This is a genomic window from Pseudomonadota bacterium, assembly GCA_039196715.1.
Taxonomy (GTDB): domain Bacteria; phylum Pseudomonadota; class Gammaproteobacteria; order CALCKW01; family CALCKW01; genus CALCKW01.
The window spans coordinates 1-55,865 of the sequence record JBCCUP010000002.1 but is presented as its reverse complement, the minus strand read 5'-3'; the positions used below and the strand labels follow the sequence as shown (position 1 = coordinate 55,865).

Here is a 55,865-nt window from a genome sequence, read left to right as displayed (position 1 = left end):
TCGCCGACAGTCCCGCGGGCTTGATGGCGTCGCGTGCCACCATCGGCCTCGGCATGGCGGCGATTGGCGCCGGCAGCCAGGTCCTGCTCGCCCGCAGCGTCCCGGCGCGGCAATTCGGCTATGCCAACGGTCTGGTCGTCAGCCTCGGCGGCGTGGGCGGCCTGCTCGGCACCTTCCCGCTCGCGGTGGCCCTCGGCGCCTTTGCCTGGTCCACGGTTTTTGCCGCGGTGGCGTTCGTGAGCGTGCTGATTGCGGTGGCGATTCACCGCGCCGTGGCCGAGCCGCCGACACCGCAGCCGACGTCGTCATCGGCGGGCCGGGGTCTCGGCGTGCGACGGGTGCTGGCGCAACCCGACGTCGGCCGCATTCTCGCGTTGGCCGTGGTGAGCTACGCGCCGATCACCACCGTCACCGGCTTGTGGGGCGGACCTTACCTGCAGACCGTCTACCGCTTCGACCCGGCCCGGGCGGGCGCGGTGTTGATGTTGTTCTTCGCCGCGACCATTGCCGCGGGTTACAGCTTCGGTGTGCTGGACCGGTCAGTCCGACGCCGGCGACGACTGATCGTGGTGTCGGCGTTGGTGTCAGTCGGGTCACTGCTGTGTCTCGCGGTGTGGCCCGACGTGCGTGCCGAGCTTGCAATCGCGTTGCTGCTCCTGATGGTGTTCAGCCAGCAGTACTACGTGCCGTTGAGCGCGCACCTGCGTCGGGTGGTCGCGCCCGAGGGGCTCGGCCGTGCGGTGGCGGTGTTCACCTTCGTCGCGGTGTTGGCCATCCCGGTCATGCAAACCGGCTTCGGGCTCGTGCTCGATCTCGCGGCGGCGCTCGGCTGGCCGCCGCGCGAGCAGTACCGGCTGGCCTTCGCTGCGATGGCCGCGGTGATCGCCGTCTGCACCGCGGTGTACGCGGGCTCCCGCAACGCGGACGAAGCCGACTAGCGTGTCGCCCCGGCCGGGCAGATCACTTCGGCCACCACGAGGTTGCCCACGCGCGCGTCGCGGCGGTTGTTGTCCGACGCCCACACCAGTTTGAGGCCACGCTCACCGTTGGCCAACCAGACGCCGGGACTGAAACTCGCGTGCGGTTGGGCGAGGTAGCCTTGAGAGGAGTTGCCCCGCCCCGGGTTGGCGGCGAGGTCCCAGCCCATCCAGGCTGTGCGCACGCGCCAGGTGGCGTCCAGATCGACCAGCAACAGCGGTGTGGTTTGGGCGTCGCTGGCGCTGTCCTCGTTGCCTCCCTGGTAGAAGCTCAGCAGCACCTCAGCGCGGTCGGGCGCCGCCGAGACGTGAGCCGCCGGCACGCCGTTCTGAAACCGTTCGCGAAAGTTGAGGTGTTGTCGCCAGGTCAGCGAGTCGAGGTCGACTGTGTACAAGCCCTGCACCAAGCCCCGTGGCGGGCTCGACAGGCCCCGCCAACCCTGCGGCGGCTGTGAGCCGGCGATGACGAAAAACTCGCGCCCGTTGCTGTTTTGCATCACGTCGAAGTGCGAGGGCCGCCCGATCACCAGCTTGCCCGACGTCGCCTCGAAGCGGGCGGTGTCGAACACGCGCACCTGCTGCGTGCCGCGGCTGCCGGCGAATTGCGTCCCGTACAGCGCGTCGAACTGAGCCTGCACGATCACGTGCTTGCCTGAGGGGCTCAACGCCTGCCAGTCCATGTTGCGACGGCCCGCGAGACCCGGAAACGTGGCGTGCGAAATCACGTCGGCGGTGCGGGGGTTGAAGACCACGACAACGGCGTCCTCGCCGCGGGCAAACTTGGTCACCAGGCGGTCCCCGGAGGCCGACAACGCCCCCTGGCCATGGTGTCCTTCGAGCCTGAGCGCGTCGGCGTTCGGCAGGTCGAGGTGGCGGGCGAGCTGGGCGCGCGTGAACGCCGGCGTGTGCGTGTCGGTTTCGACGTCGTAGCGCACCACCGCGTGCGTGCTTTGCGAGACATAGTACGCCGTGTCGTCGTCCACCGGATCCCACAGCCAATCGAGCAGTGGGCCGTTGTCCTGCACGGTACGGACAGGCTTGTATTGCATACCGTCGAACAGCACGCGCTGCTCCTTGCCGTGGCTGACCAGCCAGCGGCCCGTGGCCGAAAAGGCACTGTGTTGGCTGTACTCGTGTCGGGTGTTGAGCGTTTCAGGCGCGATGCCGGCGGCCTGCAACACCGCTTTGTCGGCGACGTGGTGCACGCGCAACGCGTGGCCGTTGCGCTGGGTCGGGTGCGTCCAGACGGTGTCCTCCCCGGGGTCGGGGAGGTGCGGCGGAATCGGTACCCAGGTGCGCGCCAAGGCGCGCGGCACCGTTTCGAAGGTCGGCTCGCACACTGCGACGGCGACGCCCGGTGCGAGCGCGGCCACGAGAATCCAGACCATCGGGTGTTTAGACACGCCGCTCCAACGCGCTGAGGCGTTTTTCGATGCGGGCCACTGAGACCTTGTCACGGGTGCCGAGTTCCTGTGCGAACAACGAGATGCGGAGCTCTTCAAACAGCCAGCGCACGGCCAGCCAGTCGCCGTCAAAGCTCAGATCGTCGTCGAGCGCGGTCGGCAGTGACTTGAAGCGTTCCCACAAGGGTAGGAGGTCCGTGCGCAGCCGCCGGTCCTTGTCCGGCGCTCTGTCGATTGCGTCGAGCCGGCGGTCGATCGCCTTGAAAAACACCGGCATGCGTTTGAGCTGCTCGGCCGGGGTGGCGGACAGCATGCCGGGGTAGATCAGGTGGTCGATCTGGTCGCGGATGTCGGCAACCGGCTCCACCCAGGCCAGCGAGCTGCTTCGCCGTATCCGCTGCTCGACGGTTGCGCAGGCGTCGAGCGCGGTGACCAGGTGCTCGCTGAGGCGGTTGGCGGCGCCCTGCAGGTCGCGTCGGCCCGACGCGAGCGTCTCGAGAAAGGCTTCGCGGGTGCGCGCGGGCGCGCGGCCCGCGAGGAAGACCGCGTCGAGTGCGCTGTCGAGCAGGTCCGCTTTGAGTTCGTCGACGGTGCCGCGCCCGGCGAAACGGAGCGCGAGTTTGTCGAGCGATTTCAATTGCTTGTTGAGGTAGCGGATCTCGTCGCGCAGGTGCAGTGCGAACAGGCGACGCAGGCCGAGCCGGTGCTCGCGGCTCGCCTGTGCCGAGGCGCCGTAGACGCGGATGGCGACCGTGTCGCCGTGGTCGACGAGTGCCGGGTAGCCGGACAGCGCGATGCCGGCCTGGTCGATGTCGACCTGCTCGGGCAGATCGCCGAAGCGCCAGTCGGTCAGGCCGTCGCGCTCGAGGCTGTTGTCGGGGCTGTCAGAGAGGCTCTCTTCGACCTGGCCCTCGAACGCGCGCTGCAGGGCGCCGAGGTCGCGGCCGCTCGCCAGCACCGTGCCGTCGCTCGCCAGCACTTCGAACCGCATGAAGAGGTGTGCAGGCAGCGCGGTGGGGTCCCAGTCGGACACCGCGATGTCGAGACCGCGGCTGGCCTTCAGCCTGGCCGAGAGTGCGCGCGTCAGGGTGGTGTCGGACGGTGTGATGTCGGCCAACAGTGCGCGGGCGACGTCCGGTACCGGCACCACCTGCTTGCGGCTGGCCTTCGGCAGCGAACGCAGCAGGGCCTCGATCTTCTCGTACATCAAGCCCGGCACGATGTACTCGCACTGCGCCGCGCCCACCCGGTTCAGCAGCACCACCGGGATGCTCAGGGTGACCCCGTCGTCGTCGGCGCCGGGCGCGAAGTGGTAGCGCAGTGGCAGCGTGGCGCCGGCGATGTCGATGTGGTCGGGGAAGCTCTCGTAGGCGACCGGTGCCGCGTCCTCGAGCATGACGTCGGCGGTGTCGAAGTACAGCAACCGCGGCGTCTCGCGCTCGACCTCGGTGCGCCAGGTCTCGAACGCCGGCTGGTTGTACACGTCGGCGGGCAGGCGCGCATGGTAGAACGCGGCGAGCGTTTCCGGGTCGACTTGCAGGTCCCGGCGTCGCGACTTGTCTTCGAGCGCACGCACCGAGTCGAGCAGTGCCAGATTGTGGGCGAGAAACGCGCCCTGGGTGTTGAGCTCGCCTTCCACCAGCGCGTGGCGGATGAAGATGTCCCGGGCGCCGGCCGGGTCGATCGGGCCGTAGTTCACCCGCTTTTTCGGGTTGACGATCAGGCCGTAGAGCGACACCTTGGCGTAGGCACCGACCTGGCCGCGTTTGCGTTGCCAGCGCGGACTGAAATAGCTGTACTTCACCAGGTGCGGCGCGAGCGCCTCCAGCCAGCGCGGGTCGATCGGCGCCACGCAGCGGGCAAACACGCGGCTGGTTTCAACGATTTCCGCCGCAACCAGCCAGCTGGGGCCGCGCCGGCGCAGGCTCGAGCCGGGGAAAATGTGCATCTTTCTGCCGCGCGCGCCGGCGTAGTCGCCCTTGTCGGTCTTGCGCGCGATGTGCGACAGCAGGCCGGCCAACACCGCGCGGTGCACGTTGTCCGGTGGCGCTTCGGTGTCGTTGCGCCGCAGCGAGAGGCTGCTGCAGGCCTCCGCAAGCTGCCGGCGGATGTCGATCCACTCACGCACCCGAAGCGGGCTGAGGAACTGCGCCTTGCACCACTTGCGAAAGCCGTTGCCCGACAGGGCGCTGCGTTGCACCGTGACCAGGCTCCAGAGGTTGGTGAAACTCAGAAAATCCGAGCTCTCGTGGCGGTGCTCGGCGTGGGCCTGGTCGGCGCCGGCCTGCGCCTCGAGCGGGCGTTCGCGCGGGTCCTGCACCGAGAGCGCCGAGACAACCGTCAGGACCTCGTCGAGGCAGGCTTCGTTGTCGGCGGCGAGTAGCATGCGGGCGAGGCGCGGGTCGACCGGCAAGCGCGCCATGCGCCGCCCCAGTTTGGTCAGCGCGCGCCGCTCGTCGACCGCGCCGAGTTCCTGCAGCAGCAGATAGCCGTCGTTGATGAAGCGCCGCTCGGGGGCCTCGACAAAGGGAAAGTCCTCGACCGCGCCCAGGCGCAACGCCGCCATTTGCAGGATTACCGACGCGAGGTTGGTGCGCAGGATCTCGGGGTCGGTGAAAGCGGGGCGCGCGTTGAAATCGTCCTCGCTGTACAGGCGGATTGCGACGCCGGGTGCCTCGCGGCCGCAGCGGCCCGATCGCTGGTTCGCCGACGCCTGCGAGATGGGCTCGACCGGCAGGCGCTGCAGTTTCGAACTCGCCGAGTAGCGCGACACCCGCGCGGTGCCGGTGTCGATCACGGCGCGGATGCCGGGCACGGTGAGCGAGGTCTCGGCCACGTTGGTGGCCAGCACGACGCGACGGCGGTCGCCGCGTTTGAAGATCTTCTGCTGCTCGGCGTGCGAGAGTCGGCCGAACAACGGCAGCACCTCGAGCCCGCGCAACCGTTTCGATTGGCTCGCGTGCCTGCTGAGGGCCGCGCTTGCATCACGGATGTCACGTTCGCCCGGGAAGAAGATCAGGATGTCCCCGTCGACGGCGGCAGCGAGCTCCTCAGTGGCGTCGATCAGCGCCGCCAGCGGGTCGGTCTCGCGGCCGGACTCGGTGTCGACCGTCGGCCGGTAGCGAAGCTCGACCGGGTAGGTGCGTCCCTCGACGCGCACGATCGGCGCCGGCGTGTCGCCGTGTGTGAAGTGGGCCGCGAAGCGCTCGGGGTCGATGGTGGCCGAGGTGATGATGAGCTTGAGGTCTGGTCGGCGCAGCAGCAATTGCGCGAGGTAGCCGAGCAGGAAATCGATGTTGAGCGAGCGCTCGTGGGCCTCGTCGATGATCAGCGTGTCGTAGGCGTTCAGCCAGGGGTCGCGCTGGATCTCGGCGAGCAGGATGCCGTCGGTCATCACCTTGACACGCGCCGTTGGCGACACCGTGTCGGAGAAACGCACGGTGTGGCCGACCACCGCGCCGGGCTCGGTCTGCAACTCGCGCGCTATGCGGTCGGCAACGGTGCGCGCGGCGATACGCCGTGGCTGGGTGTGGCCGATCAGCCCGTGGGTGCCGCGGCCGAGTTCCATGCAAAGTTTCGGCAGCTGTGTCGTCTTGCCGGAGCCCGTGTCGCCGCAAACGATCACCACCGGGTGGGCCGCGATGGCCTCGCGCAGCGGATCGCGCGCCGCAGACACCGGCAGTGCCTCGGGGTAGCTCAGCGTGATCGGCGCCGCGCGGCGGGCGTCGACCACCGCGACCGATGCACGCACGCGTGTCTGCAGCTGTGTCAGGGCATCGATGTCCGGCTGGTCGGTACGCGCACGTGCGGCGAGCGCGGTGATGTCGCGGCGCAAACGGTGTCGGTCCCGGGTCTGCACGGCGTCGAGTTGGCCGCGCAGGGACGAGAGGGTTGGCATGGTCACGGTGAAGGGGTCACAAAGGCGTTTGCCGGCGGTCGGCCCACGGCAGTGTACGCCTCGCGGGGTGCGGCACAAGCCCGGGCGCCACGCTTCAGGCGCTGTGTTGAACCGGGTGGAAGGGGCGTGCGACGCTGTGTGGCACGTCACGAAGGGGGTGCTGTTGGTGATTGCACGTTGGCTGGCAATGCACTGGCAGGGGCGCGTGCCCTTCTGGGTGACGTTGGCGGTGTTGCTGGTCGGGCTGCGGGTGGGCCTGGGCCTGCTGCAGGGCGCGGTTCCCCGCTCGGCCCTGGTGGTCTGGCTGGCTTTGAGCCTGGTGGTGTGCACGTGGCAGGTGGTCGGCGGCTGGCGTGCCATCGATCGGCACACGCGCTCGCTCGGCAGTGCGGTGGGCGGGTGGTTTGGCTACGCGGCCCTCACGCTGGTGTTGGCCCTGACCGCCGTGCAGGCGCTCGATGCCGCCGCGCGGCGCGGCCACGTGGCCCCGCCACCGGCGCCGCCGGCCGAGGTATTCACGTTGCCGCGCCTCGACGGCGGTCGCACGGTGGTGATCGAGGGTGAAATCGGCTGGCAGCACCACAGCGCGGTGCAGGCTGCGTTGGCAAGCGAGCCCGGGATCGGCCGCGTCCTGCTGCGCAGCGAGGGCGGTCTCGTCATGGCGGCGCGTGCAATTGCGGCCGACATCGAGCCACACGCTCTCGAGACGCGCAGCGACACGCGGTGCTATTCGGCGTGCACCCTGGTGTTTCTCGCCGGAGCCGATCGGCGCCTTGGCGCCGGTGCCGAACTCGGCTTCCACCAGTACAGTGTGCGGGCGCCGGTCCAGCGCGCGCTGGTCGACACGGCCGAGGCGCAGCGCCGAGACCAGGCCTACCTGCGCCAGCGCGGGGTTTCGGCTGCCTTTGTCGAGCAGATCTACCAGGCCCCCGCCGAGGCCATGTGGGTGCCAGACCCCACCACGCTGCTGCAAGCCGGTGTGTTGACGGCGCCCTGATTCCGGTCCGCTCGGGAACCAACGGCGTGAACGGCAGTCAGCACCCAAGACGGGCGACGCGTCCACCGATCTGAACACGAGGTGACACCATGCGATTCTGGCTACCGTTGGTTCTGATGATCGGCCTGGCACCGGCAGTGCACGCGAACGACACCGAACCCACACAGGTGATCGACGCGCAAATTGCCGCGTTCCAGGCCAACGACCTCGACACGGCCTTCTCGTTCGCGTCGCCCACGATCAAACGCATCTTTGGCACGGCCGAGCGATTCGGTCGCATGGTGCAGCGGAGCTACCCGATGGTGTGGCGACCGGCACGTGTGCGGTACGGTCAATTTTCCGACGGCGGTGTGCAAACGGTGTTTTTCACTGACACCACGGGTTCGGTGTTCGAAGCGCGCTACGAGATGCTGAAGACCGAGTCCAGCTGGCAGATCAATGGCGTGTACGTGCGGCAGGCCGGCGTCGGCGCCTGAGCACACAACGCCAACGGTATTCGAAAAGCCCGTCAGCGACGGGCTTTTCGACTCAGGGCGTCAGCCCATGTGGAAGAAGCACAGCTTGTTGCCGTCCGGGTCGTGCACGTAGGCGCCGTAGAAACCGTCCATGCGTTGACCCGGAGCGCCCGCGTCGGTAGCGCCGAGTGACAGGGCCTTCTCGTACAGTGCGTCAGCACCCTCGGGCGAGCCACCCGGGATAGCGACCATCTGGCCATTGCCACAGCTCTGGTCCTCACCGTTTGCCGGCGTACACACTGCAAGCATGGCGCCGTTGTCGTCGGTGCCGTAGAACTTGATACGGTCGAGGCCAAATTTCTGTTTGCCGCCCACCAGGGCGAGCAGCTCATCGTAGAACGCGAGGGCGCGGTCGAGGTCCGTGGAACCCAGGGTTGCATAACCAATCATCAGATGTGGTCTCCGTATGGCGACGCGGTGGCCGCGGTGGTGTGGCGCAGGCAGGTGCCTGCAGGCGTAAGGGGTGGCCGGTCACAAGCCCCGCAGGTGTCCGGACTTGATCCAGACTCGGGCACCATGGGGCCCGGCGGTGGCGTTCAGGGTGGTGCCAACCGGCACGCGCAGCCAGGAGTGCTTTCGCAAACGGTCGCCCTGCTCGTCAAAGCCGCCGTCGAGCACCAGCACCTCGGCGCCACCTGAAGCGTCGACGTCGACCACGGCGCCGGGCTCCCACTGCTCGACGCGGACATTCTCGAAGGCATCCTTGTACAAGGGTGACACGCTGACACCGTCGCGGTGTCGGTCTGGCACCGCGCCCAGCTTGTCCAGCTTGGCGTGCACGAAGGTGCGGTCGTCGGGCTGGAACTGCCAGAGCTTGACGAAAATCACGCAGCCGGGCTTTGACCCGGGTGTGTGCCGGGACTGCGGCGGGTTGCGGATGTAGCTGCCCTCGGGCCACTCGCCGTAGTCGTCTTCGAACACGCCCTCGAGCACGATGAACTCTTCGCCACCCGTGTGCACGTGCGAGGAGAAGGCGCTGCCAGGGGCGTAGCGGACGATGGTCGTGACCCGCTCGTCTTCGGTGTCGACCCGGTCGAGGCGCCGGCGGTCGACGCCGGGCATGGGGGATTTCTCCCACTCGATCTCATCTGCGTGCAGCAGCACGCGCTGGGCAAAATCGGCGTTGACGTCCATTTGGGCCTCCGGCTGGGGCGAATCGGGGAGTGTTGGGCTATATTCTATCTATCACTAGATAGATTGCAAGGGCCAATTTTTTACCGCGTGCCTTGTGCAGGTGAGGTGGCGGCCGACGACAGCGCCCCGGGCGGGCGTGCTGGGCGTCAGCGCAACAGGCTGGTGTAGAGCCGTTGTTGGGCGGTGAGGCTCACGGTGTCGCCGTGGACCCGGTCGACCAGCAGCGCGCCCTCGATGCCCGACACCATCACGCTGGCGAGGTCTGCCGGGGCGAGGTCGCTGTTCACTTCGTCGGCGTGCGCGCTCAGTTCGCGTGTCAGCCAGCTCGCCATCTCGGTGAAGAACCGGCGCAACGCGGTGCGGTTTTCGGCGGACAGGGATTCGAGTTCGGCGGCCAGCATGCCGCACAGGCACAGGCTGTCGGAGCGCGCGACGTCTTCGATCACCGCCATGAAGGCGGTGAGCTTGCGCTTGAGCGACCAGGGCTCCGCTGCGATCGCCTCGAGCTTGGCCATGAAGGTCGTGGTGTACTGCTCGATCAGCGCCTGGGCGAGGTCGGACTTCTCGGGGAAGTGGTAGTGCACACTCGAGGATTTGATGCCCACTTCGTTGGCCAGGGTGCGGAAACTCAAGCCACGCAGGCCGCTCTTCTGGACGCTCGACTGCGCCACGTCGGTCAATTTCTGTCGGTTATCGGCCATCGGTTGCTCGGCTCCCCGGTGCGGCGGCGTCCGCGGTGCGTGACGCTGGAGCCGGGACCCTACCGCAAATGCCTATCTATGGGTAGGTTCAGGCCGTCGGTGCCGGAGGTGTGCTGTTCAGGTCGAGGGTGGGGATCAGGCGATCGATCACGTGCTCGGCGGAGGTGAGGCGGGTGGCGTCGTCGGCGACCTGGTTCAACGGCCCGTCGACGAACAGCACCGCCAAGCCGTGCAAGGTCGACCAGACCAGCAGTTCCTGATCGCTCAGGTGGTCCGGGTCGCAGTCCCTGAGGGCGTCGCCGAACCCGGCCGTCAGTTGCCGGGTCAGCGTGGCGGTGGCTGCGCGGTATTGCTCGTCTTGGGCGTAGATGGTGTCCTCGCGCCACATGGCGCGAAACAGCGCCGGCTTCTCGATCGCGTAGCGAACGTAGGCGAGCGCGATCGGCCGAAACGTGGTGTGGTTGGTGGCGGCCTCGGCCAGCGCCGCCGAGAGCTGCTGCAGGGCGCGCGTGGCAAACGCGGTCAGCAGCGCCCGCTTGTCCGGGTAGTGCCGGAACGCCGACGACGGCGAGACGCCGAGCTGCTTGGCGCAGGCGCGCAAGCTCACGGCCTCGAGCCCGAAACGGGTCGCGAGGTCCTCCACCGCATCGAGCAGAGACTCGGCGAGGTTCCCGTGGTGGTAGCTGTCGCGGTGCTTCTTCATGGCCCTATGTTAACAGTGTTCACTTTTTTTCTGCCACCCCCTTGATTTTTGGCCGTGTGGGTCGTACCTTTATGTGAACGGTGTTTACATTAACTCGGATCGAAGCCGCCCGTGAACACCGTTGGGCACCGCTTTGACCACATGAGGAACCGAATATGACTCACACGAACGCCAAACAGACCCACTGTGCTTTCTCGGGCCAAAAGGGCAACTGGAGTGGCCGCAACATCGCCGCCATGGTGGTTGGCTTTGTGTTGTTCTGGCCGGTGGGGCTCGTGCTGCTCTACTGGAACATCACCGGTCGCGATGTCCGCGACTTCCCGGCCGCCGTCCGCGGCGTCTGGTCGAAGGTCGCCCGGCGCGGCGAAGACAGCGGCGCCGACCACGACAACGTCGTCTTCAACGAGTACCAGGAGACACAGTACGACCGCATCCGTGAGATCAAGGCGGAAATCGAAGAACGCGCGCGCCGCTTCGCCACGTTTCGCGCCGACGCCAAACGCCGCCAGGACGAAGACGAATTCAACCGCTTCATGGCGAGTGCGCCGGTGGTCGACGGCGGCAACGGCTGACCGCCGACCGCACCCGGCCGGCCCCGCTCGGGTACCGGCCGCGGCAGATTCACCGGTTTCTTTATATGCACTCAAATAATCTGGCTGACGGCCGATACCGTCCCTGAAACCGCGTCGCGCGCTCGCCTGCCCGGGCGACACCGCGCGGCCGCGCGCTGTGAGGCACCGACCTGGCGCAGCGCGTTGCACCCAGCCCCAGCCCCGGTCAGGGATCGGGTGTCGAAGCGTCCACTGACCTCGATCGGTCCTCACACACCGGTGTCTTTTTGTGTTCGGAGGTGTCGGATGGACATGATTCAGTGCATCTACTGCAGCAAATCGGTCGATGGGGAGCTCACGGCCAGCGCGCTTGACGCGTTGCTCGAGCAGAGTCGGGTGAACAACGCGGCGATCGACGTGACCGGCATGCTGCTGTACGAATCGGGGGCGTTTTTTCAAGTGCTCGAGGGCGATCGCGAAGTGGTCGAGCGGCTCTACAAACGGCTTGAGCGCGATCCGCGACACCAGGGTGTGATCAAGTTGATCGTCGAGCCGATCTCGGAACGCAGCTTTGGCAGCTGGTCGATGGGCTACCCACGGGTCTCACGCGAGGAGCTGGCGCAGATCGACGGCATGAACGACTTCTTCTCCCAGGGCAAGTCGTTTCTCGAGCTCGAGGAGGGGCGAGCCAAGACGCTGCTCGACGCCTTCAAAGGGGGGCGCTGGCACTGAGGATGGGGCGCTCGGCGGAGGCCGGCTGGTCTGAGGACATGGCGGCGACCGACAGGGCCTGACCGTCCGAGCGTCAGGTCTGAAACCGGCTTGCCACAAAGCCGCCGAACGCGCGGTTCTTCAGGCCCGCGCGCGACTCCGGTGCACTGACAAACCAGATCGGGGCGTCGGCGGCGGCCAGCGCGCCCGGCAGGACTTCGACCAGACGGCCGTCGCGCAGCTCGTCCTGGACCGCGAGCCGCGATTTGATGGCGATGCCGAGCCCGTTGACGGCTGCATCGGTCAGCATGTCCGAGTTCGAGACGAGGATATTGCGCGTGGCAGTGAACGGGCGCTCGCCACCGAGCGGGGTGCGAAGCGGCAAGCGCATTTGCCAAGGCAGGCACACCCAGCTGTGCGCGTCGAGCGTGTCGATGTCGGTGGGCGCGCCGGCATCGGCAAGGTACGACGGCGCGGCGCAGAGCACCCGCTCGTTGTCGGCGATGCGCCGCGCCAACAACCCGCTGTCTTTCAGTTGGCCCACCCGCACAGCGCAATCCTGGCCCTCCTCGACCAGCGAGACGAAGCGGTCGACGGCGAGAAACTCGAGGCTCAGTTCGGGGTGCGCGCGTTTGAACGGGGCCAGCGCGGGCAGGATGTAGCGCGACAGTATCCACGGGGACAGTGTCACGCGCAGGTGGCCGCGCAAGGCCGTGCGGGTGCCGCCCGCGTCGTCGCGCGCCGCCGCCAGGTCGTCGAGCACCGGCTCGATGCGGTCGAGGTAGCGTTGCCCTTCGTCGGTCAGCTGGAAACTGCGGCTGTTGCGGTGGAACAGGGTCAGCCGCAGGGCGCGCTCCAACTTCGCAATGCGGTGGCTTGTGGTCGCCGGTGAGATACCCAGTTGCTGGGCTGCCGCGGTGATGCCCCCGCGGTGCGCGACGGTCACGAAGGTGCTGAGGTCATCCACACTGTACATTTGAAAATATCGAATGCAGCTTTCAGAAATACCGCGTTGTTTTAGATATGTTCGAATAATACGGTGTGAGACGTCAACCAACCGAGGACGTCCCCATGTCGAAAAACGCCCGATCCTGGCTGCACGCAATGGCCTTGGGGCTGACTGTGTCGGCCGGCCCCGCTGTTGCCACCGGGTTCGAAATCGTCGCCACCTTCGGGGCGGCGCACCCACCCGGCAACCTGGCCATCGGCCCGGACGGTCGGATGTTCATGAGCGTTCACGAGTTCTACGGTCAGCCGCTGCGCGTGGTCGAGGTGCTGGCCGACGGTGCCGTGCAGCCCTACCCCGACGCCGCGTGGTCCGCTGCGCCGAGCGGGGACGGCCCCGGCCTGAACGGTGTGCTCGGGCTGCGAGCCGACCGCAACGGGGTGCTGTGGATGCTCGACGGTCAGTCCGAGGCGCGGGCGGGGCGTGTCGTCGCCTGGGACACCCGGTCTGAATCGTTGCACAGCGTGCACTACCTGGCGGCGCCGGTGACGCGCGCGAGCTCGTTCCTCAATGACCTGGCCGTCGACCTGGAGCACAACGCCGTCTACATCTCGGACACCGGTGATGGACGCAATTCCGCGCTGATTGTGCTGGACCTCGACACCGGCCGCGCCCGGCGCGTGCTCGAGGGGAGCCACTACACGGTTCCCGAGGACATCGACATGGTCATCGACGGTCGCACGATCGAGCTCGGGGGCCAGCCGGCGCGCATCGGTGTCAACCCGATCACGGTCGACCCCACCAACACCTGGGTCTATTTCGCCCCGATGAGCGGCACGTCGATGTACCGGGTGCGCACGGCCGACCTGAACGACGCCGCGTTGGGCCCGTCTCAGTTGCTCGAGCGGGTGGAGCGCTACGGCGACAAACCCATCTCGGACGGCTCCACCGTCGATGCCGACGGCAACGTGTACATAACGGCCATGGCCGACGATGCCATTGGTGTGGTGCGGCCGAGTGGCGAGTACAGCGTGTTGTACCAGTCCGCTGACGCGTTGCCCTGGCCGGACGGCTTTGCGATGGGGGTCGACGGTCACGTCTACGCGACGGTCAACGAGCTGCACCGCAGCCCCGTGCTGAACGGTGGCACCCTGGCAACCACGGGGCAATTCAAGATCGTGCGGTTTCCCGCACTTGGAGGGGCCGTCAGCGGCCGCTAAGCTCGACACCCCCGCCCGCCTTTCATCGACGCGAGTCCACTCGTGTCAGGAGTCAACAGCATGTCAGAGAACGACCCGTACACGCCCCCTGCCGTCTGGACCTGGGATGACGCCAGTGGCGGCACCTGGGCGTCGATCAACCGACCGACCGCGGGGGCCCAGACGGACATGGTGCTGCCGCGCGGTGAGCACCCCCTGCAGTTGTATTCGCTGGGCACGCCGAACGGTCAGAAGGTCACCATCCTGCTCGAGGAGCTGCTCGAGCACGGCGTGCCGGGGGCGGAGTACGATGCCTTCCTGGTCCGCATCGGCGACGGTGAGCAGTTCGGCAGTGGCTTTGTCGAGCTCAACCCGAACTCGAAGATCCCGGCCCTGTTCGACGTCGAGCGTGGCGTGCGGGTGTTCGAGTCCGGCGCAATCCTGTTGTACCTGGCTGATCGCTTCGAGGCCTTCCTGCCGGCGGACCCCGCCGGCCGAACGGAGGCGCTGAACTGGCTGTTCTGGTTGCAGGGCGCAGCACCCTTTGTCGGTGGCGGCTTCGGGCATTTTTACAAGTACGCCCCAATCAAGATCGAATACGCGATCAACCGCTACACGATGGAAACCAAGCGTCTGCTCGACGTGCTCGACCAGCGTCTGGCGCAGGCCGACTACGTCGGCGGCTCGCAGTACGGTATCGCCGACATCGCGATCTGGCCCTGGTTTGGTGCGCTGGTGCTCAACACGATCTACGACGCCGGTGCCTTTCTTTCAGTTCGGGAGTACCCGCACGTACGGCGGTGGGCCGAGGCAGTCGCTGCGCGGCCCGCAGTGCAGCGTGGGAAACGTGTGAACCGCACCGAGGGAGAGGGCGCCGTGCCCGAACGGCACAGTGCGGCTGACTTCGGCGATTGAAAAAAGTGGCGGGCGAGGGGCCGTCCATGGCCTGTAATATAGAGATAACCTTGCAATCGGCGTCCCGCCGCCTCGCCCACCGTTCTCATCCCTGAAAACACCAGTCTGCCGTCACTCGGCAATGAAATTGACGAGCTTCCCGATCAGTTCGCCCTGACGCTTGAAGCCGGTCTTGGCGAACACGGATTTCAGGTGGTTCCGGACCGTGTACACGGTGATGTGGTTGGCCTCGGCGATTTCCTTGAGGTCCATGCCGTTGACCAGCGCCCGCACCACGCGTGTTTCCGCACACGACAGGCCGTAGGCCGCTTGCACCAGCTCGTCTCGCAGGTCCGGTTTCTTGTCGGGTGAAAACAGGGTGATCAGCACGTGCACCTGTTTGTCCGCTGCCGAGGACTCGTGCAGCACCCAGGGGCAGAAATCCAGCACGTAGGGCATGTCACCGCTCGGCCGGTCGACCGCGATGGGCGTCGGCATGGCACGGCCGTTGAGGGCTTCGAGGGTCTGCTTGAAACTGGACCTGTAGCGCTGGTCGAGGGCCGAGTCGTCGAGACGCAGGTAGCCGTCTTCGGTGTGGATGCCGTCGCCCTCCCGCAGCAGGTCAAGCGCGTTGTCGGTGCACTCGACGATGCGGCCGAAGTTGTCCAACAGCACGTGCGCCTGTTGCTTGGAGCAACTGGTGGTCTCGTAGAACTGCCGTTGCAGGGTGATCCCGCGCATGCGCCTGAACAGCGCCAACGCCTGGCTGAGCTGTGGGTAGATGCCGTCCAGCGCCGCCAGGGTGTCAGCCTCGAAGGTGCCCTGACCGGTCTCGCTGATCACCGTTAGGGCGACGTGCGAGGCGTGGTCGCGCTGAGAGCAGATGCTGAGCGCATCGGCCATGTGGTGGCGCGGCATGAAGCTCTGGTACCACGCGGTGTCACGGCGGTCGTTTGCACTGACGTCGCGGCTGGCGACAAACAGGTTGGTGTTGAGCAGGGTGCTCGCGTTGCGGTAGTGGCGCCACACGTTGTGGCGGTGGTGGGATGAGAGAAACTCCCTGGACTCATCCTCGTCCACGCCGATTGACATGAACGACTGGGGCAGGGTGTCGGCTGCGTGGTACTCGCCGTAGGTGGCGCGCTCCTGGCGCGTCGCATCGCACAGCGCACTCAGCAGCGGTTGAATGTCCCCTGTGCTGGGGGTGGTGTACGCAGTGTTAAGCAGGCGTTGTTGATCCATGCTGATGAACCTCTCCCTTGTCAAAGCCTTGTCTGGCGCGAGGACGCGTGTCCCGAGAAGCCGCCCAACCGCCTTGCCAAGTCGTTACTTGACATTTGGCGTTGGCGTGAAATCCATCCTAGTGCAAAGCAATTTGATTCATCATGGCCATAGCGGGGTAACCCATTTGGGTAATGGGGAATCGGCTGTGGTGACATAATGTGAGTAAAAAATGACGTGCCGATCAGAATCTGGCCAAGGCCCGATCAGGCAGAGGCCTGATGGCACCGCTGCCTCCGGCGGGATGGACTTTCAGGTCATTGTATTCATTAAAGAAAACGGCTTGGCAAGCGCAGTCGACCGGGCGAAGTTGGGCCGATTGTGCGCGTGAACACAGTCCATCCAGGCTGTTGACAATCGGAAAAAAATCACGCTGAAACGGACTAAACAGCTATAAATTTCACGTAATTTCTTTTTATTTCACGATAAGTTCACGACTTCAGCGTCCAAAGCGACTGCCACCAGGCGTGTTGCTGCCCGGTTGGGGTCAGGTTGGGGCCGGTTTCGGCTCGGTCAGGGTGGCAACGTTGCAATGGCCGGTCGGTCGCCACCGGTCCGCGGTTCAGACGCTGGCGTAGCGGTCGGCGGCCTCGCCGAGCCAGCGGGCGAGCAGGCGGGGAATGCGGCGGCGGTGTGCGCTGCGCAGCGCCGTGGTGGCCTGGGCCACGTCCGGCAGCAGCGCACGGTCGAGGCCGAGGTCGGCCACGCGGAACGCCAGGTCGCCGGTCTGGCGGGTGCCGAAGATCTCACCCGATCCGCGCAGCAGCAGGTCCTTCTCGGCGATTTCAAACCCGTCGTTGGTGTCCCGCAGCACCTGCAGACGCTCGCGGGCGGTGTCGGCCAACGGTGGGCTGTACAACAGCACGCAGGTGCTCTCGGCGCTGCCGCGGCCGACACGGCCCCGCAGCTGGTGCAGTTGGGCGAGACCGAGTCGCTCGGGGTTCTCGATGATCATGAGCGAGGCGTTCGGCACGTCGACGCCGACTTCGATCACCGTGGTGGCCACGAGCAGACCGGTCACGCCCTGTTTGAACGCCTGCATGCGCGTTTCTTTCTCGACCGCTTTCAGGCGGCCGTGCACGAGCCCGACCGTGTGGGGTTCGAGGGCGTCGGCCAACGCAATGCTGGTGTTCTCGGCTGCCTCCGCGGCGAGCGATTCGGATTCCTCGATCAAGGTGCAGACCCAGTACGCCTGCCGGCCCTCGGACAGCGCGGCGGCGACCCGTTGCACCACGTCGCCGCGGCGCTTGGTCGACACCGCCACGGTGGTGACCGGTGTTCTGCCGGGCGGCAGCTCGTCGATCACGGAGTAATCGAGGTCCGCGCACGAGGTCATCGCCAGGGTGCGCGGGATGGGTGTCGCGGTCATGATCAGCTGGTGCGGCACGGCGTCGGCGTGGGGCCCTTTGTCACGCAGGGCTTGCCGTTGTGCCACGCCAAAGCGGTGTTGTTCGTCGATGACGATCAGGCCGAGGTTGTCGAAGCGCACGTCGTCCTGAAACAACGCGTGCGTGCCGACGGCGATGTCGGTGTGGCCGCTAGCGATGTCCGACTGGCTGGCACGCCGCTGCGGAGCGCTTTGCTTGCCGGACAGCCACCCGACCGAGATGCCGAGCGGGCTGAACCAGGCGTCGAAGTTGTGGAAGTGCTGTTCGGCCAACAACTCTGTCGGTGCCATCAGGGCCACCTGGACGCCGCTCTCGATCGCTTGCGCGGCGGCGGCGGCCGCCACCACGGTTTTGCCCGACCCGACGTCGCCTTGCACCAAACGCTGCATCGGGTGGGGCTCGGCGATGTCGGCGACGATCTCGGCGATCACGCGGTGCTGTGCGCGGGTCGGCTCGAACGGCAGCCGCTCGATCAAGGCCGCGCGCACGTGCCCGGCGGCGTCGAGCGTCGGGGCCCCGCGCGAGCGCGCCCGGTCGCGCAGGTTGAGCATCGCCAGGCGGTGCGTCAGCAGCTCCTCGAAGGCGAGCCGTTTGCGCGCCGGGTGGCTGCCGTCAAGCAGCGCGGCGATATCGGTGTCCTGGGCGGGGCGGTGCAGGGTGCGCAGTGCCTCGTGCAGCGACGGCAGGTCGAGGTCGCCGGTGGGCACGTCGGCCAGCAGGTCGTGTACGTCCGCGCCTGCGTCGAGCAGAGTCAGTGCCTGGTCGCTGAGTTTGCGCCAGGTCGCCTGGTGCATGCCCTCGGTGCTCGGGTAGACCGGGGTCAGGCGGTCGTCGAGCGTGTCGTCGTCGTCGCCGACGTGCTGGTATTCCGGGTGCACCATCTCCAGGCCACGCGGTCCGCGCCGGGCCTCGCCGAAGCAGCGCAACCGCGCGCCGCGTTCCAGCCGCGCCTTTTGCGTCTGGCTGAAATGGAAGAAACGCAGGGTCAGGCGGCCTCCGGACCCGTCACTGGTGGTGACCAACAACGAGCGCCGCCGGCCGAATGCGACCTCGTTGCCGGCCACCTCGACTTCGACCTGGGTGTGCAGGCCCGGATGCAGTGCGGCCAACGGTGTGATCCGCGTTCGGTCCTGGTACCGGCTTGGCAATTGGAAGAGGATGTCCTGGACCGAGCGGATGCCGAGCCCTGCCAGTTTTTCTGCCGCAGCGGGGCCGATCCCGCGCAGTGCGGTGACCGGCACGTCATGCAGGGCCTGGGCAGCACGGGCCATGCCTGGGCTCAGGCGTCGAGGACGAGGATGCCTTCGATCTCCACGTCCACGCCCTTGGGCAGCGCAGAGATGCCGACGGCTGCCCGCGCAGGGTAGGGCTGCTCGATGTACTCGGCCATGATGTCGTTCACCGCCGGAAAGTTGGCGAGGTCGGTCAGGTAGACCGTCAGTTTGACGACCTGGGACAGGTCGCCACCGGCGGCCTCGCAGACGGCCTTGAGGTTGTCGAACACGCGGCGGATCTGCGCGTCGATGCCGCCTTCAACCACCGTCATGCTCGCCGGGTCCAGCGGAATCTGACCGGAGATGTAGACGGTGTTGCCGGTGCGAACGGCTTGTGAGTAGGCGCCAATCGCAGACGGAGCCTGGTCGGTGGCGATGATGTGTTTGGCCATGGGGCGCGTTCCAACGGGGGTGTGAGCGCCGCATGATAGCAGCCGGGTTCGACCGCGCCGCCGGGTCGTTTTGTGCGCCGTGTCAGCTCAACGGTTCGCGGCGAACCCGCTCGACGACGCGCAGGTTGCGGATCTGGCGAATGAGACGGGCCATGTGCTTGCGGTCGCGCACTGTGAGGGTGAACTGGATGTCGGTCAGGCTGTCGTGGCTGTTCGAGAAGCTGATGTTCTCGATGTTGGCTGTGAGCCGCGAAATGGTGTCGGCGACGCGCGCGAGCGAGCCCGGTTGGTTGCGCATCGCCACCCACAGGTGGGTGGTGAACTCGGCAGTGGTGTGCGACGACCACTGCACCGGCACCCAGTCCGAGCTGCGGTTTCGGCTGCGTTTGAGCACGTTGCGGCAGCCGGCGCGGTGGACGACAACCCCGTGTCCGGCACTGATCACACCCTGGATGTTGTCACCCGGTATCGGCAGACAGCAGCGCGCCATGCTCACAACCGAGCCCTCGGGTCCGTCGACCAGCAGTGGCGTGGTCTGTTGCTGGGCCGGTGCGGGGTCGGTGTCCTCGCCGAGCAACTGGGCGGCAATGTCGCTCGGGATATGGTTGCCGATACCGAGGTTGAGCAACAGCGCGTCCAGGTCGCCGTGGTTGAATTTCCGCAGTACCCGCTGCAGGTTGTCGTCGGTCACGGCGTCCAGTGCGCCGCCGAGTGCGGCGAGTGCGCGCATGATCAGGCGGCGTCCGAACAGCAGGGCTTTCTCGTCGTCCATGGTGCGCAGGTAGTGGCGGATGGCGTGCCGCGCGCGTGCGGTCACGACGAAGTCCAGCCACATGGGGCTCGGCGACGCGAATTCGTGCGTGTAGATCTCGACCGTCTGCCCGGATGACAATTGTGTGCTCAACGGCATCATGCGTCGGTCGACGCGCGCGGCCCGGCACTGGTTGCCGATGTCGGAGTGCACGGCGTAGGCGAAATCCACCGGCGTTGCGTTCATCGGCAGGCGGAAGATACGGCCCTTTGGCGAGAAGACGTAGATCTCCTTGTGCACCAGATCGTGTTTGGCGCTCTCGTAGAATTCGAGCGTGTCGGACGCGCTTTTTTGCAGCTCAAGCACCTGTTGCAGCCACTCCTGGGCATGCGTGGGTGTGTCTTTCTCTCCGGTCTTGTATTTCCAGTGCGCGGCGATGCCGTCTTGCGCCATGCGGTCCATATCGCGTGTGCGGATCTGCGCCTCAACCGGCACGCCGGTGTTGGTTTGCATGACAGTGTGCAAACTCTGGTAGCCGTTGTTCTTCGGGATCGCGATGTGGTCCTTGAACGAACGCTCGACCGGCTTGTAGAGGTTGTGCAGGCGCCCGAGTGCCCGGTAGCAATCGTCGACCGAGTCGACAATCACCCGTATCGCGAACATGTCGTAGACGTCCCCGAAAGACATCTGCTTGTTGCGCATCTTCAGGAACAGGCTGTAGAGGTGCTTCTCGCGCCCGAACACGTCCGCGTTGAGGCCCATTTCCTCGAGCACTGCACGCGACTGTATTTCGATTTTCGAGACGAGCTCGGAGCGGTTGCCGCGCGCTTTCTCGACCGCGGCCCGCAGGGTGTTGTAGCGGTGCGGGTAGAGTGCTGCGAAGCCGAGGTCCTCGAGCTCGTTCTTGATGCTGGTGATGCCCAGGCGGTGGGCGATCGGGGCAAACACCTCCAGCGTTTCGCGTGCGATGCGCCGGCGTTTGGCGAGGCCCACGGCGCCGAGGGTGCGCATGTTGTGCAAGCGGTCGGCGAGCTTGATCACGATGACGCGGATGTCGCTGACCATCGCGAGCAGCATCTTGCGGAAATTCTCGGCTTGCGCCTCGGCCTTGGAGCCCTCGAGGTTGGTGAGCTTGCTCAGGCCCTCAACGAGTTGCGCGACCTCGTCGCCGAACTGCTCGGCGAGCTGCAGGTAGGTCACTGGCGTGTCTTCGAGCACGTCGTGCAACAGGGCCGCCATGATCGCGTGCGAGTCCATGCGCATGTCGTCGGCGACGATGCGCGCGACCGCGAGCGGGTGCGTGATGTAGGCTTCGCCGGACTGGCGCCGTTGTCCGTCGTGGGCCTCGGCCGCGAGCAGGTAGGCCTGGTAGATCCGCTGCACTTCGGCCCCACTGAAACGCGACTCCACCATGCGGCAGAGGTCCGTGATGTGGAACTCGGTGTCGCCGTGCGGGTTGTCCAGGGGGAGTGGCAGGTCGGCCATGCGCGCTCAACGGGCTCGGGTCGGTGTCTCTACCCAGAGCTTACAACGTCTCGGCGTCAAAATTCCGTGTGCTGTCGCGCGCACGGCGCACGCGGCCGCGCGTGCGTGGGGGGCTGTTCGGACCGCGATCAGAACTCGCGGGCGTCCTCGTCGCGGATGATCGGTGCGACCGGGGCCGGACGGTGCTCGATGGCCATCGCCAGCACGTCTTCGGTGACCAGGCCGTCGGCCACTTCGCGCAACGCCGTGACGGTCGGTTTGTCGCCGTCCGCTTCAACCAGCGCCTCGCCGCCCATGGCGATGTGCCGCGCGCGCCGCGCAGCCGTGACCACGAGGTCAAAGCGGTTGTCGACGTGCTCGAGGCAGTCTTCGATGGTGACACGGGCCATGTGGGGTACCGGCAGGGTTGAATTGCGAACCCGACATTATGTCACAGACGGTCAGAGTGTCAATGTGGTGTCAGGTGTCGCCCTGAACCAGGTCGGCGATCAGCGCAGCGTGCCGGGTGGCTTGCCGGCCGTGTCGGCAGCGTTCGGCCAGGACGATGGCCTGCAACTCGGTGAAGGCGGTGTCGAAATCGTCGTTGATGATCAGGTAGTCGGCGTCGCCGTGCTGGCGCATTTCGGCAATCGCGTCCGCGGTGCGCCGCGCGATTGCTTCCGCACTGTCCGAGGCCCGGCCGGTGAGGCGGGCCAGCAGCGTGGCACGTGACGGCGGCAGGATGAACACACTGGTGGCCGACGGGTGCCGCGCCCGGACCTGGGCGGCGCCCTGGCAGTCGATCTCGAGCACCACGTCGTCGCCGGTCTCGGTCACCGCTGCGACGGCGGCGTGGCTGGTGCCGTACTGGTTGCCAAAGACGTCGGCCGATTCGAGGAAGGCATCCTGTTCCCGCAGCGCATCGAAGGTGGCGGTGTCGACGAAGTGGTAGTGCACACCGTCGACTTCGCCGTCGCGGCGTGCGCGCGTGGTGTGCGACACCGACAGGCGGATGTTCGCTGTGTCCCGCAGCAGCCGCGAGACCAGGCTGGTTTTGCCGGCACCTGACGGGGCGGTGACGATGAAGAGGTGACCAGACATGGCGGCCTGCTGAACGGGAACCGCGCTAAGTGTGCCGACTTCGCTCCCCGAGGTGTAGCCCTCTGTGCGTCTGGGCTGCGCTGTGGGCCACCGGGTGCGGTGTCGCGGTCAGGGTGAGGTCGGCTGCTCGCCTGCGGTGGACGGTGTGCCCGGCTTCGGGCGCCCGGTGTCGTGGTAGATCAGGGTCACGCGGTCGGTCGAGTTGTCCGACAGCAGCGGGGCGTCCGCACTGTAGGCGGTCAGCGCTTCGGTGCGGGGGGACAGTGCCTGGCTCTTGCCCTGGGTCAGCAAGACAATGGCAATGACCAGGGTGGTGGGCACCGCGAGCAGGTGCCAGCTGCGCGTGCCCTGGTGCAGCCAGGCACGCAGATCGTGCGAGTGTGTAGCCATCTTCTTCTCGAAGGTTGAGGACGCCAAAATCGCCTGTGTGGCCGCGCGTCTGGAAGAGGCTCAGCAAAGACTGCGCCGGGTCGGTGTGCGCGCAAGGCTGTCGTGCGCGATTCGACGTGGGTCTGGCCCAAATGGGTCAGACTGGGGCGCTCAGGTTTCCCAGCGGAAGAGGGCGGCGCCGATCAGCAGCAGGACCGTGGTGACGCCGCCGAGGTAGAGCAGGCTCGGCAACACGTCGGTGAACGTTGCGGCGTCGAGCATGATGGCGCGTGCGCTGCGGGTCATGTGTGTCAACGGCAAGGCATCGGCCACGCGCTGCAGCCACGGGGCGGCGTCGTCCATGCTGAACCAGACCTCGCTGAGCAGCATCATCGGCCAGGTTGCGAGGTTGAGCAGGCCGTTGGCGAGCTCTTCCGAGCTGATGCGGGCAGCGATCAGCAGGCCCATCGCGATCAGCGAGGTCGAGCCGACGGCGAACACCAGCAACAGCAACAGGGCGCTGCCCTCCATGCGGAAATTGACGGTGATCCACAGGCCGACAAACAGGATGGTGTTGACCACCAGAATCAACAGCAGCCGCGATACCAGTTGGGCCGAGAGGAACTCCACCGCGCTGACCGGCGTCGCCAGCAGGCGCTTGAGCACGCCCATCTTGCGGTAACGGACGATCACGAAGCCGATGCCGTAGAGCGCGGCAAACATGATGTTCATCGCGAGTACCCCGGGCAGCGCCCAGTCCACGTACCGAAGTGCCTCGCCGCTGACCGGCAGGCGAGAGAGCGACTCCATACTGCCCTCGGCCTTGAGCACCTTCTCCAGCACGATGCCGTTTGGCGAACTCGGGTTGATCCAGTAGCGCCCCGCCGACGGTTCGACCAGCAGGTCGAGCCCGTGGCGCTCGACCTTGCGGATCGCGGCGTCGCGGTCGTGTTGCGGCGTGATGTCGACGAGCTCGTCATCGAGGCCCAGGAGCGCGGTGGCGTCGACGTCGCCGGGCCCGAGGCTGCCGACGGTGTACAGCGGTTGCTGGTTGTTGAAGATGAAGGCAAAGCCGACCACGATGAAGATCGGGAAGACCAGCCCCCACCCGAGCGACGCGTAGTCGCGGACGAACTCGAGGTTGCGGGCCACCAGAATCGCGTAGAAGCGCCGGAAGTGAAACATCAGTTGCGCAGCTCCCGCCCGGTGAGCTCGATGAACAGGTCCTCGAGGTTGCGCGAGCGGATTCGCAGGTTGCGCAGCGGCACACCGTGTTGCAGCAGCTCGGCAATGCTGGCGTTGACGTCGCGCGTGAGCAGTTGCACGTGGTCGTCACCGCGTGTCAAGTGCAGCTCTGGCACATCGACACCGTCGGGCCAATCGGCCGTCGGCAGTTGCATGATCACGTCGTCAAAGGTGGTCGCGAGCAGGGCGTCCGGCGTGTCCTGCGCGATCACCCGACCGTGATCCATGATCGCGATCTGGTCGCACAGCGCGTGCGCTTCGTCCATGTAGTGGGTGGTCATCACAATCGTGACCCCCTCCGATTTGATCCGGTTGATCAGCGCCCAGAGGTTTCGCCGCGCCTGCGGATCGAGGCCGGTTGTGGGTTCGTCGAGAAAGAGGATCGTGGGGTCGTTGATCAGGGCGATGGCAAGCAACAGGCGCTGGCGTTGGCCGCCGGAGAGTTTTTTCGGCTCGCGCTTGAGCAGATCGTGCAACTGGCAGGCTTCGATCAGCGGGTCAAGTGGCGTGGTCCGCTGGTACAGTCGGCCGAACATCGTCAGCATCTCACCGGCGGTGACGAATTCCTGCAGTGCGGTCTGCTGGAACATGATGCCGGCGTCCTCGGCGAAGGTCGGCCCGAGCGGCGCACCGCGGTAGCGCACCGACCCCTCGGTGGGCACCTTGATACCCTCCATGCACTCGATGGTCGTGGTCTTGCCGGCACCGTTTGGTCCGAGCAGGCCGAAGCAGGTCCCGGTGCCGATGTCGAGGTCGACCCCGCGCACGGCGTGCACCTCGCCGAAGCGCATGTGCAGCGCGCGGGTTTGCATCAGAGCCTCGGGCGTGGGGGTCACGGGGGTTCTCCTGCACAGGTGAGCGTGCAGCGGCTGCCGGAACGCGGCCTGGCGCGGCGCATGCACACGCCTTTGCTACTCTGTGCGTCGGTGGCGCGGTCAACGCAGTGTAGTGGTTGCGCCGTGTCGACACACGGATTCGATGAGCGAGGAACCCCATGGCCACGTTGTTGCTGGCAGACGACGATGCGGTGTTGTCCGAGTTGTTGCGGGAGTTCCTGGAGAGTCAGGGGTTCGCGGTCAACGTGGTCGGCAACGGCCGTGCCGCGGTCGAGGCGGTGGCCTCGGGCGGCGTCGACCTCGTGGTGCTCGATGTCATGATGCCCGAGCTCGACGGCTTCGAGGCGCTGCGCGAGATCCGCCAGCACTCGCAGGTGCCGATCATCATGCTGACTGCGCGCGGTGACGACATCGACCGCATTGTCGGGCTGGAGATGGGCGCGGACGACTACCTGCCCAAGCCCTGCAACCCGCGTGAATTGGCTGCGCGCGTGCGTGCCATCCTGCGCCGTGCGCAGGCCGAGGAACCCAGCGCCGACGCCAACGCGGTGGTCACGGTGGCCGACGTGACGCTCGACCCGGCCACTCGCAGCGCGCGCCTCGCCGGCGCGCCGCTGGTGCTGACCAGCACGGAGTTCAACGTGTTGATCGTGCTGATGCAACACGTGGGCGAGGTCGTCACCAAGTCGGTGTTGTGCGAGGCCGCGCTCGGACGCAAGCTCGCGCTGTACGACCGCAGCACGGACATGCACGTGAGCAACCTGCGCAAGAAACTCGGCGAGTACGCCGACGGCACCACGCGGATCAAGACTGTCCGGGGACAGGGCTACCTGTACGCACCGAACGCGGGTGGCGCGTGAGCGCACCCGCGCCGGAACGCGGACGGCTGCGGCAGCTGCTCGCGCGCAACGGCGTGTTCCTGCGGGTCTTTCTCGCCATCGGTGCCTCGGCGATCGTGGCCGTGGCACTCAGCGGCGCGCTGTTCTGGGTGTTGCTCGACAACGTCTGGGAGGACCTCTACGACCGCGACCTTGGCAACCTCGAGAGCCGCGTCGAGCGTGCGGTACAAACCCAGTCGGTGCGCGGCCTGCAGAGCCAGATGCTGCGGCAAGAGGGCATTGTCCTTGTGGTGTTGCGCGACAAACGGCCGGTGGGCCTGTCACCGCCACGCTGGTTGATGCGGCAACTCGAGCACGCGCGCGAACACCACCCGGAGGAGCTCGAACGCCGCGTGCAACGCTACGTCTACGCCGAATTCAGCGACGGTGCCCACGGCTACCAGATCATCCTGATCCCGAACGTGCGCAGTGTCTGGCGCATGGCTCGGCCGCTGGGCGTCGTGTTCGCCTTGCTCACACTGGTGCTGGCGAGCGCCTGGATCGCCTGGATGCTGACGCGGCCCCTTCGTGTCCTGAGTCGAAGCACCAAGCAATTGGCGGAAGGCGATTTGCAAGCACGGGTACCGCTCAGCGTGGCTGGACGGCAGGACGCTGTGGGTCAGCTCGGGTCCGAGTTCAACCGCATGGCCGAACGGGTTGACGGCTTGCTCGGCTCGCAACAGCAGCTGCTCCGGGACGTGTCGCACGAACTGCGCACGCCGCTCGCGCGCTTGCAGGTCGCCCTGACCCTGGCGCAGGACGAGCCGGAAAAGGGGCCGGCCATGCTCGGCCGCATGGAAGCCGAGCTCGAGCGGCTCGACAGCCTGATCGGTCAGGTGTTGTCGCTGTCACGCCTGCAAAGCGGAGCGGACACCCTGAACCTCGAGCCGGTTGACCTGGTGCCGTTGCTTGAAGACGTCGGTTCCAACGCAGAGTTCGAGTTCGCTGACAAGGACGTCCACCTGCGCCTGACCGCGCAAGCGGCGCGGTTGCGCGGTGATCGCGAGAAGCTCGCCAGTGCGTTCGAGAACATCGTGCGCAACGCCATGCGCTACGCGCCGGAGGGCAGTGCGGTGACTTTGCACGTGGCACAGTTGGGCCAACAGGTCACCGTGACGGTATCGGACCGCGGTCCCGGTGTCGAAGAGAGCAAACTCGAACGCCTGTTCGAGGCGTTTTATCGGGTCGACGGTGCGCGTGAAACCAGCACCGGTGGTCACGGTGTCGGGCTTGCCATATCGAAGGAGGCGGTGGCGCGCCACGGTGGCACCCTCCGCGCGCGCAACCTCGAGGGGGGCGGTCTGGAGGTCAGCGTCAGCCTGCCACTCGGACCCAGCTGAGCCGCGTCAGAATGCCCAGTGCAGTCCCAGCCAGTGGGTGGCGTCGCCCTGGTCGTGGTCGACACGGGTGTAGAGGATTTCGGAGCGCAGCCCGACGCTGAAACCGAGGCCTACGCTCAACGCGCGCTCGCGGTCGTCGGTGTTGCCGGCAGTCGCCGGGTCGAAGTCCAGCTCGATGTACCCGGTGCGCGCGATCACGTACAGCGGGCCGAGCGTGCGGGCGGTCAGCCAGGCCGCCTTGGCCGAGACCGCGGTGTCGCGGTTGGCCACTTCGGCGTCACTCAATCCCTCCGTGTATTCAAACGTGGCACCAATGTCCATCACACCGAGGTTCAGGAACTCGAGGCCCAGTGAAACGCTGCCGGTGAAGGCCGGTGTGGTGTCACCGCTTTCGCCGCCAGGTTGCATCAGGCCGAGCGAGGCCCCGAGCACCCACTCGTCGGCCAGCGTCGGCGTTGCCAGTGTCGTGGCCAGCAGCGCGATCGCCACGTGTTTTTTCACGGTTCGGGTCCTTTTACAAAGCTTTACAGGCGCCTGACACACGCTGACGCCGGGGTGTCGATACTGTAGTCGAACCTCAACGGAACGGGAGTTCCAACCATGATCAAGACCTTTCTCGCATCAGTTGGTGGCCTGACCTTGTTGGCCGGAGCCGCGTTCTCGGCCTACGCCGTAGCCGGCGGCGGTGGACACCACCGGATGTTCAACCCCGACCGCGCCGTGGAGCGCTTCAGCAAGCGCCTCGACCTCGATGACACCCAGCAGGCCGAGGTGCGCGGTATCGTCGAGCAGGCCGTGCCGGTGATGCGGGCGGCGCGCGAAGACATGATGGCCGGTCGCACCGCGTTGATCGATCTCGACCCGGCCTCGGCTGACTACAACGCCGAGGTGGCCGAGCTCGCCGAAACCGCAGCCCAGCATGCCCGTGCGATCGTCACACAGCTCGGCCAGGCGCGCCTCGACATGTCAGCGGTACTGAGCGACGAGCAGCAGGCGGAGTTCGACCAGATGCTGAGCAGAGCCAAGCGCTGGGGCCGTCACCACAAGCGTGGCCACGACGGCGAGTAGACCGCGTCGCGGCGTGCCTGACACCCTCTCCGACTTGCCCGGGCCCTGCCCGGGCTTTTTTTTGTGTCGGGCGCGCTATCATGGCGCATCGACCAAACACGACGGAAGGCGCTGTGAAAAAGACTGCTGCGGAACTGGTGCGAGAGGCCAACGCTGAAATCGAAACCCTCAGCGTCGCCGATGCCCGGGCGCTGTTGGGCCAGGACGGCGTGCGCTTTGTCGACATCCGTGACATCCGCGAGTTGCAGAAACTCGGCAAGATCACCGGCGCGGTTCACGCCCCCCGCGGCATGTTGGAGTTCTGGGTCGACCCCGAGAGCCCGTACCACCGTGAGGTGTTCGCATCAGGTGACAAGCTCATCCTCTACTGCGCCTCCGCCTGGCGGTCGGCGCTGGCCACCAAGACGCTGCAGGACATGGGGCTCGACAACGTCTGCCACCTCGAGGGTGGGTTCACGGCCTGGACCGAGGCGGGCGGCGACACCGAAGCACTCAGCCGCTGACCGTGGGCCCACGCGATGCGGCGCGGCACTATTTCACCGCGCAGACTTTCCTGACCCGCTTGCCGGCGCCGCGGTGGGTCGGCTTCAGCGCGGAGTGGGTGCCGCCCAGCGTCGCGTGGTTTCCGCTTGTGGGCGCGGTGGTGGGCGCCTTCGGGGCGGGCGTGTTCTGGTTGATGGTCGACCAGACACACCCGACGGTTGCCGCGGTCGCCGCGGTGCTCGTGACGGTCCTGGTCACCGGAGCGATCCACGAGGACGGCTTGGCCGACACCGCCGACGGTATCGGCGGCGGGCGCGACCGCGAACACAGCCTCGAGATCATGCGCGACAGCCGGGTGGGCAGTTACGGTGTGGTCGCGTTGGTGCTGGCGCTGTCGCTGCGCATCGCCCTGCTCGCTGCGCTCGGCGGCGGGGCCGCGCCGGTGGCACTCGTGCTGGCGCACAGCCTCGCGCGCGCAAGCGTGCTGCCGCTGATGACCACGCTGCCGTACCTGCGAGACCAGGGCGCCGGCTCGCCGTTCATGGCGCCGCACGCACCGAGCACATTGGCGGTGTTTGCTGCGCTCACCCTGCTCATCGCCGCGCTGTTTGACGGTCTGGTGCCGTTGCTCGTGGCGGCGGCGGTGTCGGTGGCGGCGTGGGGGTATTTTCGCCAACGGCTCGGGGGCATCACCGGCGACGGTTTCGGCGCCGTGGTCGTCGTGGTTGAGGTGGCGGTGTTGCTGACCGTGTTGATCCAACGATGACCCGGCTCGTGCTCGTACGCCACGGCGAGAAAGCCGAGGGCGAAGGCGCGCTGATCGGCCACACCGACGTCGCGCTCTCAACCAAGGGGCATGCCGACGTCGCCGCGCTGGCCTCGACCTGGTCCGGTGCCGCGCCTGCGCAGATCGTCGCCAGCGATCTGCTTCGCACGCGGCAGTCGGCTGCTCCCCTGTGTGCACGCTTCGGCCAGCAACTGGCCACCGACGCACGGCTGCGCGAGATGCATTTCGGTGCCTGGGAGGGCAAGGTCTGGTCCGAGGTCGAGGCGAGCCACGCCGTCGATGCCAAGCGGTGGGGTGAGCGGTGGTACGAGGCGCGCGTGCCGGGCGGGGAGTCCTACCCGGATGTCGCCGAGCGCGCGGCGAGTTGGCTAGCCGATTTCCAGCGCGCGCCGGCGTCGCCGACCGTGGTGTTTTCGCACAGCGGGACCATCCGCGCCCTGTTGTGCGTGATCTTTGAACGCCCCCTGAGCGAAGCGTTCGACCGGCCCTGTTCGCTCGCGCACGTACACACGATCGAGTGGTACGACGGGCAGCCACGCAGTGTCACCGCCGATCGCAGTGACTTCGGGGTGCCCTAGCGGCGGTTCAGCCGGCGCGGCGCTCGGTGCGTTGGCACGCGGCGCGGACATGGTCCGCCAGGGCGTCGGCTGAGAGGCCTTTGGCCACGCCACTGAGCGCCAGGCTTGCGACATCGCCGATCGCAGCCGCCGGGTCCGCCGTCTCGCCGTGCAGCACGCTGCAGGCGTCGCCACCGACCCAGTGCAGGCCGCCGTGTTGGTGCGGTTGTGCCGCCACGCCCAACACCGCGGTGTGGCTCGCCGGCCACGTGGACGTGACGCCGGCGAGCAAGCTGACGCCCACACTGTGGCAGCGCTCGAGCGAGGCGTTCAGGGCCGGGTTGGTGTGTTCGGTGCCGAGGCAGAAGAGCACCATGTCCACACCCTGATTGAGCAGCCAGAGCGTCGCTTCGGCCAGGGTGTCCGCAGTGGTCTCGCCGCCCGGCGCGAGTTGCGCATCGAACACCAGCGCGTGTCGGTGGTTGGGCAGGATGCGGGTCAGGGCTGCACTCGTCACCGTACCGGCACCGCCGCCCGGAACCTGTCGCACGATCTCGCCGTCGGGCAGGGTGCGAAAGGCGCTGGCGGCGCCGAGCTGGTGCGTGTCGAGTGGACCGGCACCGTCGCCGATCAGGCCGAGCCGCAGGCGGCGGGCCAAAGCAGGGGAATAAGCCATGTTGTTGTTATTATTTTCTGGCGCTGTAAAACGTGTGTGACAACGGAACCGTCTCGAATGCGGCGCGATTATACGGTGCCTTGATGGCGCCGTGTTGCCAATTTGACAAGCAGTGGCTGTGCACACGTCCAAGGACGTGTGTCGGCCAGGTGACCGGAAACTGGAGTGTCCATGTGTCCACACGGCGGTGAGCTCGGTGGTCAGCAAGACGAGCGGCCCGCGTCCGGGCGGCCCGCGTCCGGGCGGCTCGCGTCCGATTGGCCCGCAGACGACCTCGCCACGCTGGTGTTCTGCCTGCGCGGCAGTCAGGTCCTGTTGATCGAGAAGAAGCGCGGGCTCGGGGCGGGCAAGGTCAACGGGCCGGGCGGCAAGCTCGAGCCCGGCGAGTCTGCAGCCGACTGCGCGCGGCGCGAGGTGGCGGAAGAGACCGGCCTGATCGTCGGCGCGGTGTCGGCGCGGGGTGAGCTGCGCTTTGCCTTCGCCGACGGCTACCGCCTGCGTGTGTTCGTGTTCGTGAGCTCGGATGTCGAGGGTAGCCCGCACCCGACCGACGAGGCCGATCCGTTCTGGTGCGAGCGCGATGCCATTCCCTTCGATCGGATGTGGGCCGACGACCGGTTGTGGCTCGACCGCGTGCTCGCCGGCGCCCGTGTCGACGGCGCGCTCGACTTTGACAGCGACACCTTGCTGTCCTACCACCTGAGCTATCGCTGAAAAACGGCGGTGTTATCATGCGCCGCTCACCGACACCGCCCGCACACTATGCGTTCCCCTGCGGAGGCGCTTGCTCGCACCCTTCGGCTCGATGCGCTCGACACCGACGCGTTCACCGGTCAGCCCGACGACTTCGGCGCCCCGAACACCTACGGTGGCCAACTGATCGGCCAGGCCATTTCGGCGTCGGCCCAGTGCGTGGACGGCCGTGCCTTGCACTCCATGCACGCGTACTTCATGCGCGCGGGCCAACGCGACAAGGCGATCCGCTACGCGGTCAACCGGCTTCGGGACGGCGGTAACTTCAGCGCGCGTCGCGTCCAGGCCTACCAGGACGACGCCCTGTTGTTCTCCGGCATCTGCAGTTTTCACACGTTCGCCGATCACCTCGAGATACAAGCGCTCACCGCGCCCGACTGCCCGCCCCCGGCCGCGCTGCCGGCAATCGACTTCGACGCCGTGGCCTTTCCGTTTCGTCGCCGCGACGGCAGCGCCGGGCACCCCCTGTCGGCGTTCGAGATCCGCGGCGAGCCCTCCGGCGTGATCACCGGGATCCGCTCGGCCGAGAACACCATGTGGTTCCGCTGGCTCGGCGAAGCGAGCCAGGATGCGGCGGCCCACGCGGCGTTGTTCGGGTGGTTGTCGGATTTCTTCCTGTTGCCGACCGCGCTTCGCCTGACCGGCCACTGGCTGGCTGACCCGAACCTGAAAATTGCAAGTCTGGATCACGCCTTGTGGCTGCACCGGCCGTTCTCGATGCGCGACTGGATGCGATTCGACTACCGTGCACGCCTGCTCAGCCACGGTCGCGCGCACGCCAGCGCGGACATCTTCGACACCGAGGGTGTGCTGCTCGCGAGCCTCGCGCAGGAGGGCGTGTTGCAGCTGCGCCCGAGCGCAGCGCCGACGCCCTGAGTCGGTGGCTCAGCTGTCCTGACTGACGCTGACCTCGCGGTCCGTTTGCGGTCCAGCGCGCGCGACATGCGGCCCGGGTTGATTGCTTTTGGCGCGGTGATGACTCTGCTCAGCGCGCTCGCCGGCTTTGTGGCGGCGACGGTCGTGGGGCTCTCGGTGGGTGGCACGGTGGCCATCGTCTGCGTGGTGCGGGCAGCGCGCCTCGACGCCCTGCTCGACGCGGCCTTTCAGGTGGTCGAGCGGCACATCGGCAGCGTCAGCTTCGGCGATTGCGAGGTGCTTCGGGCCGGGCGCTTCTGAGCGCCCCTCACCCGCGCCAGCCGGGCTGTGTCCCGTCCATTCGTACCAAAAAAAGCCGCGCTTCGACGGTGCGCGTCGCCTGTGGGGACGTCCCGCGGTGTGTGCGGCGGCTTGGCACAGGGTCATGATCGGGTCGACGCGGTGCCAGACCGGTCACAAAACCCCCAGCGTTGGGGTGTGAACACGGCGCATGTTGCGATAAGCGTCTGATTTTTGGCCGCTGGAACGGGCCGGTTTCCCGTTTTTCGACCCGGAAAGCCAAAATGTTAACCGCGTCACACACGGTCTTGGGGCAAATGGGCAGACTGTCTCAAAACCGAAGCAGAGACAGATCGAAATGAAGAGTCACGCACAAGAATCCGAATTGTTCATCGAAGGCGTTGAGGCCGACCGGATGCCGATTATCGGGCTCGGCATCGGCATGAAAGTGGTGGCCCTCGATCGCCCCTGGGGCGAGGACGGCGCACCCGGCCACGCCTTCAAGATCAAGCACCGCAAGGACATCGACGCGCTGCGCGACATCTGCAAGTACGTGTACGTCGAGCGCGAGGGCGCGAGCACCAGCCAGCTCCAGTTCAAGCGCACGGTCAACCGCACCTGGGACCCGCAGACCTCGTCCTTCGACTGGGGCAATGCGCCGGAGGAATCGGCCTTCGGGTGGGACAAGGTGCCGGGCAACCGGATTCTCTGACCCGGCCAACGCCGGCCTTCGCGCCGGCTGTCACGGCGGTCGAATCTGCTTGCGACCGCCCCCGTCGGCCGGCCGTCAGTGCGCGGCGTAGATGCCGAACACGCCGACCGCAATCAGGCTCAGCGCCCAGACCAGGTCGAGGTTGAACCAGGTCTTGGAGAGAAACTGCAGCCCCAACCAGCGGTAGATGATCACCGCAATCACCCCGCCCGAGGCCGTCATCGCAAGCGTGTGCGCCACCGCCACGGTGAGTGCCGTGCCCACCGTCCCGTTCATCAGTGAAAACGCCGCTTTGTGGCCGGCGTCAAGTTCCTCCGCCGCACACAGACCGAGGTAGATCGGCACCAGCATCAGGCCCGCGCCGTGCGCCATCGCGGCGAGAAAGGACCAGAGCGCGAGCCGCGTCGGGTGCACGCGCGCGAGTAAGCGCGGGTGTCGGCGGTTGATCACAAGATACACCCCCATCCCGATCACGATCAGGCCGGCGCCAACGCGGATCGTATCCTCCCACTGCACCAGCACCGCCAGCATCGAGAACGGCAGCAGGATCGCCAGCATGGCGAGCAGGTGGCCGAAGGCGAGCAGCGCCAGCGCGCGCGGCAGGGCCCGGGCCTTTTGTTCCATGAGCGCAGCCGTGACGCTCAACGGCCACCCCATGCCCGGGTTGATGCCGTGGTAGACGCCCGAAAAGAGGACGGCCCACCAGAGGGCCACCACCGTCGTCGGTTCAGTCATCCGTCAGACGCGCGCGCCGTCAGACGGAGGGGTAGCAGAAGCTGTCCGTGGAGCAATCGCCGCCCTCGAGGCGGATCTGGTGGCTGCGGTAGCCCTTCGGGAAGTTGATGTAAAACGTTTTGTCCAGCGCAAACGAGCCGTCTTCGCCGACGTTGGCCATGACCATCTGCCCGCCCTCGTCATCCGGGTAGAACTGGTCGTCCCAGGTGGAGTAGAGCGAGTTGGTCCAGTACACGCGCTTGCCGTCGCGGCTGATTTCCACCATCTGCGGGCCGTACATGAAGTCCTTGCCGTTCGGGTGCTTGTGCTTGGCGACGATGCCGCCGATTTCCACCTTGCCGGCGAGCTTCGGTTTCATCGGGTCGGAGACGTCGTACTGGTGCATCTCGCCGAGGCCCCAACAGGCGACGTAGAGGTACTTGTCGTCCATGCTCAGGTCGATGTCGGTGACCAGCGGCGGCACAGCGCCGAATCCCTTGAGCAGCGGCGGCAGGTCGTCCGGGTCGGCCGGCACGGGGTCGATGGTGATGGTTTTCTTCGCCTTCCACTTGCCCTTGGCGTCGCGCCACCAGGTGAAGATGGCCCCCTGCAAGTTGGTGGTGTCGACCACCACACCGCAAAAGCCGTAGGCCTTGGTCGGGTCGTGCGCCGGCCGGATCTCGAGCGCCATCTGGTGGTTCTCGCCGAAATCGATCGTCTGGATGTTCTTGCGCGCACGCAGGTCCCAGAAATGGATCGAGTGGCCGTACTGGTTGGACAACAGGTCGTCCGGCACCACGCCGTCCTCGAACTGCGGCGGCAGACCCCATTCGGAACTCACCATGTAGTCCTGGGGCAGGTTCCACCAGAAGTCGTAGTGCTTGTCCTGCTTGCCACGGTCCATCTCGTAGCGGCCGATGACTTCGAAGGTCTCGCAGTCCATGATGAAGATGCCCGGCGGGCCGTCGGTGCCGTCCTCGCCGCCGCCGCCGAGCGTCGACACGTAGATGCCCTCCGGTCCGCAGTGGATGGTGTGCGGCCGCGAGTAGCCGGTCTTGGCAAAGATTTCCTCGGGTTCGATGACCTTGTGGATCTTCGCTTTCAGCGGCTCCTTGACGTCGAAGATGTACACGCGCGACGAGCGGATGCCGGGCACGATCAGGTAGCGGCGCTCGAGGAAGGCGTGGCCCGACATCGGCGAGAGTGCCGAGGAGCAGGCGTTCCAACCGAAGTGGTGAAACTCGTCGCCCTTGGTCGGCACGATCACTTTGTGCACGATCTTGCCGTATTTCGGCGAGTCCGGATTGAGGTCCACCACCGCGATGCCGTCGCCCTTCTTGCCGTCCGGGCTCAGCATGATCGTGAAGCCGTAGTTCTCGGCTGGGGCCTGCATGGCGAGCTTCGGCGAGGCGTAGAAGGTGGGGTCTGGTCTGAGGTTCATCGAGCGATCCTGCGTCGTGTGCGGTGGTGGCCTCCTCGTCGACGGGGCTGCAGCATAGGTGCGTTCCCGGCGATGTTAGGCACTGAAGTGCAGTATGCAAAGCCGCTCCGGTGCCCGCAACTGCGTCCCCCTGTCCGTCAGCACGGGATTGGATCGCATGCCTATGACATGGCCGTGCCCGGAAACGCCCCGACGGTCGCCATACTGACCGCGTCGCACCCACCCGGTGTGTCGCCCGTCCTGTTGCAGCTCGCGACCGCGTTGGCCCCGTTCACCCCGCTGCGTCAGGCGTGCCCGCGCTCAGAATTTCCGGAAGAAGCGCGTGCGGTCGAACATGTCCTCGAGCGCTTCCATGCGGTCGCGCGTGGTGTCCCAGTTGCGCTCCTCGACTTCGGCGATCACGATCTCGGACAGCAGCATCGTGGCGATGTTCGAATCCCAGGCCGAGGGCGCGGTGATCTGGCTCGTGAAGCACACGGTGGCGTGTTGTGCGATCGGAGACATCCACTGGTCGGTGAACAGCACGATTTCGACGCCGCACTCGCGCGCCAACTCCGCCAGCTTGAGCGTGCTGTTTTCGTAACGACGGATGTCGAACACCACGACCACGTCCCCCGGTTTGAAATCGAGCACGTAGTGGGGCCAGGCATTGGAATTCGAGGCGATATGCACCACGTCGCGCCGAATCACCTGGAAGTGCAGGTAGAAATAGTCGGCCAGTGTGCGCGTGATGCGGCCACCCACGACGAACACCCGACGCTCCGGGTCGCCGAGCATGGTGCAGGCGGTCTCGAAGTCGTCGGGGTCAACCTTGGCCATCGATTGACCGATGTTGTCGATCACCGCCTTGGTGAAGCGGTTGAGCAGGTGTTCCTCGGGGGCGTCGTCGACCCACTTCTCCCGTTTTGTCAGCGGGCTCGAGATCTTCTCGTTGAGTTCGGAACGCAGGCTGCGCTGAAACGCCGGGAAGCCCGCGAAGCCGAGCTTCTGGACCAGCCGCGCGACCGTCGGGGTCGACACCTCGGCCGCCGCCGCAAGGGTGGTGATGGTGCCGAGCCCGGAGGCCGGGTAGTTCTGCAGGATCACGTCGCTGAGCTGGCGCTCCGCGCGGGTCAGCGCGTCGCGGTTCTGCTGGAGCTTCTCGGCAATCGTGTTATCGGTCGGGTCGTCGGTCATCCGGCCAACGCTATCCCAGCCTGAAACGCATTGTCAAAAACGGTTCAATCCGTTGCGCCGAGTAAAAATTCTGATCAAAAATCATTGACAGGGCGGCTCGCCCTGAAGAAAAATTTACATCCGCTATCCCAGCCGTGCCAGGGGCGACACATGGATGACCCGCTGGACGCGCCGCCTGTGCGCGTTCTGAACCCGGACGGACGCCACCCGTGTGTGCTGGTGTGCGAGCACGCGAGCCACACCATCCCGCCGGCCTACGGCACCCTCGGCTTGCCCGACGGGGCGCTCACCAGCCACATCGCCTGGGACCCGGGTGCCTTCGACACCGCCCGCGAGATGTCGGCGCTGCTCGATGCGCCGCTGGTGTACGGCACCGTGTCGCGGCTCGTCTACGACTGCAACCGCCCGCCCGAGGCGGCGAGCGCGATGCCGGCGCAGAGCGAAGACACGGTGATCCCCGGCAACCTCGACCTCACGCCCGACGCCCGGGCGGCGCGCACGCGGTCGGTCTACGAGCCCTTCGAGCAGCGGCTCGCGGAAGTGTTGTCGCGCCGCGCGCTGCCGCCGGTGCTCGCGACCGTGCACAGTTTTACGCCCACCTACTTCGGCACGCCGCGCGAGGTGGAAATCGGCGTCCTCCACGACAGCGACACGCGCCTCGCGGACGCGCTGCTGGCGCGGGTTGACGGTTTCGAGTGCCGCCGCAACGAGCCCTACGGGCCGGATGACGGCGTCACCCACACCTTGCGCCGGCACGCGCTGCCGCGCGGCCTGCTGAACGTGATGATCGAAATCCGCAACGACCTCATCGCCTCGGCCGAGCCGTGTCAACGTATGGCGAAGCTGCTGGCGATCTGGTTGTCGCACAGCATCAGCGACGCCCTGGCGGCGCCCGCGCAGGCGAGCCGGACGTGACGCTGCTGCGGTCGTACATCGCTTTCGCCGACCGGCTCAACCGCGGGGTGGGGCGGGTCATCATGTACGGCGTCTTCGTGATGATGGCCGTGTTGCTGTGGTCGACGGTCAGCAAGTTCGGCGACCAACCCTCGCTGTGGACGCTCGAGGTCGCGCAGTTCGCGATGATCGCCTACTTCTTCCTCGGCGGGCCCTACGCCATCCAGATGGGCTCGCACGTGCGCATGGACCTCTTCTACGACGGCTGGAGCGCGCACCGCAAGGCGGCGGTCGACGCCGTGACGGTGCTGTGCCTGCTCGTCTACCTCGGCGTGCTGTTGTGGGGTGGGCTGAGCTCGACGGCCTACTCGCTCGGCTATTTCGGCTCGGAGCCGGTGGGCTTCTTCGTCGACCTCGCCACCGGGGAGAAATCGGTGGGCACGCTGGAACGCAGCCGAACGATCTGGCGGCCCTACCTCTGGCCGGTGAAGACGATCATGTGCGTCGGCATTGTGCTGATGCTGCTGCAGGCACTCTCCGAGCTCGGCAAGGACGTGTTGCGGCTGCGCGGTGAGGCGCTCGACTGATGTCCTACGAGCTCATCGCCCTCCTGATGTTCTCGACCATGATGCTGTTGCTGTTCAGCGGCCAGCGCGTGTTCGGTGCGATCGGCTTTGTCGCCGTGATTGCCGCCCTGGCGCTCTGGGGCGACCGCGGCGGATTCGACATCGCCTTCTCGCAGAGCATCAAGCTGATGCGCTGGTACCCGTTGCTGACGGTGCCGATGTTCGTGTTCATGGGCTATATCCTGTCCGAGAGTCGCATCGCCGACGACCTCTACCGCATGTTCCACGTCTGGATGGGCGGGCTGCGCGGTGGCCTCGCGATCGGCACCATCGGCTTGATGGTGCTGATCTCGGCCATGAACGGCCTGTCGGTTGCGGGCATGGCCATCGGGGCCACCATTGCGTTACCGGAGTTGCTGCGGCGGGGCTATGACAAGCGCATGGTCACCGGGGTGATCCAGGCGGGGAGTTCGCTCGGCATCCTGGTGCCACCGTCGGTGGTGCTGGTGCTCTATGCCATGATCGCCCGGCAACCAGTCGGCCAACTCTGGTTGGCGGGCGTGGTGCCGGGCTTGATGATGGCCGGTATGTTCGTCATCTACATCGCGGTGCGCTGCCGGCTCAACCCGGCGCTCGGCCCGGTGTTGTCCGAGGCCGACCGCGCCATGCCGCAGCGCGAGAAGAACCGCCTGCTGCTCGCCGGCTTGCTGCCCTTCGCGATTTTCTTCGCGATGATGATCCCCTTCGTCAACGGCTGGACCTCGCTGGTGGAGAGTTCGGCGATCGGCGCGATCACGGCGTTCGTCGCGGCCGTGCTCAAGCGGCGCATGAACTGGACCGTGTTCGAGACGTCCGTGCGCAACACGCTCGGCATCACCTGCATGTTCATGTGGATCATCCTCGCTGCGCTCGCCTTCGGCGCCGTGTTCGATGGCCTCGGTGCGGTCAAGGCGATCGAAAGCGTGTTCACCGAACGCCTCGGCCTGAGCCCCTGGGCGATCCTGATCCTCATGCAGCTCAGCTTCATTCTGATGGGTACCTTTCTCGACGACACCGCCATGTTGGTGATCGTCGCACCGCTCTACATCCCGCTGGTCGGTTCACTGGGCTTTGATCTCATCTGGTATGGCGTGCTCTACACCATCACCACACAGATCGCCTACATGACACCGCCCTTCGGGTACAACCTCTTTCTGATGCGTGCCATGTCGCCGCCCGAGATCGGGCTCGGCGACATCTACCGTTCGATCATCCCGTTCGTGTGTGTCATGACCCTGGCACTGGCCGCCATCATGGTGTTTCCCTCGATCGCTCTGTGGTTACCGGAACTGATTTACGCGAAGTAACCCGACGAGAGCGTGTTTCCTTGTCACGTTGACTGTCATCCCTGGAGAGTTGTCCATGACCACAAGACGCAATTTCATCAAAGGCGCTGCCGTTGCCGCCCCGGCCGCCGCATCCACCTTCGCCGCGCCCGCCATCGCGAATTCCACGATCAAGTGGCGCATGCAGACCTACGCCGGCGGGCCGCTCGCCGAGCACGTCGTCAAGCCTGCGATCGACACCTTCAACAAGATCGCCGGCGACCGCATGCAGATCGAGCTGTTCACCGCCGACCAGTTGGTGCCGACGGGCGAATTGTTTCAGGCGATGCAACGCGGCACCATCGACGCCGTGCAGTCCGACGACGACTCTATGGCGTCGCCGACCGAGGTCACCGTCTTCGGTGGCTACTTCCCGTTCGGGTCGCGCTACTCGCTCGACGTGCCGGTGCTGTTCAACCAGTACGGTCTCAAGGAGATCTGGGAAGCCGAATACGCCAAGGTGGGTGTCAAGCACATCTCGGCCGGCTCCTGGGACCCCTGTCACTTCGCCACCAAGGACCCGATCAACTCGCTCGCCGACCTCAAGGGCAAGCGGGTGTTCACCTTCCCGACCGCAGGCCGCTTCCTCGCGCAGTTCGGCGTCGTGCCCGTGACCCTGCCGTGGGAAGACATCGAAGTGGCGGTGCAGACCGGTGAGCTCGATGGCATTGCGTGGTCCGGCATCACCGAGGACTACACGGTCGGCTGGGCGGACGTCACCGACTATTTCCTGACCAACAACATCTCCGGGGCCTGGATTGGCCACTTCTTCGCCAACCAGGAGCGCTGGGACGAATTGCCCGAAGACCTCCAGGCGCTGCTCACCGTGTGCATGGAGCAGAGCCACTACTACCGCCAGTGGTGGTACTGGGGCGGCGAGGCGAACCTGCGCGTCAACGGCACCAAGATGAAGCTCACGTCCATCCCGGACGCGGAGTGGGCGCAGGTCGAAGAGGCGGCGGTCAAGTTCTGGGACGAGATCGCAAGCGAGTCCGAGACCAAGGCAAAGATTGTTAACATCTTCCGCCAATACAACGCGGACATGGCGAAAGCGGGGCGGCCGTACCGCTACAGCTGAGTTCGCGCCACAGCGCACGCTCGAAGCCCGTTGCTGGGCTTCGAGCGTCTTTTGACGCCACAGAAGTCAATGGGTAATTCATGTCCGGTTTGATCAGCTTTGACACCCTCGGCGACCTGGCCCGCGACGGCGCCATCGACACCGTGCTCGTCTGCCTTGTCGATATGCAAGGGCGGCTCATGGGCAAGCGCTTCCACGTCTCGAACTTCCTCGAGAGCGCGCACGCCGAAACCCACTGTTGCGACTACCTGCTCGCGACCGACCTCGAGATGGCCACACCCGACGGCTACGCCTCGAGCAGTTGGCAGGCGGGCTACGGCGACTACGTCATGCAGCCGGACCTCTCGACCCTGCGGCTGATGCCCTGGCTCGAGGGCACCGCGATGGTGCTCTGCGACATCCTCGACCACCACACCCACGCCCCTGTCGCGCATTCACCGCGGCAGATCCTCAAGGCCCAGGTGGCACGCTGCGCCGAGCGCGGGCTGACGCCGATGATGGCGACCGAGCTCGAATTCTTCCTGTTCCGCAAACCGCTCGACGTGTTGCGCGAAGAGGGCTACCGCGACCTGCAGCCGCTCGGCGCCTACAACGAGGACTACAACATCCTCCAGACCACCAAGGAAGAGCACGTCATGCGACCGCTGCGCAACCACCTGGTGGCGGCGGGTGTGCCGGTGGAAAACTCCAAGGGCGAAGCCGAGGTGGGCCAGGAAGAGCTCAACATCCGCTATGCCGATGCGCTGGCCTGTGCCGACCACCACACGATTGCCAAGCACGCCACCAAGGAAATTGCCTGGCAGCACGGCCACGCTGCGACCTTCCTGCCGAAGTGGCACGCCGACCGCGTCGGCAGCGCCGCCCACATCCACATGTCGCTCTGGCGCGACGGCGCCAATGCCTTTGCCGACCGAGATGGCGAACACGGCATGTCCGAGACCATGGCGCAGTTCATGGCCGGCCTGCTCACCTACGCGCCGGAGTACACCGTGTGCCTCGCGCCCTACGTCAACTCCTACAAACGCTTCGCCAAGGGCACCTTTGCACCCACCAAGACCGCCTGGTCGGTCGACAACCGCACAGCGGGTTTCCGCCTCTGTGGCGCCGACACCGGCGCGGTGCGGGTCGAGTGCCGGATACCCGGCAGCGACATGAACCCCTACCTCGCGCAGGCCGCGTTGCTGGCCGCGGGCCTGCGTGGGCTGGACGACGCGCTGGCGTTGCCGCCGGCGGCGGCCGGCGACCTGTACGAAGACGACAGCGTGCCGGAGATCCCGGCCACGCTGCGCGAGGCCACCGAGCGCTTGCGCGGCTCCACGTTTCTGCGCAGCGCCTTGGGCGACGACGTCGTCGACCACTACACGCGCTGCGCCGAGTGGGAACAATCCGAGTTTGACCGCGCCGTGACCGATTGGGAGATCGCGCGCGGGTTCGAAAAGGCCTGAGCCATGATCCGATGCATCTCACCGATTGACGGCAGCCTGGTGGCCGAGCGCACCCCGCTCGATCTTGATGCAGCGCGTGACGTGGTCGCGGCCGCGCGTGCGGCGCAACGCGACTGGGCCGCGCGGCCGGTGGCCGAACGCGCCGCCTGTGTGCAGCGGGCGGTGGACTTCATTGGTCAGACGCAGGACCGCATGGTGCAGGAGCTGGCGCACCAGATGGGCCGGCCGGTCCGCTACGGCGGCGAGTTCGGCGGCTTCGCCGAACGCGCCGAGTACATGATCTCCATTGCAGACCGCGCACTGGCACCGCTGATGGTCGAGGAGTCCTCGGCCTTCCTGCGCATGATCGAACGCGAGCCGGTCGGTGTCGTGTTCGTGGTCGCGCCGTGGAATTACCCCTACATGACCGCGATCAACACCGTTGCGCCCGCGCTGATCGCCGGCAACACGGTGGTGCTGAAACACGCCGCGCAGACGATCCTCGTCGGCGAACACCTGGCCGACGCCTTCGCCGCGGCCGGTCTGCCGCCCGGCGTGTTCAGCAACGTGGTGCTGGCGCACGAGACCACCGCGGCGCTGATCGCCGATGGCGACCTCGGGCTCGTGAACTTCACCGGCTCGGTCGGCGGCGGCCGGGCGATGGAAGTCGCGGCGGCCGGCACCTTCACCGCGGTGTCGACCGAGCTCGGCGGCAAGGACCCGGGCTACGTGCGCGCCGACGCCGACCTCGACGCCGCAGTCGACACCCTGATCGACGGCGCCATGTTCAATTCCGGGCAGTGCTGCTGTGGCATCGAGCGCATCTACGTGCACGAGAGCCTGTTCGACGCCTTTGTCGAGCGCGCCGTCGCGCTGGTCCGTGGCTACACACTCGGCAACCCGCTGGACGAGGCGACGACCCTCGGGCCGATGGCGAACGCGCGCTTTGCTGCGCTGGTGCGCGAGCACATCGACGACGCGGTGGCCGAGGGCGCGGTGGCCCACATCGACACGGTTGCGGCCGACGACGGCGGGGCTTACCTCACGCCGCAGGTGCTCACCGGTGTGCACCACGGCATGCGCATCATGCGCGAGGAAACCTTCGGACCGGCGGTCGGTATCATGCCGGTGCGCGACGACGACCACGCGATCGAGCTCATGAACGACAGCCCCTTCGGCCTGACCTGCTCGCTGTGGACCGCCGACAGCGACGCGGCACTCGCCATCGGCCGGCAACTGCAGACCGGCACGGTGTTCATGAACCGCTGCGACTACCTCGACCCGGCGCTCTGCTGGACCGGCTGCAAGGACACCGGCCGCGGCGCCGGCCTCTCCGAACTCGGTTACCACGCCCTGACACGGCCGAAGTCCTACCACTTGAAGAAACGCACGACATGACCCTGACAGCGAACTGGAGCTACCCCAACCCCATTCGATTCGGCGCCGGCCGCATTGCCGAGATTGGCGAGGCCTGCGCGGCAGCGGGCATCCGCAAGCCGCTGCTGGTGACCGACCGGGGCCTGGCCGACAACCCGATCACCGCGCGCACGCTCGAGCTGATGGCCGAGGCCGGCCTGGGTCGGGCCTGCTTTTCCAACGTCGACGCCAACCCCACCGACCGCAACGCGGTCGAAGGCGTGCACGTCTACCGCGAGGGCGGCTTCGACGGGGTGATCGCCTTTGGCGGGGGCTCCGGTCTGGACCTCGGCAAGGTGATCGCGTTCATGGCCGGCCAGACGCGCCCGATCTGGGATTTCGAAGACATTGGCGACTGGTGGACACGCGCCAACAGCGACGCGATCGCCCCGGTTGTGGCGGTGCCGACCACCGCGGGCACCGGGTCCGAGGTGGGGCGGGCGAGTGTCATCACCAACTCGGACTCGCACGAGAAGAAAATCATCTTCCACCCGAAGATGTTGCCTGCGGTCGTCATCGCCGACCCGGCGCTGACGGTTGGCATGCCGCAGTTCATCACTGCCGGAACGGGCCTCGACGCCTTTGCCCACTGTGTCGAGGCCTATTCCTCGCCGCACTACCACCCGATGAGCCAGGGCATCGCGCTCGAGGGTATGCGCCTGGTGAAAACCTATCTACCGCGCGCTTACGCGGACGGCAGCGACCTCGAGGCTCGGGCCAACATGATGAGCGCGGCGGCGATGGGCGCGACGGCGTTTCAGAAGGGCCTCGGGGCAATCCACGCGCTCAGCCACCCGATCGGCGCGGTGCACAACACCCACCACGGCACCACCAACGCGGTCTGCATGCCAGAGGTGCTCAGGTTCAACGCCGACGCGATTCGCGAACGCTTCGACGGGGTGGCGGCCTACCTCGGCATCGACGGCGGCTTCGACGGCTTTCGCGCTTACGTCGATGAACTCAATGCCGCCCTTGGCATTCCGAAGACGCTGACCGAGCTCGGCGTCGAGAACCCCGACCTCGACGCGCTGGTTGACGCCGCGCTGCGCGACCCGAGCACCGGCGGCAACCCGGTCACACTGACCGCCGAGAACACGCGCGCCCTTTTCGAAGCCCTGTTGTGAGCGCGCGTCGCGGGATCAGTCGGCCGTCTCGGCGGCAAAGCCGCTGCCGGGCTGCGTGTACGCGGTGCGCGGCGGCGCAAACACATCCATGACCACCAGGCCGGCGTCGCCGGCCTCCATGGTGTGTGGCACGCCGCCCGGCGTGCGCCAGAAATCGCCGGGTGACACGTCGACGACCTGCTCACCCTGAAAGCGCTTTCCACCGCCCTCGACGCACAGACCCCACTGTTCTTCGGGGTGGTGGTGCAGGGTGCCGCGGATGTTCGGCTCGAAACGCACGATCGACACCATGGCGTGCTCACCGTTGTACACCCGCGTGGTGATCCCGGGCGCGAGTTCGCGCTCAATGCCGCCCTCGGCGTCGTTCAGATTGAAGAAATGCTGGTCCATGGTGTGGGTCTCAGTGGTCGTTCAGCAGGGCGTCGGCGCAGCGGTCTGCGATCATCATCGTCGGTGCCTTGGTGTTGCCGGAGGTCAGCGCCGGCATGATCGAACAGTCGGCCACGCGCAGGCCGCTGACCCCGTTCACCCGGAGTTGCAAATCTACCACGGCACCGGCGTCCGGACCCATGCGGCAGGTGCCCGCCGGGTGAAAGATCGTGCGCGCCTGGGACCGGATGGCGCGGTCCAGCGCGTTGGACCCGGTGGCGCTGCTGACGTCCGAACCGGGCCAGATTTCCTCGTCGATCAGCTCGCGGAGCGGCGCCTGGTCGCAGATCTCGCGTGCCAGGCGCACGCCGCGCCGCAGGGTGTCGAGGTCGGCCTCGTGGGCGAGCGCCGAGGCGTGGAAGCGGGGCGGGTCGCGCGGGTCGGTCGAGGCGAGGCCGAGGTGCCCTCTGGACGCCGGCCGCATCGTCATCGGGTGCACCTGGATCGCGTGAAAGGGCAGCGGTGGCGAGCCGGGGCTGCCCGGCGCGAAAGGCGCGAAGTTGTACTGCACGTCGGGACGGCCGTCCCCCCGGGTGTCGACGCAGGCGCCGGCCTGCAGCAGGTTGCTCATCAACAGACCGCGCTTGAACAGCGCGTAGTTGAGGCCGTGGCGCAGCGCGGTGAGTCCACGCTCGGCACCGTACAAGCCGATGTTGTCCTTCAGTCGGCGGGTGACCGGCGCGCCGACGTGGTCCTGGTAGTGCTGGCCGACGTCCGCCACCGTGTGGACGGTGTCGATGCCGTGGCGACGGAGCTCCGCGGCCGGGCCGATGCCCGAGAGCATCAGGAGCTTCGGGCTGTGGAAGCTGCCGGCGGTCAGGATGATCTCGCGTCGGGCCCGAAACCGCGTTGGCGTGCCTTCCGGGGTCAGGCAGTCGACCGCGGTGGCCCGGCGCGCGGTGAACTGCAGCCGGGCGACGAGGTGCCCGGTCAGCACGCTCAGGTTGTCGCGGCCCAGCGCCGGGCGGAGAAAGCAGTGGGCCGCGGACTGCCGCTGCCCGGCGTGCGCGGTCACCTGGTACCAACCGGCGCCGGCCTGCTGTGCGCCGTTGAAGTCTTCGGTGGGTGGCACGCCGGCGGCGTGGGCGGCGGCGATGATCGCAGCCGAGACGGGGTGTTTCGTTGCCGGGTCCGCGACCACGAGTGCGCCGTCGGTGCCGTGGTACGGGTCGGCGAGCCGGGTGTTGCGCTCCTGACGTTTGAAGGTCGGCAGGACGTCGGCGTAGGCCCAGCCAGCGCAGCCGTGCTGCGCCGCCCAGTCGTCGTAGTCGCGGGCCTGCCCGCGCATGTAGATCATGCCGTTGACCGACGAGCCGCCGCCGAGCACTCGGCCCTGCGGCACCGGGAAGGGCTTGTCGTCGAGCGAGGCGTCGGGCTCAGAAACCACGACGTCGGCGTCAGCGCTCTGCAGCGCCCTGAAGAAGGTGGCGGGGATGTGAATCCAACGGCTGGTGTCGGCGTTGCCGCGTTCGAGCAACAGCACCGAGGCCTCACTCTCCAACGCGAGCCGCGCGGCGAGCACGCAACCGGCGGCGCCGCCGCCCACCACGATGTAGTCGAAGGTGTCCTGCGCGGCCACGGTGCGCGCGGGCCGCTAGCCGAGGGTGCTCGCGGCGAGGCGCCAGGCCGCGCCGATCAGGCAGCTCAGCGTCAGCACCATACCGGCGACCCGGAAGCGGTAGTCCTCATCGACCTGACTGACCCCGTAAGCGTGCAGGCAGCGGCCGATCACGAGCGCCACGCCGAGCGCGTGCACGGTGAGCCCCGTGCCGGTCTGCACCTCGAGCATGTACAGCAGCAACAGCGCCAGCGGCAGGTACTCGGCGCAGTTGCTGTGGGCTGCGAGGGCCTTCTCCAGCGTCGGGTTGCCGCCGGTGCCGACGCCGACGCCGTGCTTGCGGCGCAACAGCAGCGCCCGGAAACTCAACACGAGGAACAGACCCGTCAGCAGGGCGGCGTAGAGCGGCGTGACCATGTTGGCAGGCGGGTGCGGGTGTCACGCCACTATAGCGTGGCCGCGCACCGGTCGGTCAGCCAAAAAAAAGCCCCGCCGGGATCGGCGGGGCGGACAGGTCGAGTGGGGTATCGCGTCAGGCGCGCAGGCGCTCGTTTGCCGGGTCCCAGGCGGGTCCGGCCATCACCGTGGCTTTGCGGCGTTCGCCGTAGATGTCGACGTCCACCACGGTGCCGGGCTCGGCGAGGTCTGACTTCAGCATGCCGAGCGCGAGCGACTTCTCGCTGCGGTAGCCCCAGCCGCCCGAGGTGGTTTCACCGACGATCTCGTCGCCTTGCCACAGGGTCGACATGTAGGGCGCGTCGCAGTCGCCTGCGTCCACCTCGAGGTGCACAAAGCGCTTTTTCGAACCGGCTTGTATTTCCGTCTGGATGGCGACTTTGCCCGGGAAGTCCTGCGGCTTGTCGAGCTTGATGAAGCGGCCGAGGTCGGCTTCCACCAGGCTGTAGTCGGTCGAGAGGTCGCCCTTCCAGGTGCGGTAACCCTTCTCGAGGCGCATCGAATCGAGCGCGTACATGCCGAAGGGTGTGGCGCCGGCCCCGGTCACGGCGGCGTAGAGCGCGGGGATGTGCGCGTTGCGGGCGTGGATCTCCCAGCCGAGTTCACCGGCGAAGCTCACGCGGGCGAGGGTGGCGGGTTGCCCGGCGACCGTCGCTTGTTGGTGGTTCAACCAGCCGAGGCTGAGGTCGGCGTCGTCGCTCAGGCCGGCAAACAGCTCGCGCGATTTCGGCCCGCACACGATCAGCGTGGAGAACTCGGTCGTGTGGTCGCTCAGGCTGATGCTGCCGTCAGCCGGCAGCGCGTCACGCAGGATCTCGAAGTCGTGCCACTGGGCGGTCGCCGCGGTGATCAGCGTGAAGTCGTCGTCGCCGTGGCGCATGACCGACATCTCGGTCAGGATGCGGCCCTGGGCGGTCGGGAAGTACGCGAGGTTCATGCGTCCGACCTTTGGCAGGTTGCCGGCGATCAGGCCGAGCAGCCAGTCGGCGGCGCCCACGCCGCTCACGCTGAAGCGCGAGAAGCCTGGCAGGTCGAGCACGCCGACGCTGTCGCGCACGGCGTGGCATTCCTCGCGGATGCGGGTCGCCCACGGGCCTTCGCGGTTCCAGGTCTGCGTCGCCTCGTGAGACGTGTCATCACCGGGCTTGGCAAACCAGTTGGCGCGTTCCCAGCCGTTGTAGGCACCGAACTGCGCGCCGGCGAGTTTGATCGCGTCGTGCGCGGGGGAGAGCTTGCGGTCGCGACCGGCCGGCCACTCGTGATGCGGGAAGTGCATCGCGTACTCGTTACGGTAGACCTCGAGCCCTTTCTGGTTGCAGTAGTCCTGGTCGGTGTAGTCGGTGTAGCGGCGCGGGTCGCAGGACCACATGTCCCACTCGGTCTCGCCCTCGGTGATCCACTCCGCCATCACCTTGCCGGCGCCGCCGCCCTGGGCGATGCCGAAGGTGAACACGCAGGCCTCGAAGGCGTTTGGCACGCCGGGCATCGGCCCGATCAACGGCAGGCCGTCGGGTGCGTACGGGATCGGGCCGTTGATCACGCGTTCGATGCCCACGCTGCCGAGCAGTGGCACGCGGCCCATGGCGTCTTCGATGTGCCAGGCGATGCGGTCGAGGTCGTCGTCGTAAAGCTGGAAGCTGAAGTCCTCGGGCATTGGGTCGCTCGGGCTCAGCCACGCCCCTTCGCCGTTGTTCTCGTAGGGGCCGAGGTTCAGCCCCATCTTTTCCTGGCGCAGGTAGTAGGAGGAGTCCACGTCGCGCAACAGCGGCAGCTTGCCACCGTGCTCGGCACTCCAGGCTTCGATCTCGGGAATGGTCTCGGAGATCAGGTACTGGTGGCTCATGACCATCATTGGCAGGGTGCGCCCGCCGTAGGGCTTGAACCACTCGGAAACGCGCTGGGCGTAGTAGCCCGCCGCGTTCACCACCTTCTCGCAGCGGATTTCGCCTTTTTCCGTTTCGACCACCCACTCGCCGTTTTCGCGGCGCACGCCGGTCGCGGGGTTGAAACGGATGATGGTGGCGCCGAGCTCGCGCGCGCCCTTGGCGAGTGCCTGGGTGAGCTGGGCTGGATCGATGTCGCCGTCGGTCGGGTCGTAGAGGCCACCGACCAGGTCGTGGGTCTCGAGAAAGGGGTAGCGGTCTTTCAGGTCTGACACCTGGCACATCTCGATGCCGATGCCCTGGTACTGGCCCATGCCGCGCGCGCGCTCGAACTCCTGCATGCGCTCGCTGCTGTGCGCGAGGCGCAAGGAGCCCGAGACGTGGTAGTTCATCGGGTAGTTGACCCGCTCACCGAGCTCGCGGTAGAGCTCGGTCGAGTAGCGCTGCATGTTCATCACCGACCACGAGGCCGAGAAGGTCGGGACGTTGCCCGCCGCGTGCCAGGTGCTGCCAGCGGTGAGCTCGTTCTTCTCCAGCAGCACGCAATCGGTCCAGCCGGCGAGCGCGAGGTGGTAGAGCGTGGAGACGCCGACGACACCGCCGCCGATGATGACGACGCGCGCGGTAGTGGGGATATCAGACATGATCAGTTCTCGGTGGTCCAGCGGTCGCTGACGGTCATCAGCACCGGGTCAAGGTGAATCGTGTGTTCGGCGCGCAGCTGGGCGTCGAGTTCGGGCGAAAGGTGCTGCGGGTAGTGGCTGCTGAGCGTGGCGTGCAGTTGCTTGCGTGCCACGTCGAGCAGCTTCGGCTTGCCGAGCTCGCCCCACTCCTTGGGGCTGGTGCGGTCGCCGATGTCAGGGTAGATGTAGTGGCTCTGCATCAGCGACATGGTCTGGTTGCTGCCGAGGTAGTGCTGGACGCCGCTCGTGACTTCGCGCATGGTCTCGATGCCGATGGTCTCGTCGCTGACCTCGATGCCGCGCACGGTGCGGTTGATTGCGCCGAGCATGTCGTTGTCGATGACCATGCCCTCATAAGAACAGCCAAGCAGGCTGCCGTACATGCCGCAGCTCTCGTACACCATGTTGGCGCCGGCGTGCGCGGCGAGGGAAATGGCAGCACCTTTCTCGTACCCGGCTTGGCAATCAGGAAGCTTGGCGTCGGACATGCCGGCCGCGGTGCCACAGGAGAGTCCGTAGTAGCGGCCCATCTGGGCGACGCCGGCCGCCAGCACAGCTTGCTCACCCGAGCCGCCGGTCATCGCACCGGTGCGCAAGTCCGACACGAAAGGCCAGGTGCCGAACACCGCGGGTGCGCCGCGCTTGATCAAGTTGGTGTACACGAGCCCGGCAAGGCACTCGGCCACGGCTTGCACTACCGAGCCTGCGAGCGACGCGGGGCTGGTCGCGCCAGCCTGGCCGGCGGAGAGCAGCAAGACAGGCATGCCGCCTTCGATGGCTACTTCCATGCAGCGGCATGCGTCTTCAGCAAAACGCAAGGGTGGAACGACAAAGCAGTTGCTCATGCTGACAAAAGGACGCTCTCGCCATTTGTCTTCGCCACCGGCGACCTTGTGCAAAAGCTCGAGGCCCTCGCGCACGTAGTCGGGTTCGGTAAAACCGACACCGATGTGCTTGGTGGTGCCGGCGAGGCACACGTAGAGGCTGTTGATGTCGAGGTCGCGGTTGTCGACCATGTCGCGTGCGACCACCGGTCGCTGAAAGAAGTGCACGTTGTCGAGCGTGTCGACCAGGCGAGCAAGGTCGTAGAGATCGAGCAGGGTGGAGTCGCGGTAGGTGTCGTTCTCGATGTCGACCATGTGCACCGCGGCACCGGCGGAGCCGAAGTGCACGCGGCTGCCGCTGAGGTTGAGGTCGTACTGCGGGTCGCGAGCGTGCATCACCACGTTGCGCATGCAGTGTGCAAGGGTGTCCTCGACGAGGGCCTTCGGAAAGCGCAAGCGGCCGGCGTCCGTGAGCTCACCGCCCGCGGCGACCACGCGCTCAACGCAACTCGGGATCGCGTTGGCAAGGCCGATGTCGGCGAGCACGTCCAGCGTGGCCCGGTGCAGGTGCTCGAGCTGGGCATCGGTGAAGGGCGCGTAGCGTCCGCCTTCGAACCCCGGGCGGACCGGGCGCTCGTGTTCTTGCAGTGGGGCCGCGCGTTCGGCGTGTTTGGCGGCGCGGGCGTTTCGGCGACGTCGGGGGCTTGCAGAGGCCATGGCGAGCTCTCATCCGGACTGAACACTCTATTATTGGAAAAAACGCTCCGGGTTGCCGCTTGCCGGTGTTGACTGGGCGACCCTCAGCGCCGTTTTTACGACCGACCTCGGGCGTGCGGGCCGCGTGCGCCCCGGTATGCCGCCCGGAACCCCCCACAGCATGGCCACGCGTTCATCGACGGCGTCCGACCGTCCCCTGCAGGGCATCCTGCTCATGTCGGTCGCGATGCTGCTGCTGCCCGGCATCGACGCGATTGCCAAACTGCTCGCCGAGCGGGTGCCGGTTGTCCAGATTGTCTGGGCGCGCTTCGCGTTCCAGTCGGTGTTTTTTGGGGTCGCACTGGCCCTTTGGGGCCGGCCCGGCAGCGCCAGGCCGGTCCAGTTGCCGCGCCAGTTGGCCCGCGGCGCCCTGATTGCGCTGGCGACGGTGCTGTTCTTCAGTGCGCTGCCGCACCTGCCGCTGGCCGACGCCATCGCGCTCTTCTTCGTCGAGCCCCTGCTGCTGACGCTCCTGGCTGCGGTGCTGCTCGGTGAAGCGATCGGGTGGCGTCGCCTGGCCGCCGTGGCGGTCGGCTTCGGCAGCGCGTTGCTGATCATCCAACCGAGCTTCGCCCGGGTCGGCGCGGCGGCTTTGCTGCCGGTCGCGGCGGCCGGGGCCTTTGCCTTCTACCTCATCCTGACGCGGAGCCTCAGCGCCGTGGTGACACCGCTTGCGATGCAGTTCTACGCCGGGGTCGCGGGCGCGGCGGTGATGACGGCGGTGTTGGGCCTCGGTGCCGTCGGTTGGGTGGCCGACTGGCAGCCGGTGTGGCCGGCGTGGACCGACTGGCTGTGGCTCGCGCTGCTGGGCGCGATTGCGTCGGTCGGGCACTTCATGGTGGTGCTCGCCTTTGCCCGCGCGCCCGCGTCGACGCTCGCGCCGTTTCAGTACCTCGAGATCATCACCGCCACGGCGCTCGGCTACAGTGTGTTTGGGGATTTGCCGAGCGGTCTGGCCGTTGTCGGTATGATAGGGGTCATTGGATCGGGTCTGTTCATCGCCTGGCGCGAACACAGACTCGCGCGTGCAACACAAGGAGAAAGCTGACGGTGAGTGCTTCAATCGGTTTGATCGGTCTGGGTGTCATGGGCGCAAACCTCGCCCTCAACATCGCCGAGCGCGGCAACACCGTCGCGGTCTTCAACCGCACGGTCGAGCGTACCGCCGCGTTCATGGAATCCGCCGACGAGCTCGCCGACCGCTTTGTGCCGACGCAGTCGCTCGAGGATCTGGTCGCCGCCCTCGAGGCGCCGCGCATGATCATCCTCATGGTGCCCGCGGGTGCAGCGGTCGACGCGCAGCTCGACGCGTTGCACCCGTTGCTCGAGCCGGGTGACCTGCTGCTCGACTGCGGCAACGCCGATTTCAACGAAACCCAGCGGCGCCTGGCGGCGCTAGCCGACACCGGCATCGGCTGGGTGGGCGTCGGGGTGTCGGGCGGCAGCGAGGGCGCGCGCTTCGGGCCGTCGATCATGGTCGGCTGTACCGAGGACGAGTACGCGCGCGTGTCGCCCGTGCTGACTGCCATCGCGGCCCAGTACGATGGCGCGCCCTGTTGCGCGCGCCTCGGCACCGACGGCGCCGGCCATTTCGTCAAAACCCTGCACAACGGCATCGAGTACGCCGACATGCAGATGCTGGCCGAGGCCTACGGCGTGATGCGCGACGGGCTCGGCTGGTCTGCGGCCGACATCGCTGCGGTGTTCGAGCGCTGGAACGACGGCGTGCTCAACGCCTACCTCGTCGAAATCACCGCCGAGGTGCTGAAAGTCACCGACGACACCACCGGCGGGCCGATCGTCGACATCATCGCCGACCGCGCCGGCCAGAAGGGCACGGGCACCTGGTCGGCCATCGAGGCGCAGAAACTCGGCCGGCCGGCCACCACCGTGGAAGCGGCGGTGTCGGCGCGCTGTGTGTCCTCGCTATCCGGGCTGCGCGAGCGCCTCGCGCCGGTCTACGCCGACACCGGCACCGGCAAAGTGGAATTCAACGACGACACGGTCGAGCTGCTCGAGCTCGCGTTGCTGGCCGGGCGCGTGTGTGCGTACGCGCAGGGCTTCAGTGCGATTGCGGCCGCGTCGCGCGAACACCACTGGGACGTGCCGCTCGCGCGTGTCGCCGAGATCTGGCGGGCGGGGTGCATCATCCGGTCGCGCCTGCTCGACGACATGGCGTCGGCGTTCCGCTCGGGCGTGGACTACGACAACTTGTTGACGCATGAACATTTTGTGCCACAAACGGCGGTGGCGGTGCCGGCACTCCGCCAAACCGTTGGCGCCTGTGTGGCTGCGGGCCTGCCGGTGCCGGCGCTGTCGTCGGCGCTCGCGTGGTTTGACGGCATCCGTCAGGCGCGCAGCACAGCCAACCTGATCCAGGCACAGCGGGACTTTTTCGGCTCCCACGGCTTCGAGCGGCTCGACAAAACCGGGGCCTTTCACGGGCCCTGGTAAAAAATCGTCAAGCCGTTGACGATTCCTTGCGAATCGTAATCGGTCGTCTATCTTTTGACTGTTAAACGGACTGCGGGCCACCGCGGCAGTCACGCCTGCCGGAAATCCGACGCGCGGCGACACGTGGAATTCGCTATGTTGCAATATGCTAAGCGAAGCTGCGTGAGCCGAGTGGTATCATCCTGCGGGTGAGATGCGCGCTGTGTCCGTAATACCAGCTTGGCATATTTAGGAGACCTCTCAATGCAGAAGAAAGTACTGATCACGTTGGCGGCGAGTGCGGTTCTCGCCGGCTGCAGTTCACTGGGCGGCGGCAGCGGTGAAGCCTCGCCGATGCACAACATCAACTGCCCCGGCGGCGAAGGCGCGCGTGACGGCTACGTGGGCAACCCCGCGAGCAACATCTACCTGAACGCCGGCAGCGAATTCCTGCACGGCCCGGGCTGGGGTGAAGACGACGCCTTCCACCCGTGTGAAGGCATCTTCCCGGAGCCCGAGCCGGAGCCGGAACCCGAGCCGGAACCCGAGCCAGAGCCGGAGCCTGATGCCACCCCGGTGGTGATGAACGTGCCGGTCAAGCTCGACGCCCAGGCGCTCTTCGCCACCGACAGCTCCGACATCGGCAGCTCCGGTTCCGCGGCACTCGACTCGCTCGCAGCCGGCATCGGCGCGCTCGACAAGGTCCGCCGCGTCGTGGTCGTCGGCCACGCCGACAGCACCGGCTCTGACGCCTACAACCAGGCCCTGTCCGAGCGCCGCGCGCAAGCGGTCGCCGACTACCTCGGCGGCAAACTGCCGGGCATCGACATGGCAGCGGTTGGCCGCGGTGAGACCAAGCCCATCGCCAGCAACGACACGGCACTGGGCCGCGCCAAGAACCGCCGCGTTGAAGTGGTGGTGATCGGCAGCAAGTCCGAGACCCAGTAAGGGCTCGGCAGCGCCGGGGCAACGGTTCCCGGCGCCAGCACGAAGGGCAGACGGTTCGCCGTTTGCCCTTTTTTTTGTCACCGAGGTGCGCTAACGCCATGCCGACCGACACCGACGACTGGGCCTATGCCAGCCTGACCCCCGACCGGATACTCGACGACATCGAGTCCTTGGGCTGGCGCTGCGACGGGCGGCTGTTGGCGCTGAACAGCTACGAGAACCGGGTCTACCAGGTCGGGCTTGAAGACGGCGACCCGGTGGTCGCGAAGTTCTACCGGCCCGGGCGCTGGTCGGCCGAGGCCGTCGCCGAGGAGCACGCCCTCGTCGGTGAGCTGGCTGCACGCGAGGTGCCGGTGGTAGCAGCCTTGCCGGCGCCCGCCACGGGCGAAGCCCTCAACCACTGCGCGCCCTGGTGGATTGCGGTCTACCCGCGCCGGGGCGGCTACGCGCTCGAGATGGACCAACCCGACCACCTCTACCGCGTCGGTCAGGTGCTCGGCCGCCTGCACCTTGTGGCCGAACAGCGGCCGTTCACCGCACGCCCGCGGCTGAGCACCGAAGAATTCGGCGACCACGCCATTGCCCGCGTCCTTGGCAGCGACCTTGTGCCGCTCGACATGCGCGCGGTGTATGAGGGCGTCGCCACCGACCTGCTCGAGCGCGTCAAGCAGTCACTCGCGGCGTTTGGGGACATCACCGAAATCCGCCTTCATGGCGACTGCCACGCGAGCAACGTGCTGATCCGCGACGACCGGCTGCTGCTGGTGGATTTCGACGACGCGCGAAGCGGCCCAGCCATCCAGGACCTTTGGCTGTTTCTCTCCGGCGACGTGGCCGCGCGCAACGCTGCACTCGCCGAACTCGTCGAAGGCTACGAAGAATTCCGGCCCTTCCCAACGCGAGAACTCCCGCTCATAGCACCGCTCGCGAGCCTCCGCCTGCTGCACTACGCCGGCTGGCTCGCCGCGCGCTGGTCCGACCCCGCCTTCCCCGCCGCCTTCCCCTGGTTCGGCGAAGCCCGCTACTGGGACCAACACGTCCTCGACCTGCGCGAACAGATCGCCGCCATGCAAGAGCCCCACGGCTTGCGTGTCGGGCCGGTGTAGGCAGGCGCAAAGTCCGTGTGTTGCACACGACTACCCGTCACTGCCCGCGGGAGTCGCGTCCTTGCAAAGCAAGACGCGGCGAACAGATGATCCGGCAGCCTGTGAACTTTCAATGCGACGTACTCCTGTTCCCCTTGCTGAATACATCTATTCGGCAAGCCTCTACACAACAAAGCGCCCGCTATCAGCGGTTCAAGTGTGCTTGATTAACGCAATTCGAGTAACGAGAAACGGAATAGCGCATCACCATGTAGAAAGACTAGGTTGGACAGGCCAGGGCTGGCTCTATCGTCTCGACCCGATTGGCCCAAATAAAGATGATCAATTCTGACGATGTGTCCCGAGTACTCCAGCGCTCTTGCTATTTGCGGCCAATAGGCCCCGAGCCGATGCAACGACCCCACGTTACGAGCATGCTCTCCCGACCCACCAATTTTCAGGTATTGAAAGACT

Annotated in this window: 54 protein-coding genes (1 of these 54 running past the window's edge); 28 read left to right on the top strand and 26 right to left on the bottom strand. The window is 66.7% G+C overall.

What is annotated here, in order from left to right; genetic code table 11:
• A protein-coding gene (locus AAGA11_01510; protein MEM9601513.1) for an MFS transporter crosses the window boundary here: on the top strand, positions 1-938 show its 3' portion. It extends 298 nt beyond the left edge of the window; the window shows 938 of its 1,236 coding nt (coding positions 299-1,236); its start codon lies beyond the left edge, outside the window; the stop codon is at positions 936-938.
• Here the strand turns inward: AAGA11_01510 and AAGA11_01505 are convergent.
• Both AAGA11_01505 and hrpA read right to left on the bottom strand, forming a co-directional pair.
• Positions 935-2,380: a hypothetical protein gene (locus tag AAGA11_01505; protein MEM9601512.1), complete on the bottom strand. Its 1,446-nt coding sequence runs from the start codon at positions 2,378-2,380 to the stop codon at positions 935-937. The two genes, AAGA11_01510 and AAGA11_01505, sit on opposite strands and share 4 nt — an antisense overlap.
• Positions 2,373-6,278, bottom strand: coding sequence for an ATP-dependent RNA helicase HrpA (gene hrpA, locus AAGA11_01500; protein MEM9601511.1), 3,906 nt, complete (start codon positions 6,276-6,278; stop codon positions 2,373-2,375). The genes AAGA11_01505 and hrpA overlap by 8 nt, the downstream gene beginning before the upstream one ends.
• 136 nt (positions 6,279-6,414) lie before the next feature.
• Here hrpA and AAGA11_01495 point away from each other — a divergent pair, with 136 nt between their 5' ends.
• Positions 6,415-7,275 carry a hypothetical protein gene (locus tag AAGA11_01495; protein MEM9601510.1) on the top strand — a complete coding sequence of 287 codons (861 nt, stop codon included), beginning with the start codon at positions 6,415-6,417 and terminating at the stop codon, positions 7,273-7,275.
• A gap of 89 nt (positions 7,276-7,364) precedes the next feature.
• Positions 7,365-7,751: a DUF4864 domain-containing protein gene (locus AAGA11_01490; protein MEM9601509.1), complete on the top strand. Its 387-nt coding sequence runs from the start codon at positions 7,365-7,367 to the stop codon at positions 7,749-7,751.
• Between the two features lie 60 nt (positions 7,752-7,811).
• Here AAGA11_01490 and AAGA11_01485 read toward each other — a convergent pair whose 3' ends face one another.
• The 4 genes from AAGA11_01485 to AAGA11_01470 all read right to left on the bottom strand — a co-directional run bounded on the left by AAGA11_01485 (position 7,812) and on the right by AAGA11_01470 (position 10,328).
• A complete protein-coding gene (locus tag AAGA11_01485) occupies positions 7,812-8,180 on the bottom strand; it encodes a VOC family protein (protein MEM9601508.1) in 369 nt (122 codons plus the stop codon).
• An 81-nt stretch (positions 8,181-8,261) separates the two neighbouring features.
• On the bottom strand, positions 8,262-8,924 hold the full coding sequence (locus AAGA11_01480; GenBank protein MEM9601507.1) for a cupin domain-containing protein: 663 nt from the start codon (positions 8,922-8,924) through the stop codon (positions 8,262-8,264).
• Positions 8,925-9,070: 146 nt separating this feature from the next.
• Positions 9,071-9,625: a TetR family transcriptional regulator C-terminal domain-containing protein gene (locus AAGA11_01475; GenBank protein MEM9601506.1), complete on the bottom strand. Its 555-nt coding sequence runs from the start codon at positions 9,623-9,625 to the stop codon at positions 9,071-9,073.
• Between the two features lie 88 nt (positions 9,626-9,713).
• The gene (locus AAGA11_01470) at positions 9,714-10,328 is read right to left on the bottom strand and encodes a TetR/AcrR family transcriptional regulator (protein ID MEM9601505.1); all 615 of its coding nucleotides are present in this window, start codon (positions 10,326-10,328) and stop codon (positions 9,714-9,716) included.
• A 155-nt stretch (positions 10,329-10,483) separates the two neighbouring features.
• Between AAGA11_01470 and AAGA11_01465 the strand changes: the two genes are divergently transcribed.
• Positions 10,484-10,900 (top strand): DUF2852 domain-containing protein, encoded by a 417-nt coding sequence (locus AAGA11_01465; protein ID MEM9601504.1) that lies wholly within the window; start codon positions 10,484-10,486, stop codon positions 10,898-10,900.
• Between the two features lie 285 nt (positions 10,901-11,185).
• A complete protein-coding gene (locus AAGA11_01460) occupies positions 11,186-11,611 on the top strand; it encodes a BLUF domain-containing protein (protein MEM9601503.1) in 426 nt (141 codons plus the stop codon).
• 73 nt (positions 11,612-11,684) lie between these two features.
• Here AAGA11_01460 and AAGA11_01455 read toward each other — a convergent pair whose 3' ends face one another.
• Positions 11,685-12,557 carry a LysR family transcriptional regulator gene (locus AAGA11_01455; GenBank protein MEM9601502.1) on the bottom strand — a complete coding sequence of 291 codons (873 nt, stop codon included), beginning with the start codon at positions 12,555-12,557 and terminating at the stop codon, positions 11,685-11,687.
• Positions 12,558-12,661: 104 nt separating this feature from the next.
• Here AAGA11_01455 and AAGA11_01450 point away from each other — a divergent pair, with 104 nt between their 5' ends.
• Both AAGA11_01450 and yghU read left to right on the top strand, forming a co-directional pair.
• Positions 12,662-13,756, top strand: coding sequence for an L-dopachrome tautomerase-related protein (locus AAGA11_01450; GenBank protein MEM9601501.1), 1,095 nt, complete (start codon positions 12,662-12,664; stop codon positions 13,754-13,756).
• Between the two features lie 60 nt (positions 13,757-13,816).
• Positions 13,817-14,650: a glutathione-dependent disulfide-bond oxidoreductase gene (gene yghU / locus AAGA11_01445; protein MEM9601500.1), complete on the top strand. Its 834-nt coding sequence runs from the start codon at positions 13,817-13,819 to the stop codon at positions 14,648-14,650.
• A gap of 111 nt (positions 14,651-14,761) precedes the next feature.
• Here the strand turns inward: yghU and AAGA11_01440 are convergent, their stop codons facing one another.
• From AAGA11_01440 to AAGA11_01400, 9 genes are all read right to left on the bottom strand, one after another.
• Positions 14,762-15,871 carry a helix-turn-helix transcriptional regulator gene (locus tag AAGA11_01440; protein MEM9601499.1) on the bottom strand — a complete coding sequence of 370 codons (1,110 nt, stop codon included), beginning with the start codon at positions 15,869-15,871 and terminating at the stop codon, positions 14,762-14,764.
• 601 nt (positions 15,872-16,472) lie between these two features.
• Positions 16,473-18,569 carry an ATP-dependent DNA helicase RecG gene (recG, locus tag AAGA11_01435; protein ID MEM9601498.1) on the bottom strand — a complete coding sequence of 699 codons (2,097 nt, stop codon included), beginning with the start codon at positions 18,567-18,569 and terminating at the stop codon, positions 16,473-16,475.
• A gap of 8 nt (positions 18,570-18,577) precedes the next feature.
• The gene (locus tag AAGA11_01430; GenBank protein ID MEM9601497.1) at positions 18,578-18,964 is read right to left on the bottom strand and encodes a RidA family protein; all 387 of its coding nucleotides are present in this window, start codon (positions 18,962-18,964) and stop codon (positions 18,578-18,580) included.
• 82 nt (positions 18,965-19,046) lie between these two features.
• On the bottom strand, positions 19,047-21,200 hold the full coding sequence (locus AAGA11_01425) for a bifunctional (p)ppGpp synthetase/guanosine-3',5'-bis(diphosphate) 3'-pyrophosphohydrolase (protein ID MEM9601496.1): 2,154 nt from the start codon (positions 21,198-21,200) through the stop codon (positions 19,047-19,049).
• Between the two features lie 128 nt (positions 21,201-21,328).
• Positions 21,329-21,589 (bottom strand): DNA-directed RNA polymerase subunit omega, encoded by a 261-nt coding sequence (rpoZ, locus tag AAGA11_01420; GenBank protein MEM9601495.1) that lies wholly within the window; start codon positions 21,587-21,589, stop codon positions 21,329-21,331.
• Positions 21,590-21,659: 70 nt separating this feature from the next.
• Positions 21,660-22,280 carry a guanylate kinase gene (gene gmk / locus AAGA11_01415; protein ID MEM9601494.1) on the bottom strand — a complete coding sequence of 207 codons (621 nt, stop codon included), beginning with the start codon at positions 22,278-22,280 and terminating at the stop codon, positions 21,660-21,662.
• Positions 22,281-22,388: 108 nt separating this feature from the next.
• A complete protein-coding gene (locus AAGA11_01410) occupies positions 22,389-22,670 on the bottom strand; it encodes a hypothetical protein (GenBank protein ID MEM9601493.1) in 282 nt (93 codons plus the stop codon).
• Positions 22,671-22,820: 150 nt separating this feature from the next.
• A complete protein-coding gene (locus AAGA11_01405) occupies positions 22,821-23,834 on the bottom strand; it encodes an ABC transporter permease (GenBank protein ID MEM9601492.1) in 1,014 nt (337 codons plus the stop codon).
• Complete coding sequence (locus tag AAGA11_01400; protein ID MEM9601491.1) at positions 23,834-24,730, bottom strand: ABC transporter ATP-binding protein; 897 nt, start codon at positions 24,728-24,730, stop codon at positions 23,834-23,836. The genes AAGA11_01405 and AAGA11_01400 overlap by 1 nt, the downstream gene beginning before the upstream one ends.
• A 158-nt stretch (positions 24,731-24,888) precedes the next feature.
• Here AAGA11_01400 and AAGA11_01395 point away from each other — a divergent pair, with 158 nt between their 5' ends.
• Both AAGA11_01395 and AAGA11_01390 read left to right on the top strand, forming a co-directional pair.
• Complete coding sequence (locus AAGA11_01395; GenBank protein MEM9601490.1) at positions 24,889-25,590, top strand: response regulator transcription factor; 702 nt, start codon at positions 24,889-24,891, stop codon at positions 25,588-25,590.
• Positions 25,587-26,948, top strand: a complete 1,362-nt coding sequence (locus AAGA11_01390) for an ATP-binding protein (protein ID MEM9601489.1) — start codon at positions 25,587-25,589, stop codon at positions 26,946-26,948. Before AAGA11_01395 ends, AAGA11_01390 begins: the two co-directional genes overlap by 4 nt.
• A 6-nt stretch (positions 26,949-26,954) precedes the next feature.
• Here the strand turns inward: AAGA11_01390 and AAGA11_01385 are convergent, their stop codons facing one another.
• Positions 26,955-27,449 (bottom strand): hypothetical protein, encoded by a 495-nt coding sequence (locus AAGA11_01385; GenBank protein ID MEM9601488.1) that lies wholly within the window; start codon positions 27,447-27,449, stop codon positions 26,955-26,957.
• Between the two features lie 99 nt (positions 27,450-27,548).
• On the opposite strand from AAGA11_01385, the gene AAGA11_01380 reads away from it, so the two are divergent.
• The 4 genes from AAGA11_01380 to AAGA11_01365 all read left to right on the top strand — a co-directional run bounded on the left by AAGA11_01380 (position 27,549) and on the right by AAGA11_01365 (position 29,864).
• Entirely contained in the window at positions 27,549-28,016 is a 468-nt protein-coding gene (locus tag AAGA11_01380) for a Spy/CpxP family protein refolding chaperone (protein MEM9601487.1), read from the top strand.
• Between the two features lie 80 nt (positions 28,017-28,096).
• Positions 28,097-28,519, top strand: a complete 423-nt coding sequence (locus AAGA11_01375; GenBank protein ID MEM9601486.1) for a rhodanese-like domain-containing protein — start codon at positions 28,097-28,099, stop codon at positions 28,517-28,519.
• 2 nt (positions 28,520-28,521) lie between these two features.
• The gene (gene cobS / locus AAGA11_01370; GenBank protein ID MEM9601485.1) at positions 28,522-29,265 is read left to right on the top strand and encodes an adenosylcobinamide-GDP ribazoletransferase; all 744 of its coding nucleotides are present in this window, start codon (positions 28,522-28,524) and stop codon (positions 29,263-29,265) included.
• Positions 29,266-29,273: 8 nt separating this feature from the next.
• Complete coding sequence (locus AAGA11_01365) at positions 29,274-29,864, top strand: histidine phosphatase family protein (protein ID MEM9601484.1); 591 nt, start codon at positions 29,274-29,276, stop codon at positions 29,862-29,864.
• A 7-nt stretch (positions 29,865-29,871) separates the two neighbouring features.
• On the opposite strand, the gene AAGA11_01360 is transcribed toward AAGA11_01365, so the two are convergent.
• A complete protein-coding gene (locus AAGA11_01360) occupies positions 29,872-30,519 on the bottom strand; it encodes a hypothetical protein (protein ID MEM9601483.1) in 648 nt (215 codons plus the stop codon).
• Positions 30,520-30,690: 171 nt separating this feature from the next.
• Here AAGA11_01360 and AAGA11_01355 point away from each other — a divergent pair, with 171 nt between their 5' ends.
• The 4 genes from AAGA11_01355 to AAGA11_01340 all read left to right on the top strand — a co-directional run bounded on the left by AAGA11_01355 (position 30,691) and on the right by AAGA11_01340 (position 33,139).
• Positions 30,691-31,233 (top strand): 8-oxo-dGTP diphosphatase, encoded by a 543-nt coding sequence (locus AAGA11_01355; GenBank protein ID MEM9601482.1) that lies wholly within the window; start codon positions 30,691-30,693, stop codon positions 31,231-31,233.
• A gap of 48 nt (positions 31,234-31,281) precedes the next feature.
• Entirely contained in the window at positions 31,282-32,148 is an 867-nt protein-coding gene (locus tag AAGA11_01350) for an acyl-CoA thioesterase domain-containing protein (protein ID MEM9601481.1), read from the top strand.
• A 99-nt stretch (positions 32,149-32,247) separates the two neighbouring features.
• On the top strand, positions 32,248-32,448 hold the full coding sequence (locus tag AAGA11_01345) for a hypothetical protein (GenBank protein ID MEM9601480.1): 201 nt from the start codon (positions 32,248-32,250) through the stop codon (positions 32,446-32,448).
• 337 nt (positions 32,449-32,785) lie between these two features.
• A complete protein-coding gene (locus AAGA11_01340; GenBank protein MEM9601479.1) occupies positions 32,786-33,139 on the top strand; it encodes a DUF3391 domain-containing protein in 354 nt (117 codons plus the stop codon).
• Positions 33,140-33,214: 75 nt separating this feature from the next.
• Here AAGA11_01340 and AAGA11_01335 read toward each other — a convergent pair whose 3' ends face one another.
• The 3 genes from AAGA11_01335 to AAGA11_01325 form a co-directional block, all read right to left on the bottom strand.
• Positions 33,215-33,874, bottom strand: a complete 660-nt coding sequence (locus tag AAGA11_01335; protein MEM9601478.1) for a hypothetical protein — start codon at positions 33,872-33,874, stop codon at positions 33,215-33,217.
• A 19-nt stretch (positions 33,875-33,893) separates the two neighbouring features.
• Entirely contained in the window at positions 33,894-35,294 is a 1,401-nt protein-coding gene (locus AAGA11_01330) for a selenium-binding protein SBP56-related protein (GenBank protein ID MEM9601477.1), read from the bottom strand.
• Positions 35,295-35,594: 300 nt separating this feature from the next.
• Positions 35,595-36,470 carry a MurR/RpiR family transcriptional regulator gene (locus tag AAGA11_01325; protein MEM9601476.1) on the bottom strand — a complete coding sequence of 292 codons (876 nt, stop codon included), beginning with the start codon at positions 36,468-36,470 and terminating at the stop codon, positions 35,595-35,597.
• A gap of 150 nt (positions 36,471-36,620) precedes the next feature.
• Here AAGA11_01325 and AAGA11_01320 point away from each other — a divergent pair, with 150 nt between their 5' ends.
• From AAGA11_01320 to AAGA11_01290, 7 genes are all read left to right on the top strand, one after another.
• Positions 36,621-37,385 carry an N-formylglutamate amidohydrolase gene (locus tag AAGA11_01320; protein ID MEM9601475.1) on the top strand — a complete coding sequence of 255 codons (765 nt, stop codon included), beginning with the start codon at positions 36,621-36,623 and terminating at the stop codon, positions 37,383-37,385.
• On the top strand, positions 37,382-37,951 hold the full coding sequence (locus AAGA11_01315; protein MEM9601474.1) for a TRAP transporter small permease subunit: 570 nt from the start codon (positions 37,382-37,384) through the stop codon (positions 37,949-37,951). The genes AAGA11_01320 and AAGA11_01315 overlap by 4 nt, the downstream gene beginning before the upstream one ends.
• A complete protein-coding gene (locus AAGA11_01310; GenBank protein MEM9601473.1) occupies positions 37,951-39,276 on the top strand; it encodes a TRAP transporter large permease subunit in 1,326 nt (441 codons plus the stop codon). Before AAGA11_01315 ends, AAGA11_01310 begins: the two co-directional genes overlap by 1 nt.
• 55 nt (positions 39,277-39,331) lie before the next feature.
• On the top strand, positions 39,332-40,372 hold the full coding sequence (locus AAGA11_01305) for a TRAP transporter substrate-binding protein (protein MEM9601472.1): 1,041 nt from the start codon (positions 39,332-39,334) through the stop codon (positions 40,370-40,372).
• An 80-nt stretch (positions 40,373-40,452) separates the two neighbouring features.
• Positions 40,453-41,817 carry a glutamine synthetase family protein gene (locus tag AAGA11_01300; protein ID MEM9601471.1) on the top strand — a complete coding sequence of 455 codons (1,365 nt, stop codon included), beginning with the start codon at positions 40,453-40,455 and terminating at the stop codon, positions 41,815-41,817.
• 3 nt (positions 41,818-41,820) lie between these two features.
• Entirely contained in the window at positions 41,821-43,194 is a 1,374-nt protein-coding gene (locus AAGA11_01295) for an aldehyde dehydrogenase family protein (GenBank protein MEM9601470.1), read from the top strand.
• Entirely contained in the window at positions 43,191-44,336 is a 1,146-nt protein-coding gene (locus tag AAGA11_01290; GenBank protein MEM9601469.1) for an iron-containing alcohol dehydrogenase, read from the top strand. The genes AAGA11_01295 and AAGA11_01290 overlap by 4 nt, the downstream gene beginning before the upstream one ends.
• Positions 44,337-44,351: 15 nt before the next feature.
• Here the strand turns inward: AAGA11_01290 and AAGA11_01285 are convergent, their stop codons facing one another.
• The 5 genes from AAGA11_01285 to AAGA11_01265 form a co-directional block, all read right to left on the bottom strand.
• Positions 44,352-44,726 (bottom strand): cupin domain-containing protein, encoded by a 375-nt coding sequence (locus AAGA11_01285; GenBank protein MEM9601468.1) that lies wholly within the window; start codon positions 44,724-44,726, stop codon positions 44,352-44,354.
• 10 nt (positions 44,727-44,736) lie between these two features.
• Positions 44,737-46,344 (bottom strand): GMC family oxidoreductase N-terminal domain-containing protein, encoded by a 1,608-nt coding sequence (locus AAGA11_01280; GenBank protein ID MEM9601467.1) that lies wholly within the window; start codon positions 46,342-46,344, stop codon positions 44,737-44,739.
• 15 nt (positions 46,345-46,359) lie between these two features.
• Positions 46,360-46,740, bottom strand: a complete 381-nt coding sequence (locus tag AAGA11_01275; GenBank protein ID MEM9601466.1) for an MAPEG family protein — start codon at positions 46,738-46,740, stop codon at positions 46,360-46,362.
• Between the two features lie 115 nt (positions 46,741-46,855).
• A complete protein-coding gene (locus tag AAGA11_01270) occupies positions 46,856-49,306 on the bottom strand; it encodes an FAD-dependent oxidoreductase (GenBank protein ID MEM9601465.1) in 2,451 nt (816 codons plus the stop codon).
• 2 nt (positions 49,307-49,308) lie between these two features.
• Positions 49,309-50,886: a trimethylamine methyltransferase family protein gene (locus tag AAGA11_01265; GenBank protein MEM9601464.1), complete on the bottom strand. Its 1,578-nt coding sequence runs from the start codon at positions 50,884-50,886 to the stop codon at positions 49,309-49,311.
• 160 nt (positions 50,887-51,046) lie between these two features.
• Here AAGA11_01265 and AAGA11_01260 point away from each other — a divergent pair, with 160 nt between their 5' ends.
• The 4 genes from AAGA11_01260 (at position 51,047) to AAGA11_01245 (ending at position 55,412) form a co-directional block, all read left to right on the top strand.
• Positions 51,047-51,973 (top strand): DMT family transporter, encoded by a 927-nt coding sequence (locus AAGA11_01260; GenBank protein MEM9601463.1) that lies wholly within the window; start codon positions 51,047-51,049, stop codon positions 51,971-51,973.
• Between the two features lie 2 nt (positions 51,974-51,975).
• Positions 51,976-53,379 (top strand): NADP-dependent phosphogluconate dehydrogenase, encoded by a 1,404-nt coding sequence (gndA, locus tag AAGA11_01255; protein MEM9601462.1) that lies wholly within the window; start codon positions 51,976-51,978, stop codon positions 53,377-53,379.
• A gap of 243 nt (positions 53,380-53,622) precedes the next feature.
• Positions 53,623-54,306, top strand: a complete 684-nt coding sequence (locus tag AAGA11_01250) for an OmpA family protein (GenBank protein ID MEM9601461.1) — start codon at positions 53,623-53,625, stop codon at positions 54,304-54,306.
• 98 nt (positions 54,307-54,404) lie between these two features.
• On the top strand, positions 54,405-55,412 hold the full coding sequence (locus AAGA11_01245; GenBank protein MEM9601460.1) for a serine/threonine protein kinase: 1,008 nt from the start codon (positions 54,405-54,407) through the stop codon (positions 55,410-55,412).
• The last annotated feature ends 453 nt before the right edge of the window (positions 55,413-55,865 follow it).

Bases quoted from the DNA above. Each gene is read 5' to 3' on its own strand.
- hrpA (MEM9601511.1), bottom strand. From the start codon at position 6,278: ATGCCAACCCTCTCGTCCCTGCGCGGCCAACTCGACGCCGTGCAGACC.
- AAGA11_01490 (MEM9601509.1), top strand. From the start codon at position 7,365: ATGCGATTCTGGCTACCGTTGGTTCTGATGATCGGCCTGGCACCGGCA.
- AAGA11_01485 (MEM9601508.1), bottom strand. From the start codon at position 8,180: ATGATTGGTTATGCAACCCTGGGTTCCACGGACCTCGACCGCGCCCTC.
- AAGA11_01480 (MEM9601507.1), bottom strand. From the start codon at position 8,924: ATGGACGTCAACGCCGATTTTGCCCAGCGCGTGCTGCTGCACGCAGAT.
- AAGA11_01475 (MEM9601506.1), bottom strand. From the start codon at position 9,625: ATGGCCGATAACCGACAGAAATTGACCGACGTGGCGCAGTCGAGCGTC.
- AAGA11_01470 (MEM9601505.1), bottom strand. From the start codon at position 10,328: ATGAAGAAGCACCGCGACAGCTACCACCACGGGAACCTCGCCGAGTCT.
- AAGA11_01465 (MEM9601504.1), top strand. From the start codon at position 10,484: ATGACTCACACGAACGCCAAACAGACCCACTGTGCTTTCTCGGGCCAA.
- AAGA11_01460 (MEM9601503.1), top strand. From the start codon at position 11,186: ATGGACATGATTCAGTGCATCTACTGCAGCAAATCGGTCGATGGGGAG.
- AAGA11_01450 (MEM9601501.1), top strand. From the start codon at position 12,662: ATGTCGAAAAACGCCCGATCCTGGCTGCACGCAATGGCCTTGGGGCTG.
- yghU (MEM9601500.1), top strand. From the start codon at position 13,817: ATGTCAGAGAACGACCCGTACACGCCCCCTGCCGTCTGGACCTGGGAT.
- AAGA11_01440 (MEM9601499.1), bottom strand. From the start codon at position 15,871: ATGGATCAACAACGCCTGCTTAACACTGCGTACACCACCCCCAGCACA.
- recG (MEM9601498.1), bottom strand. From the start codon at position 18,569: ATGGCCCGTGCTGCCCAGGCCCTGCATGACGTGCCGGTCACCGCACTG.
- AAGA11_01430 (MEM9601497.1), bottom strand. From the start codon at position 18,964: ATGGCCAAACACATCATCGCCACCGACCAGGCTCCGTCTGCGATTGGC.
- AAGA11_01425 (MEM9601496.1), bottom strand. From the start codon at position 21,200: ATGGCCGACCTGCCACTCCCCCTGGACAACCCGCACGGCGACACCGAG.
- rpoZ (MEM9601495.1), bottom strand. From the start codon at position 21,589: ATGGCCCGTGTCACCATCGAAGACTGCCTCGAGCACGTCGACAACCGC.
- gmk (MEM9601494.1), bottom strand. From the start codon at position 22,280: ATGTCTGGTCACCTCTTCATCGTCACCGCCCCGTCAGGTGCCGGCAAA.
- AAGA11_01410 (MEM9601493.1), bottom strand. From the start codon at position 22,670: ATGGCTACACACTCGCACGATCTGCGTGCCTGGCTGCACCAGGGCACG.
- AAGA11_01405 (MEM9601492.1), bottom strand. From the start codon at position 23,834: ATGTTTCACTTCCGGCGCTTCTACGCGATTCTGGTGGCCCGCAACCTC.
- AAGA11_01395 (MEM9601490.1), top strand. From the start codon at position 24,889: ATGGCCACGTTGTTGCTGGCAGACGACGATGCGGTGTTGTCCGAGTTG.
- AAGA11_01380 (MEM9601487.1), top strand. From the start codon at position 27,549: ATGATCAAGACCTTTCTCGCATCAGTTGGTGGCCTGACCTTGTTGGCC.
- AAGA11_01375 (MEM9601486.1), top strand. From the start codon at position 28,097: ATGGCGCATCGACCAAACACGACGGAAGGCGCTGTGAAAAAGACTGCT.
- AAGA11_01360 (MEM9601483.1), bottom strand. From the start codon at position 30,519: ATGGCTTATTCCCCTGCTTTGGCCCGCCGCCTGCGGCTCGGCCTGATC.
- AAGA11_01355 (MEM9601482.1), top strand. From the start codon at position 30,691: ATGTGTCCACACGGCGGTGAGCTCGGTGGTCAGCAAGACGAGCGGCCC.
- AAGA11_01350 (MEM9601481.1), top strand. From the start codon at position 31,282: ATGCGTTCCCCTGCGGAGGCGCTTGCTCGCACCCTTCGGCTCGATGCG.
- AAGA11_01345 (MEM9601480.1), top strand. From the start codon at position 32,248: ATGACTCTGCTCAGCGCGCTCGCCGGCTTTGTGGCGGCGACGGTCGTG.
- AAGA11_01340 (MEM9601479.1), top strand. From the start codon at position 32,786: ATGAAGAGTCACGCACAAGAATCCGAATTGTTCATCGAAGGCGTTGAG.
- AAGA11_01335 (MEM9601478.1), bottom strand. From the start codon at position 33,874: ATGACTGAACCGACGACGGTGGTGGCCCTCTGGTGGGCCGTCCTCTTT.
- AAGA11_01330 (MEM9601477.1), bottom strand. From the start codon at position 35,294: ATGAACCTCAGACCAGACCCCACCTTCTACGCCTCGCCGAAGCTCGCC.
- AAGA11_01325 (MEM9601476.1), bottom strand. From the start codon at position 36,470: ATGACCGACGACCCGACCGATAACACGATTGCCGAGAAGCTCCAGCAG.
- AAGA11_01320 (MEM9601475.1), top strand. From the start codon at position 36,621: ATGGATGACCCGCTGGACGCGCCGCCTGTGCGCGTTCTGAACCCGGAC.
- AAGA11_01310 (MEM9601473.1), top strand. From the start codon at position 37,951: ATGTCCTACGAGCTCATCGCCCTCCTGATGTTCTCGACCATGATGCTG.
- AAGA11_01305 (MEM9601472.1), top strand. From the start codon at position 39,332: ATGACCACAAGACGCAATTTCATCAAAGGCGCTGCCGTTGCCGCCCCG.
- AAGA11_01300 (MEM9601471.1), top strand. From the start codon at position 40,453: ATGTCCGGTTTGATCAGCTTTGACACCCTCGGCGACCTGGCCCGCGAC.
- AAGA11_01295 (MEM9601470.1), top strand. From the start codon at position 41,821: ATGATCCGATGCATCTCACCGATTGACGGCAGCCTGGTGGCCGAGCGC.
- AAGA11_01290 (MEM9601469.1), top strand. From the start codon at position 43,191: ATGACCCTGACAGCGAACTGGAGCTACCCCAACCCCATTCGATTCGGC.
- AAGA11_01285 (MEM9601468.1), bottom strand. From the start codon at position 44,726: ATGGACCAGCATTTCTTCAATCTGAACGACGCCGAGGGCGGCATTGAG.
- AAGA11_01275 (MEM9601466.1), bottom strand. From the start codon at position 46,740: ATGGTCACGCCGCTCTACGCCGCCCTGCTGACGGGTCTGTTCCTCGTG.
- AAGA11_01270 (MEM9601465.1), bottom strand. From the start codon at position 49,306: ATGTCTGATATCCCCACTACCGCGCGCGTCGTCATCATCGGCGGCGGT.
- AAGA11_01265 (MEM9601464.1), bottom strand. From the start codon at position 50,886: ATGGCCTCTGCAAGCCCCCGACGTCGCCGAAACGCCCGCGCCGCCAAA.
- AAGA11_01260 (MEM9601463.1), top strand. From the start codon at position 51,047: ATGGCCACGCGTTCATCGACGGCGTCCGACCGTCCCCTGCAGGGCATC.
- AAGA11_01250 (MEM9601461.1), top strand. From the start codon at position 53,623: ATGCAGAAGAAAGTACTGATCACGTTGGCGGCGAGTGCGGTTCTCGCC.
- AAGA11_01245 (MEM9601460.1), top strand. From the start codon at position 54,405: ATGCCGACCGACACCGACGACTGGGCCTATGCCAGCCTGACCCCCGAC.